We start from the raw sequence: 56,287 nt of genomic DNA, 5'->3' as shown, positions 1-56,287 counted from the left end.
TCGACGACGGCTACACCATGGCCCGCGCGGCCGGCGCGGCGCGGCACGGATCGGTGCGCATCGCCACCGAGAGCGCGTTGACCTGGGCGGGCCGCTGTCATCCGGGCGACGGCCTGGGCATCGCGGGCGACGAGGTGCTGATCGTGGCCGCCGATGCGGTCGGGGCCGCGATCGGCCTGCTCGATCTCCTGCTGGCCTCCGGCGGCGACCTGGTGACCGTGCTGCTGGGCGCCGGCATCGAGAGCGATGGGGACGTCGGCGCCGTCGGCGACATCCTGGAAGAGCACATGCACGACCACCACCCGGGGACCGAACTGGTCACCTACCGCACCGGCCATCACGGTGACGCGCTGCTGATCGGGGTCGAGTAGCGATGGTGTCGTTGCGCGACCGGCTGGACTACGCCGTCGGCGGGAAGGTCGTGGGGCTTCTTGACGAGGTGTTCGGCATCCGGACCGTCGACGACCTGTTGCGCCACTACCCCCGCAGCTACACCGAGGGCGCCAGCCGGTGGGACGCCGACGACGAACGGCCGCCGGCCGGTGAACACGTCACCATCATCGACACGATCACCGACACCGAGACGTTTCCGATGAAGAAGAACCCGAAGAAAATGTGTCACCGGATCACCCTCGGCTCCGGGCGCAGCAGGGTGACCGCCACGTTCTTCAACGCGAACTACATCAAAAAGGACCTCACCACGGGCACCAAGGTGATGCTCTCCGGCGAGGTCGGGTTCTTCAGGAACGTCATGCAGCTCACCCACCCCGCGTTTCTGCTCCTCGACGCGCCGGACGGGAAGAACCGCGGCACCGTCTCCCTCAAGAGCATCGCCAACGCCTCGCACGCCACCACCGGCGAAGACATCGCGGACGCTTACCAACGCCACTTCTTCCCGATCTATGCGGCCAGCGCCAAGCTGCAGAGCTGGACCATCTTCTCCACCGTGCGCCAGGTGCTCGACGTGCTCGACCCGGTGCCCGATCCGCTACCGGAGGACCTGCGCGCGAAATTCGGTCTGGTCTCCGAAGATCAGGCGTTGCGCGACATCCACCTCGCCGAAAGCGAGCCCCGGCGGCAGCGAGCCCGCGAGCGGCTGACCTTCGACGAGGCCGTCGGGCTGCAGTGGGCGCTGGTGGCCCGCCGCCACGGCGAGCTCTCGGAATCCGGGCCCCCGGCCCCACCCCGCCCGGATGGTTTGGCCGCGGAACTGTTGGGGCGGTTGCCTTTCGAGCTGACCGCGGGGCAGCGTGAAGTGCTGGGCGTGCTGTCCGACGGGCTCGCGTCGAATCGCCCGCTGAACCGCCTGCTGCAGGGGGAGGTGGGCTCGGGCAAGACGATCGTGTCGGTGCTGGCGATGCTGCAGATGGTGGACGCCGGCTATCAGTGCGCACTGCTGGCGCCAACGGAAGTGCTTGCCGCGCAACATCTTCGATCGATCCGCGACGTGCTCGGCCCGCTGGCGATGGCGGGCCAGCTGGGCGGGGCCGATCGGGCAACCCGGGTGGCGCTGCTCAGCGGTTCCATGACCGCCGCGCAGAAGAAAGAGATCCGGGCCGAGATCTCCGGCGGCGAGGTCGGCATCGTCGTCGGCACCCACGCGCTACTGCAGGACGCGGTGGAGTTCGACAACCTGGGCATGGTGGTGGTCGACGAGCAGCACCGCTTCGGCGTCGAGCAGCGAGATCAGTTGCGGGCCAAGGCCCGTCCCGGGGTGACCCCGCACCTGCTGGTGATGACGGCGACGCCGATCCCGCGCACCGTCGCGCTCACCGTGTACGGGGACCTGGAAACGTCGACGCTGCGCGAACTTCCGCGCGGACGCCAGCCGATCACCAGCAACGTCATCTTCGTCAAGGACAAACCCACCTGGCTCGGCCGCGCCTGGCAGCGCATCGGCGAAGAGGTCGCCGCCGGCCGGCAGGCCTACGTGGTGGCGCCCCGCATCGACGAGGACGACGATCCGGGCGCGCAGGAGCACAGCGCCAGGGCGCCGGAGACCGCCGAAGGTCTTTACGCCCGACTGCGTTCCGGTGAGCTGGCGAACCTGCGGCTGGGGCTGATGCACGGGCGGCTGTCCGCCGACGAAAAGGACGCGGCGATGGCGGCCTTCCGCGCCGGCGAGGTCGACGTGCTGGTGTGCACCACCGTCATCGAGGTCGGCGTCGACGTCCCCAACGCCACGGTGATGCTGGTGATGGACGCCGACCGGTTCGGGATCAGCCAGTTGCACCAGCTGCGCGGCCGGATCGGCCGTGGCCAGCATCCGAGCCTGTGCCTGTTCGCCAGTTGGGCCTCGCCGGACTCGTCGGCCGGGCGGCGGCTGCGCGCGGTGGCCGGGACACTGGACGGCTTCGCCCTCGCCGACCTGGACCTCAAGGAGCGACGCGAGGGAGATGTGTTGGGCCGCAACCAGTCCGGCAGGGCGATCACGCTGCGACTGCTGTCCTTGGCGGACCACCTGGAGTACATCGAGGCGGCCCGGGACTTCGCCATCCAGGCCTACGCCGAGGACGCCTCCGATCCCGGATTAGCCTTGCTGTCCGCACGATTCACCGACACCGACCGGATCGAATACCTGGACAAAAGTTGACCGCGACCGCCGGCGACCATGCAGAGCGAAAAAGCGATGCGGGGGCACCTCCCGCTTGCGGGGGAGAGGAGCGGCGCTGGTGAACCGCAAGGTGCTGTTGTGGCTGGCCGCGGCGGCGGCGCTGGCGGTGGTGGTGGCCTACCAGACGGTGGGGTCCTCGGCGGCCCGGCACTCCGCCGAATACGCTGCGCGCGCGGATGTTCCGACCGTGCTGCCGGGCGCCGACGTGCTCGCGGGCATTGCGGTGGTGCCGGTGCGGCTGCACCGCTACGACTACCTGCGGGCGGCGTTCGGCGACGCCTGGGACGACGACAACGACGCCCCGTTGGGGCACAACGGGTGCGACACCCGCGACGACATCCTCAACCGCGATCTCGTCGACAAGACGTACGTGTCGATCAAGCGGTGTCCGGACGCCGTGGCCAGCGGCACGCTGCACGACCCGTACACCAGCAAGACGATCACCTTCCGGCGCGGCCCCAAGGTCGGCGAATCGGTGCAGATCGACCACCTCGTCCCGCTCGCGTACGCCTGGGACATGGGCGCCTACAACTGGCCGGCGCCCGAGCGGCTGCGCTTCGCCAACGATCCGGCCAACCTGCTGGCCGTCGACGGGGCGGCCAACCAGGACAAGGGCGATGCGCCGCCGGGGCAGTGGATGCCGCCGAACGCGGCGTTCGCCTGCCAGTACGCCATGCAATTCATCGCCGTGCTGCGCGGCTATGCGCTGCCGGTGGATCAGGCGTCGACCGGTGTCCTGCGCCAAGCCGCGGCGACCTGCCCCGCGGGGTAGGGCCCGTTACGAGCCCTCGTAGGTGTCGGGGTCCGGGCGCAGCCGGGTGCCGTCGTTGAGCCCGTTGATCGCATCCATGTGCTCGGCGGCCAACTCGAAGTCGAACACGTCCAGGTTGGTGGCGATGTGCTCGGCGTTGGCCGACCGGAAGACGACCGCGTTGCCCAGCTGAAGATTCCATCGCAGTAGCACCTGCGAGGCGGACTTGCCGTATTCGCCGGCGACCGAGTTCACCGTCGGGTTGTCGATCAGCTTGCCCAGCGCCAGCGGCGTGTAGGACTGGGTGGCCACGTTGTGCTCGGCGTTGGTCTTGCGCAGCGCTTCCTGGTTGAGCAGCGGGTGCAGCTCGACCTGGTTGACCGCCGGGGTGACGAACGTGAGGTCGATGACCGTCGTCAGGTGCTCCTCGGTGAAGTTGGAGACACCGATCGAGCGGGCCTGGCCTTCCCCGCGGGACTGGATCATGCCACCGAAGGAGTTCACATAGGTGCCCAGCGACGGGGCCGGCCAGTGGATCAGGTACAGGTCGACGTAGTCCAGCCCGAGCCGTTCCAGGCTGGCGTTGCAGGCGTCCATCGCCCCCTTGAAACCCTGGTCGGGGGTGGCCAGCTTGGTGGTCACGAACAGCTCGGCGCGCGGAATCCCGGAGGCGGCGATGGCGCGCCCGACGGCGGCTTCGTTGCCGTACGCCGCGGCGGTGTCGATCAGCCGGCAGCCGACTTCCAGCGCCGCCGACACCGCGCGTTCGGTTTCGTCGTCCGACAATTCCGCGACGCCCAGGCCCAGGGCCGGCATCGTGTTTTCGTCGTTGAGAGCAATCGAGGGGATGGCGGAGCCCGACTCGCCAGTCAATTCGTTCACCTGCCTGTGAAATTGAAGGTTCGAGATTGTGCACCGAGCCGGGTTCGAAATCGAACTCGTCGAAAATTGCCCGCAATCCGTGAAGGCTTTACCGACTTGGGGATCACGATATTACCGAGTCAGTAAATGCAACCTAATCAACACCTGGGCAGGTGTCCATCCGCGCGCCTCGGCACCGCGTGTGCCACCACGTACAGTGAGTCGCGCGGCGCACGGGAGTTCGGGCCGCTCGTCCGGCCTTCCGCTCGATGTGGCGGGCGGCGGGGGTGGAATAACCTTCGTCCGCGAGGGGTACCGCGTTGTCCAAAGGGGGTTGCCCATGACCAAGCCGCTGTCGGCTGCGCCCGACGTTCACTCCGGAGCGCAACGCGCATCGGTGCCCCTGGCCAATCGCATCCAGGGCGCCGTCACCGGCGTCGGGGTCAAGGTCATCCCGTGGATCCCGACCGCGGTGCGGCGAGGGCTGGTCCGCGGCCGATCGGTGATCATCGACGGCAACACCCTCGACCCGACGTTGCAGCTGATGTTGTCGGGCCTGCGCGCCGTCGGCATCGACGGGCTCGTGGTCGACGACGACCCGGAGGCGTCCCGCGCCCTGATGCACGAGTCGACGGTGGGGTTCCCCGGCCCGCAGATCCACGTCGACGTCGACGAGCTGTCACTGCCCGGCCCGGCCGGTGGCATCGGGGCGCGGCATTACCGTCCGGCCGACGGCGCGGCGGCACCGCTGCTGGTCTTCTACCACGGCGGCGGCTGGTCGATCGGCGACCTCGACACCCACGACACCCTGTGCAGGCTGACCTGCCGTGATGCCGGGGTCCACGTGTTGTCGATCGACTACCGGCTGGCTCCCGAGCACCCGGCGCCGGCCGCGATCGAGGACGCCTACGCGGCGTTCACGTGGGCATACGAGCACGCCGGCGAGCTGGGCGCCACCCCCGGACGAGTCGCGGTCGGCGGCGACAGCGCCGGCGGCAACCTCGCCGCCGTCGTCAGCCAGCTGGCGCGCGACGAGGGCGGCCCCGCGCCGGTGTTGCAGTGGCTGATTTATCCGCGGACCGACTTCACCGCCAAGACCCGGTCGCTGAGCCTTTTCTCGCGCGGCTTCCTGCTGACCAAACGGGACATCGACTGGTTCGAATCCCAGTACCTGCGGCGGTCGGATCTGGACCGGACGGATCCGCGCGTGTCACCGGCGCTGGCCGAATCGCTGGCCGGGCTGGCCCCCGCGCTGATCGCGGTCGCGGGGTTCGACCCGCTGCGCGACGAAGGCGAGAGCTACGCCGAGGCGCTGCGTGCCGCCGGGACCGCGGTCGACCTGCGTTACCTGGGCTCGCTGACCCATGGCTTCGCCAATCTGTTCCAGCTGGGCGGCGACAGCATGGTCGCGACCACCGAGTTGATCTCGGCCCTGCGCGCACACCTGAGCCGGGTCTGAGTCGTTGCGGCGCCGGCGCCGGTAATCTAGAGGCGCCTTGTCCGATCGCTTTGTCAGCAGACCGACAACTCGAGTACCGAAAGATCAGGGAACCTGTGGCCGACAAACCCAAACGCCCCCCACGATTCGACATGAAGTCGGCCTCCGGCGGTAAGTCCAGCCGACTCGTCCAGATCGGCGGTACCGCGTTCGTCGTGATCTTCGCGGTCGTCCTCGTCTTCTACATCGTGACGTCGAACCACAAGAAGCCCGCCACCACCGGCGCGGGCGACACCGTGCGGGTGACGTCGAGCAAGCTGGTCACCCAGCCCGGCAGCAACAACCCCAAGGCCGTGGTCACGTTCTACGAGGACTTCCTGTGCCCGGCCTGCGGTAACTTCGAGCGCACCTTCGGGCCGACGGTGTCGCGGCTCATCGACGTCGGGGCCATCGCGGCCGACTACTCCATGGTGTCGATCCTGGACAGCTCGCGGAACCACAACTATTCGTCGCGCGCCGCCAACGCGGCCCGCTGCGTCGCCGACGAATCCCTCGACGCCTTCCGCCGTTTCCATACCGCGCTGTTCACCACCGACATTCAGCCCAGCGAAACCGGCAAGAGTTTCCCCGACAACGCGCGATTGATCGAACTCGCCCGTGAGGCCGGCGCGGCGGGCAAGGTGCCGGACTGCATCAACAGCGGCAAGTACCTGGACAAGGTCACCGGCGAAGCGGCGGCCGCGCAGATCAAAGCCACGCCGACGATCAAGATCAACGGCGAGGACTACGACCCGTCGACACCCGACGCGCTGGTCAACAAGATCAAAGAGATCGTGGGCAACATCCCGGGCCTCGACGGCGCGGTCGCGCCGGCCGCCATGTGACCGGGGCGGTGTCGACGGAATCGGCCGATCCCGGCGGCGAGCTGATCCCGGCCCGGGTGCCGGCGCTCAGCGCCTGGTGGCTGCTGATCGCCGGGGTGATCGGCTTGGTGGCGTCGATGACGCTGACGGTCGAGAAGATCGACATCCTGCTCGACCCGTCGTATGTGCCGTCGTGCAACATCAACCCGATCCTGTCGTGCGGCTCGGTGATGATGACGCCGCAGGCGTCGCTGCTGGGGTTCCCCAATCCGTTGCTCGGCCTGGTGGCTTTCACCGTGGTGATCGTCACCGGGCTGTTGGCATTGGCGAAAGTTGCTCTGCCCCAATGGTATTGGCTGGGGTTGACGGCCGGGGTGCTGAACGGTGCGGTGTTCGTGCACTGGCTGATCTTCCAGAGCCTGTATCGCATCGGCGCGTTGTGCCCGTACTGCATGGTGGTGTGGGTCATCACCATGTCGCTGCTGGTGGTGGTCGCCTCGATCGCGTATCGCCCCGCGCTGCAGGCCCGCCCATCCGGCCCGGCCTGGGTGGTGTACCAATGGCGATGGTCGATCGCCGCGCTGTGGTTCACCGCGGTGTTTCTGCTGTGCATGGCGCGGTTCTGGGACTATTGGTCGACGCTGCTGTAGGTGTTTGGACGTGACCCGGATCATCGGCGGCGTGGCCGGGGGCCGGCGCATCGCGGTCCCGCCGCGAGGCACCCGGCCCACCACCGACCGGGTCCGCGAGTCGCTGTTCAACATCCTGACCGCGCGGCGCGAGCTGAGCGGCCTCGCGGTGCTGGACCTGTACGCGGGTTCGGGCGCCCTGGGCTTGGAGGCGCTCTCCCGGGGCGCCGCCACCGCGCTCTTCGTGGAGTCCGACCCGCGCACCGCCTCCGTCATCGCGCGCAACATCGACACCCTGGGGCTGCCGGGCGCGACGCTGCGCCGCGGCGCGGTGGCGGCCGTACTGGCGGCCGCGACCGCGTCTCCCGTCGACCTCGTCCTCGCCGACCCGCCCTACGACGTCGGGGCCGACGCGGTCGAGGCCGTGCTGGCGGCGCTGAGCGCGCACGGGTGGGTGCGCGAGGGCGCCGTCGCGGTCGTCGAGCGCGCGGCCGGCGGCGCGCCGCTCACCTGGCCGGCCGGCTGGTCGGTGTGGCCGCAACGTGTTTACGGCGACACCCGTTTGGAGCTGGCCGAGCGGCCGTGACGGGGCGTGTACCGTCATCCGCTATGAGCGGCGCGGTTTGCCCGGGCTCGTTTGACCCGGTGACGTTGGGCCACATCGACGTCTTCGAGCGCGCGTCGGCTCAATTCGACGAGGTGGTGGTGGCGATCCTGACCAATCCCGCCAAGACGGGCATGTTCGACCTCGACGAGCGGATCGCGATGATCAACGAATCGACGACGCACCTGCCCAATCTGCGGGTGGAGGCCGGGCAGGGCCTGGTCGTCGACTTCGTCCGGTCGCGGGGGATGACCGCCATCGTGAAGGGGTTGCGCACCGGCACCGACTTCGAATACGAGCTGCAGATGGCGCAGATGAACAAGCACGTTGCCGGCGTCGACACCTTTTTCGTCGCGACCGCGCCGCGGTATTCGTTCGTGTCGTCGTCGTTGGCCAAGGAGGTCGCCATGCTCGGTGGCGACGTGTCGGAGCTGCTGCCCGAGGCGGTCAACCGTCGCCTGCGCGAAAAGCGTTCCGGCCGGTCCTGAGCGCCGCCGCCTGCCGCCGAAAACGTTGGGCGGCAAGGTCGTTGACAATGCGCCGATGGTTTGGAGTAGCCGCCCGCTGCGCGGGTACCCGATGGCTCCGAGCGCGTAACGCCACGCCCATTCGGCCGGAAAAGATCACATACGCCAACGCGGAACGTATGTTGAAGATCTGATCGGAAGAAGAGGGGGGTTCGCGCGGTCGCCGACGTCGATAGGAGAACGGCAGCCATGACGGTAGAGAACCTGTTCGACGTTCCCGAGGCCGCGACCGATCTGATCGCCCTGCTCGCCGACGAGGGAGTCACGCACTTCTTCATCAACCCCGGAACCGATTCCGCCCCGATCCAGGAAGCGCTGGCGGCGGCGCGCGCGACGGGCACACCGAGCCCGCGGGCGGTGCTGTGTGTCCACGAGAGCGTCGCCTTGGCGGCGGCCGTCGGCCACCACATGGCCAGCGGCCGACCGCAGGCGGTCATGGTGCACGTCGATGCCGGGACGCTGAACCTGGGCTGTCAGCTGCACAACGCCCAGCGCAACGGGACCCCGGTGGTGGTGTTCGCCGGGCGCACCCCCTACAGTTCGGCGCCGGAGGTCCGCGGCCACCGCGACGCCTACATCCATTGGCAGCAGGAGCAACTCGACCAGCCGGCCGTCGTGCGCAACTACGCCAAATGGCACATGGAGGTGCCGCGCGGACGCGAGCTGGCCCCGATCGTCCGGCGGGCGTTCCAGGTCGCCCAGTCCAGCCCGTCCGGACCCGCCTACGTCATGCTGCCGCGAGAAGCCTTGATGGAGCCCGGCAGCCGAGCGTTGCCGCGACGGCTGGCGCCGGCCATACCGCCCGGCCCGGACCCGGGCGCGCTGGGCCGGTTGGCCGGGATCCTGGTCGCCGGGCAGCGGGTCGTGATCGTCACGTCCAGGACCGCCGCGGAACCCGGGGCCGCGACCGTGCTGGCCCGCATCGCCGAGTTGCTCGGCGCGCCGGTGATCGATCAGGGCGACCGCGCCAACCTGCCGCTCGGGCACCCCCTGCACGCGGTGGGCGACGCGGCCCCGCTGGAGACGGCCGACACCGTGTTGCTGCTGGACTGCGAGGTGCCCTGGGTGCCCGCGCAGCTGGCCCCGCCCGCGGACGCCCGCGTGGTGCAGATCGACGCGGACCCGGTCAAGGCCAGCATGCCGTTGTGGTCCTACCCGGTCGAGATCGCGCTGACCGCCGACACCCGGGTGGCGCTGCTGCTGCTCGAGCAGACCCTGCTGAGGCTGGCCACCGACGAGCTGCGCGAGAAGTGGGGCGCGCGGCGGCAGGCGGCCGAATCCGATGTGGCGCAACGCCGCCGGGAGGCGATTCGCCGGGCCGCATCCGATCGCCCGGCGGACGCACCCGACGCGATGCTGGCCGCGCTGGGAGCCGCGCTGCCGGAGAACGCCGTGGTGGTCCAGGAGGCGGTGACCAACCGCCCCGCCGTGGCCCGACAGGTGCAACGGCCGCCGGGGCAGTTCTTCGACACGGGCGCACCGGCATTGGGCTGGGCGCTCGGCGGGGCGTTCGGGGTCAAACTGGCCAGGCCACAGGCGCCCGTCGTCGCGATCTGCGGTGACGGTTCGTTCAACTTCGGGGTGCCCACCGCCGCGTTGTGGTCGGCGCATCGCCACGGCGCGCCCTTCGTGACTGTCGTCCTGAACAACCACTCGTACCTGGCCTCCAAGCTGCCCGTGATGGAGCTGTACCGGCACGGAACATCGGTGCGGGAGAACGACTTTCCCGAGACCCGGCTCACGCCGGACACCGACTATGCCGCCCTGGCGCGCGCGTGCGGGGGCAGCGGGCGCAGCGTGGCGACGCAGGCGGAGATGCGTGAGGCCGTCGGATGGGCGCTCGCCGAGACCGACCAGGGCCGGTGCGCGGTGCTGGACGTGCAGTTGCCGCAACCCTGAAGCGGATCAGTGCCGATGCCCGGATTCCTCGGCGTCGGGGGACCCGCCCATCATGCGCAGCATTGGCAGGCCCCCGGAGGTGATGAACCGGACGACGAGGATGACCGCGAGCGCGCCGAAGGCAATGTTGAGGAAGGTCGTGTAGTTCCACGAGATCGACGCCTCCAGCACGGTCGCGTTGCGCTGTGCCGGAATGAGATGGGTTGTGCCGAAGATCAATTCGACCAGGTATCCGGCGACGACCATCGCCGCGTAGAAGGTGCCCAGCAAGGTCAGCATCATCCTGGTGCCGTAGTACTTGCGGTAGATGTTCAGGATCGGAAGGATCAACAGGTCGGCATAGATGAACGCGATGACGCCGCCGAAGCTGATGCCCCCGTTCCACAACACCGCGGCCAGCGGGACATTGCCGATCGAGCACACAAAAGACACGATCGCCACGACGGGCCCCACGATGGGACCCCACAGCGCCGACCAGACCGGATGATCCACCAAAAAGAAGCTCTGCCAAAATGTTTCGGGAACCCACGCCGCGACGGCACCCGCGATCAGCAAGCCCAGAACAAGGTCACGCAGGATCGCCAGCCACTCCATCACGAACACGTGCGAGACCGAGGTGAAGCCGTCGGCGGAAAACAGCCGCCGCCAAAAGGAACCGTCCCCTTTGATCGACATGTCCATGGCGGCATGGCCTTCCATCGACCCGGCGATTCCCCGCTCGGCCTGCTCGCGGGCGGCGTCGACGAGTCGCGAACGCACGAACAGCCGGAACAGGACCGCGAGCACCACGATCATCAACGGGCCGCCGACGAATTCGGCGGCGGTGAACTGCCAGCCCATCAGCAGCGCCAGGATGATGCCCAACTCCACCACCAGGTTTGTCGAACCGATCTCGAACGCCATCGCGGCGGTGAAGTCGGCGCCCTTGCGGAACAGCGATCGCGCCAAGGCCACCGCGGCATACGAGCACGAGGACGAGGCCGCCCCCAGCCCGGCGGAGACCGCGAGGGTGCGCGGGCGGTCGTCACCCATCAGGGCCACGATCGTCGAGCGCCGCACGACGGCCTGCACCACCGCCGAGAGGCCGAAGCCCACGATCAGTGCCCACAGGATTTCCCACGTCATCGAACCCGCGAGCGTCAGGGCGTGCCCGACCGCCGAGAGCACCGTCATCGCTGAAACCTCCTGCGGTGAGCCGCTGGCGCGAGGTGAGCCTGTTCCGACGCATCGGACTATACCCCTTGGGGGTATTAGGGAGCAGGGTCCGCGGGTGGGGCGGCTCGCGGCCACCTAGAATCGCTGGCAAATAGCCGAGTCCGGGCGCGTCGACGCAAAACCCACACCCGGGCAAACGCTTCAGCGGCGGGGCCCGGCGACGAATATGGACGAACCATCTCGCGCGGCCGTCGCCGCCGCGAAAACAGCGTGAACGGGCGCTTTCGCATGAAACTCACTCACCATGCCCCCACCGGGGCCGCCGCGCCAGGGCGTTTAGGGCGCCGCGAACGGGCAAATACCCGACACACCGGCGTCGCCACCGCTGTCACAGAGACAACACCAGGCACACTGGTAACAACAGGAGTTTTGCAGACGCCAGGAGGGTACGGCCGTGTATCGAGTGTTTGAAGCGCTGGATGAATTGAGCGCCATTGTCGAAGAAGCCCGCGGCGTCCCGATGACGGCCGGCTGCGTGGTGCCCCGCGGCGATGTGCTGGAGCTGATCGACGACATCAAGGACGCCATTCCGGGCGAGCTGGATGACGCCCAGGACGTGCTGGACGCGCGCGATTCCATGCTGCAGGACGCCAAGACGCATTCCGAGTCCATGGTCGACTCGGCGACCACCGAGTCGGAGTCGATGCTCAACCACGCCCGCGCGGAGGCCGACCGGCTGCTGTCCGACGCGAAGGCGCAGGCCGACCGGATGGTGAGCGAAGCCCGCCAGCACAGCGAACGCATGGTCGGCGAGGCCCGCGAGGAGTCGATGCGCATCGCCACCGCGGCCAAACGCGACTACGAGGCCAGCGTCGGCCGCGCCCAGGCCGAGGCCGACCGGCTGCTCGAAAACGGCAACATCTCCTACGAGAAGGCCGTGCAAGAGGGCATCAAAGAACAGCAGCGCCTGGTCTCGCAGAACAGCGTGGTCGAGGCGGCCAACGCCGAGGCCACCCGGCTCATCGACTCGGCGCACGCCGAGGCCGACCGGCTGCGGGGCGAATGCGACATCTACGTCGACAACAAGCTCGCCGAGTTCGAGGAATTCCTCAACGGCACCCTTCGGTCGGTGGGGCGCGGCCGCCACCAACTGCGGACGGCGGCCGGCACGCACGACTACGCGGTGCGCTAGCGTCCCCGGCCCGTTCACCCGGCGGGCGCGCCCTGGAATTGTGCGGCCGGCGCCGTAGGATTTCGGATATGACGCGCCGGCACAGCACATCATCGACTCGCGGCGGTGCGCCACGGCTGTCTGGGCCGATGACGTTCGACATCACCCGGCTCGGGCGTCGGCCCGGGGCGATGGTGACCCTGCGGAACACCGTGCCCAGCCCGGCACGCATCGGGCTGGACATGATCGCGATCGAGGCCGGCGCGCCCCTGGAACTGGACCTGCACGTTCAGTCGGTGTCGGAGGGCGTCCTGGTGACCGGGACGGTGACCGCGCCCACCGCCGGCGAATGCGCGCGCTGCCTGACCCCGCTCGACGGCCAGGTGCAGGTCCGGTTGACCGAACTGTTCGCCTACCCGGACAGCACCACCGAGGCGACCACCGAGGAAGACGAGGTCGGCCACATCGTCGACGACACCATCGACCTCGAGCAGTCCATCGTCGACGCGGTGGGGCTGGAACTTCCGTTCTCGCCCGTGTGCACGCCGGATTGCCCGGGGCTGTGCCCCGAATGCGGGGTGGCGTTGTCCGCCGAGCCCGGCCATCAGCACGACAGCATCGACCCGCGGTGGGCCAAGCTGGCGGGCATGTTCACCCCCGATTCGGACGAATCGCGGGGTGAGCGGTGAGCTCACGGCAGGCTCTGCTCGACGCCCTCGGGGTTGAGCTGCCCGACGAACTGCTGTCCTTGGCGCTGACGCACCGCAGCTACGCCTACGAACACGGCGGGCTGCCGACCAACGAGCGGCTGGAGTTTCTCGGCGACGCCGTGCTGGGCCTGACCATCACCGACGAGCTCTACCACCGCCACCCCGACCGCAGCGAGGGCGACCTGGCCAAGCTGCGGGCCAGCGTCGTCAACACCCAGGCGCTGGCCGATGTCGGGCGAAAGCTGTGCGAGGGGGGCCTCGGGGTGCACCTGTTGCTGGGGCGCGGGGAGGCGAACACCGGCGGCGCGGACAAGTCGAGCATCCTGGCCGACGGCATGGAATCGCTGCTGGGCGCGATCTACCTCGAGCACGGGATCGGCGTGGCGCGCGAAGTGATCCTGCGGTTGTTCGGCCCGCTGCTGGATGCCGCGCCGACGCTGGGGGCCGGGCTGGACTGGAAGACCAGCCTGCAGGAGCTGACCGCGGCGCGCAGCATGGGCGCGCCGTCCTACGTCGTCACCTCCACCGGCCCGGACCACGACAAGGAATTCACCGCCGTGGTCGTGGTGGCGGACACCGAATACGGCTCCGGCGTGGGCCGCTCCAAGAAGGAAGCCGAGCAGAAGGCGGCCGCGGCGACCTGGAAGGCGCTGGAAGCGCTGGACACCGTTCCCGGCAGCTGAATCGATGCCCGAACTGCCCGAAGTCGAGGTGGTGCGCCGCGGCCTGCACGCCCATGTCGTGGGCAAGACGATCACGGCCGTCCGGGTGCACCACCCGCGTGCGGTGCGCCGCCACGAGGCGGGGCCCGCGGACCTCACCGCCCGGCTGCTGAATGACCGGATCACCGGCACCGACCGGCGCGGCAAGTACCTGTGGCTGCTGCTCGACAGCGACGCGGCGCTCGTCGTGCACCTCGGCATGAGCGGGCAGATGCTGCTCGGGACGGTGCCGCGCGCCGACCACGTGCGGATCTCCGCGCTGCTCGACGACGGGACCGTACTGAGCTTCGCCGACCAGCGCACCTTCGGCGGGTGGATGCTCGCCGATCTGGTCGAGGTGGACGGCAGCGTGGTCCCCGAACCCGTCGCGCACCTGGCGCGCGACCCGCTGGACCCGCGGTTCGACGCCGACGCCGTCGTAAAAGTCTTGCGGCGCAAGCACTCCGAGATCAAGCGCCAGCTGCTCGATCAGCAGGTGGTGTCGGGCATCGGCAACATCTACGCCGACGAGGCGCTGTGGCGGGCCAAAGTGCACGGGGCGCGGATCGCCGACACGCTGACCCGCAAGCAGCTGACCGCCGTGCTGGACGCGGCCGCCGACGTGATGCGTGATGCGCTGGCCAAGGGCGGGACCTCGTTTGATTCGCTGTACGTCAACGTCAACGGCGAATCCGGATACTTCGACCGCTCACTGGACGCCTACGGCCGCGAAGGCGAGAGCTGCCGCCGCTGCGGCGCCGTGATGCGCCGGGAGAAATTCATGAACCGCTCGTCGTTCTCGTGCCCGAAATGTCAACCGCGCCCGCGTGTTTGAGTGAGTGCCCAAGAATCTTCCGCGAGAGTGCAACTAGCGACGCCTGCACTCGCTTGATTTCAAGGGATGGATGCAACACATCTTCTGAGTGAGGAGTGTTGCGATGGCCAATGGGACGTTGCGGTCGCGGGTTCCGGTGTTTTGGGAATGTGTTCGGCGGGGCCTTGATCCGGGCTCGGCGGGCGTGGCCGTCGGCGTGTCGCAAGGCACGGGTCGGCAGTGGTTCCGTGAGGCTGGCGGGGTGAAACCCCGTTTCAGGACACCGAATATCTGCGGTCCCCGGCCGCGGTTGAGCTTGCAGGAACGCATCGAGATCCAGGCCGGTGTGCATGCCCAGGAATCTTTGCGCTCGATCGGGCGCCGGTTGGGCCGGCCAGCATCGACGATTAAGCGTGAGATCGACAGCAACTGCGAGTTGCGTAACCGCCATACGGGCTGCAAATCGGGGTATCGGCGCAAAGAGGCGTTCGGGGCCCGCCAAAGCGGCAAGACCGCGAGCGTGCGCTATCTGGCCGTGTCGGCGCATGACCGTGCCGCTGATCGGGCGCGGCGCCCCAAGACCCGCAAGCTCGCGATCAATGACAGGCTGCACGCCGAAGTGCAGACTCGGTTAAAACAGTTGCATAGCCCAACTCAGATAGCCGCGCGGCTGCGCCGCGACTTCCCTGATGATCCGGAGATGCGGGTGTCCCACGAGGCCATTTACCAGGCCATTTACGTTCAGGGCCGCGGCTCGTTGCGCCGCGAGCTGCATCGGTGCCTGCGGACCAAACGCGCGGTGCGCCGATCCCAGCACCAGCCCGGGGCCCGCCGCCACGGACGTATCCCCGACATGGTCAATATCAGCCAACGCCCACCCGAGGTCGCCGACCGTGCCGTCCCCGGTCACTGGGAAGGCGACCTGATCCTGGGCAGCACCAAATCGGGGTCCGCGATTGGCACTCTGGTTGAGCGCACCACCCGTTTTGTCATGCTCTTGCACCTGCCCGATGACCACGGTGCCCTGGCGGTGCAAAACGCCATCGTGGCCAAAATGGCCGAGTTGCCCGACCATCTACGCCGCTCGTTGACCTGGGACCAGGGCAAGGAGTTGACCAACCACCTCGCCATCGCTGACGCCACTGACTTGGATATCTACTTCTGCGATCCACACTCGCCGTGGCAACGCGGTAGCAACGAGAACACCAATGGGCTTTTGCGCCAATACTTTCCGAAAGGCACCGACCTATCGGTCTATGGCGCCGGCTACCTGGACTACGTCGCCGCCGAACTCAACGGACGACCACGCCAAACCCTGGACTGGAATACACCCGCCGAAGCCCTCAACGAACTATTGTCCAAACCACCCACCGTTGCATCCACCGCGTGAAACCACCTCGCGAAACTCGTCGCTAGCTGCACTCTCGCGGCAAGACAGATTCACTCGAAGATGTCGCGGCGCAGCGTCCCCGTGGGCAACGCCGGATCCACGAACCACTCGTGGCTGAACAGCGCGCCGAACACCTGGGGCGGCAACCGCATCAGTAGCCCGAACAGGCGCGCCGCCAGTCCCGAACTGCCGATCTGGGAGCGGTGGGCGGCAAAAGCGTCCCGCTTCTGGCGCGCGAACCGAAAGACGTTGACCCGGTGCGTGATCGTCGCGCGTGGGGCATACGCTCCCCGGACGATGTCGCGTTCGTAGGGTCCGGGAAGCCGCAGCAGGTGCGCGAGATCGCTGACACGAAGCAGCATTTCGCGCGGCATCGTCACCTCGAGGACCCGGGGAATCGCGGCGAGCTCGGCGGCTCGCTTGCCGACGCGATGCACCTGCACATGATCGCGGTGGCCGTAGCCGCCGTTGGGCTGGTAGCTCAGCAGCAGATCGGCGTCCTCGTCGCGAAGGATGGTGGCCAGCCGCCCCGCGGCCTCGTCGAGATCCGCCCGCCCGAATCGGGTGCGCCCGGGCGGATCCGGGTAGAACAGCGGGCCGAAGCCGCTGTCGGCGTAGCCGAGACACTCCACCCGCTGCGCCCCGAGAATGCTTGCGCTCGACCGCAATTCACCGAGCCGGTTGTCGTCCTCGTTGTGCACCCGCCCGTCGGTCGCCGTGACCACGACGACGCGATGTCCGGCCGCGGACGCGCGCGCAAGGGTGCCGCCGGTGAGCACCACCTCATCGTCGGGGTGCGCGTGGAACGCGACGACGGTGGCCATGCCAAACAGTATGCCCGCGCGTCACGACGTGGCCGCCCGGTAGAAATGAGCCATGGCCGAACTATGGGTGGAGCGCACCGGGACTCGCCGCTACACGGGATACAGCTCGCGGGGAGCGCAGGTACTCGTCGGCTCCGAGGACGTCGACGGCGTGTTCACGCCCGGCGAGCTACTCAAGATCGCGCTCGCGGCCTGTAGCGGGATGTCCAGCGACCTGCCGCTGGCCCGTCGGCTGGGCGACGACTACAAGGCGGTCATCAGGGTCTCCGGCGCCGCCGACCGCGAGCAGGAGCGCTATCCGCTGCTCGAGGAGACGCTGGAGCTGGACCTGTCGGCCTTGTCCGAAGACGAGAAGGAGCGCCTGCTGGTCGTGGTCAACCGGGCCATCGACCAGGTGTGCACCGTCGGGCGCACCCTGAAGTCCGGCACCACCGTCGACGTCGAGGTCACCGATGTCGGATCCTGACGCCCGGCTGACCGCCTGGGTGCACGGGAACGTCCAGGGGGTCGGTTTCCGCTGGTGGACGCGCTGCCGGGCGCTGGAGCTGGGACTGACCGGGTACGCGGCCAATCAGGCCGACGGCCGCGTGCTGGTGGTCGCCCAGGGGCCGCGGGAGGCCGGCGAAAAGCTGCTGGAGCTGCTGCGCGGCGGCGCGACGTGGCCCGCCCAGCCCGGACGCGTCGACAACGTGGTCGCCGATTGGTCGGAGCCCCAGGAGCGCTTCGAGGGATTCGTCGAGCGGTGACGCGGGCGCGCGGGGCGGGGGAGCGTTCTCTCGTGGCTGATGTGACCACTGTGACCAGTGCGTCGCCCGGCGACACCGCCGGCATATTTCGGGCCGGCCGACACCCCTCGGTGAGCCTGCCCGGGGTGCTTTGAGCGGTAGTCTGGCTCGCCGTGTACCTCAAGAGTCTGACGCTGAAGGGCTTCAAGTCCTTTGCCTCGCCGACGACTCTGCGTTTCGAGCCGGGCATCACCGCGGTGGTCGGGCCCAACGGCTCGGGCAAATCCAACGTCGTCGACGCCCTGGCCTGGGTGATGGGGGAGCAGGGGGCCAAGACCCTGCGCGGCGGCAAGATGGAGGACGTCATCTTCGCCGGGACCTCGTCGCGCGCCCCGCTGGGCCGCGCCGAAGTCACCGTCACCATCGACAACTCCGACAACGCGCTGCCCATCGAGTACTCCGAGGTCTCGATCACCCGGCGGATGTTCCGCGACGGCGCCAGCGAATACGAAATCAACGGCAGCAGTTGCCGATTGATGGATGTCCAGGAACTGCTGAGCGACTCCGGGATCGGCCGGGAGATGCACGTCATCGTCGGGCAGGGCAAGCTCGACGAGATTCTGCAATCGCGGCCCGAGGACCGCCGCGCGTTCATCGAAGAAGCCGCCGGCGTGCTCAAGCACCGCAAGCGCAAGGAAAAGGCCCTCCGCAAACTCGACGCGATGTCGGCCAACCTGGCCCGGCTCACCGACCTGACCACCGAGCTGCGCCGTCAGCTCAAACCGTTGGGCCGCCAGGCCGAGGTGGCCCGTCGCGCCCAGACGATCCAGGCCGACCTGCGCGACGCGCGGCTGCGGCTGGCCGCCGACGACCTGGTCAACCGCAAGGGCGAGCGCGAGGCCATCTTCGAGGCCGAGGCCGCCATGCGGCGCGAGCACGACGAGGCCTCCGCGCGGCTGGCCGTGGCGTCCGAGGAGCTCACCGCGCACGAAACCGCGGTCGGGGAGCTCTCCAGCCGCGCCGAATCGGTGCAGCACACCTGGTTCGCGCTGTCCGCGCTGGCCGAGCGGGTGGCCGCGACCGTGCGCATCGCCAGCGAGCGGGCCCAGCATCTCGACGTGGAGCCGGTGGCGACCGGCGACACCGACCCCGACGCATTGGAAGCCGAGGCCGAGCAGGTCGCGGTCGCCGAGCAGCGGCTGCTGGCGGAATTGACCGCGGCGCGCACCCGGCTCGATGGCGCCCGCGCCGAGTTGGCCGAGCGCGAGCGTGAGGCCGCCGAGGCCGACCGGGCCCACATGGCGGCGGTGCGCGCCGAGGCGGATCGGCGTGAAGGCCTGGCGCGCCTGGCCGGTCAGGTGGAGACGATGCGGGCGCGCGTCGAGTCGATCGACGACAGCGTCGCGCGGCTGTCCGAACGCATCGAAGCCGCCGCCGCCCGCGCCCAGCAGGCCAAGGCCGAATTCGAAACCGTGCAGGGGCGCGTCGGGGAACTCGATCAGGGCGAGATGGGCCTCGACGAGCACCACGAACGCACCGTGGCCGCGCTGCGGTTGGCCGACGCGCGGGTGGCCGAACTGCAGTCCGCCGAGCGGGACGCCGAACGCCAGGTCGCGTCGCTGCGGGCCCGCATCGACGCGCTCGCCGTCGGCCTCGAACGCAAGGACGGCGCCGCCTGGCTCACCCAAAACCATTCCGGCACAGGACTTTTGGGTCCGATGGCCAACCTGGTGAAGGTTCGCTCCGGCTACGAGGCGGCGCTGGCCGCGGTGCTGGGATCGGCGGCCGACGCGCTGGCCGCCGAAAGCTTCGGCGCGGCCCGGTCCGCGGTCGCCGCGCTCAAACAAGCCGACGGCGGCCGGGCCGCGCTGGTGCTCGGAGACTGGCCCGCCGATCACCCCGCGCCGCACGCCGCCCCGGCGGGGGCGCTGTGGGCGCTCGACTTGATCGACGCTCCCGCGCGGCTGCGCGGGGCGATCACGGCGATGCTCTCGGGCGTGGCGGTGGTCGACGACCTGGACCGGGCGCTGGCCCTGGTGGCGGAGCATCCCCGGTTGCGCGCGGTCACCCTCGACGGCGACCTGGTGGGCGCCGGCTGGGTGAGTGGCGGCTCCGACCGCAAGCTGTCCACGCTCGAGGTGACGTCCGAGATCGACAAGGCCAGCGACGAACTGACCGCCGCGGAGGCCCGGGTGGCCCAGCTGAGCGCGGCGCTGTCCGGCGCGCTGACCGAGCAGGCCGCCCGTCAGGACTCCGCCGAGCAGGCGCTGGCCGCCCTCAACGAATCCGACAGCGCCATCTCGGGGATGTACGAACAGCTGGGGCGGCTCGGCCAGGAAGCCCGCATGTCCGAGGACGAGTGGAGCCGGTTGCTGCGGCAACGCGAGGAGCTCGAGGCGGGCCGGACCCAGACCGTCGCCGAAGTCACCGAACTGGAAACCCGCCTGCGCAACGCCCAGGAGACCCAGCACGCCCCGGCGGAAGAACCCGTGAACCGTCAGCAGATCGCCGCCGCCACCGACAACGCGCGCAGCGTCGAAGTGGAGGCCCGGCTCGCGGTGCGCACCGCCGAAGAACGCGCGAACGCGGTACGCGGGCGGGCGGATTCGCTGCGCCGCGCGGCCGCCGCCGAGCGCGAAGCCCGGGTGCGGGCCCAGCAGGCACGTGAGGCGCGGCTGCGCGCCGCCGCGGTGGCGGCCGCGGTGGCCGACTCCGGCCGGCTGCTGGCGCAGCGGCTGAACGGGGTCGTCGACTCGGCGTCCAAGATCCGCGACGCCCTGGCCGCCGAACGCCAGCAGCGCGCGACCGCGATGGCGGCGGTACGCGACGAGGTGAACGCGCTGGGCGCCCGGGTGGCCGCCCTGACCGACTCGCTGCACCGCGACGAGGTGGCCAACGCCCAGGCGGCGATGCGGATCGAACAGCTCGAGCAGATGGTGCTCGAGCAGTTCGGCATGGCGCCCGCCGATTTGATCGCCGAGTACGGCCCGCAAAACGAGCTGCCGCCGAGCGACCTGGAGATGGCCGAATACGAGCAGGCCAAGGAGCGCGGCGAGCAGGTGTTCGCGCCGGCCCCCATTCCCTACGACCGCGCCACCCAGGAGCGGCGGGCCAAGCGGGCCGAGCGCGAACTGGCCGAACTGGGCAGGGTCAACCCGCTGGCGCTGGAGGAGTTCGCCGCGCTCGAGGAGCGCTACAACTTCCTGTCCACCCAGCTCGAGGACGTCAAGGCGGCCCGCAAGGACCTGCTCGGTGTGGTCGACGAGGTCGACGCCCGCATCCTGCAGGTGTTCAGCGAGGCCTACACCGACGTGGAGCGCGAATTCACCGAGGTCTTCACGGTGCTGTTCCCCGGCGGCGAGGGCCGGCTGCGGCTGACCGATCCGGGCGACATGCTCACCACCGGCATCGAGGTGGAGGCCCGCCCGCCGGGCAAGAAGGTCACCCGGCTCTCCCTGCTGTCCGGTGGCGAGAAGGCGCTGACGGCGGTGGCGATGCTGGTGGCGATCTTCCGGGCCCGCCCGTCGCCGTTCTACATCATGGACGAGGTCGAGGCCGCCCTCGACGACACCAACCTGCGCCGCCTGATCTCGCTGTTCGAGCTGCTGCGGGCGCGCTCGCAGCTCATCATCATCACCCACCAGAAGCCGACGATGGAGGTCGCCGACGCGCTCTACGGCGTGACCATGCAGGGCGACGGCATCACCGCGGTGATCTCCCAGCGGATGCGCGGCCAGCAGGTGGAGCAGCTGGTCGCGACCTGATCAGCGGGTCGGCCGCCCCGGTGACCGACCGGCACCGGCCCGCTTGAAACAATGTCAGCGTGTCCCAAGGTCTTTGGATCGCGCTCGCGGTCCTGATAGTTCTCGTCGTCCTGGTCGCGCTGGTCCTCGGCCTGCTGCGGTACCGCCGGCGCCGGATCAGCTTCTCGACCCGGACCGAACCCGGGGCGATCGACCGCTCCGGCGGATACACCGCGTCCTCGGGCATCACCTTCAGTCAGACACCGACCGTGGCGCCGGCGGAGCGCCTCGACACCACCGGACTGCCCGGGGTGGGCGACGACGCCACCATCCCGCGCGACGCCCCCCGGCGCACCATCTCCGACGTCGACCTCCCCGAACCCGAGACCGTCACGCCGCCGCCGCCGGCCCCGGAGCCCGAGCCCGAACCCCCCGCGGCCCCGGCGGCCCCTGAAGCCCCGGCCGCCCCCGCGATCGAGGAGATCGCGCCGCCCGAGGGCCGCCTGGAGCGGCTGCGCGGCCGGCTGGCCCGCTCGCAGAGCGCCTTCGGCCGCAGCATGCTGGGCCTGATCGGCGGCGGCGACCTCGACGAGGACGCCTGGCAGGACGTCGAGGACACCCTGCTCGTCGCCGACCTGGGCCCCGTCGTCGCCGAATCGGTCATCACCCAGTTGCGCGCTCGGCTGGCGGGCAGCGACGTGCGCACCGAGGCCGACGCGAAGGCCGTGCTGCGCGACGTGCTGATCACCGAGCTGCAGCCCGGCATGGACCGCTCGATTCGGGCGCTGCCGCACGCCGACCATCCGTCGGTGCTGCTGGTCGTCGGCGTGAACGGCACCGGGAAAACCACCACCGTCGGCAAGCTGGCCCGTGTCCTGGTCGCCGACGGGCGGCGCGTCGTCCTGGGCGCCGCCGACACCTTCCGGGCCGCGGCCGCCGATCAGCTGCAAACCTGGGCGTCGCGGGTGGGCGCGGAGGTGGTGCGCGGGGCCGAGGGCGCCGACCCGGCGTCGGTGGCGTTCGACGCCGTCGACAAGGGCATCGCCGCCGGCGTCGACGTGGTGCTCATCGACACCGCGGGCCGGCTGCACACGAAGGTCGGGCTGATGGACGAGCTCGACAAGGTCAAGCGGGTGGTGACCCGGCGCGCCGCGGTCGACGAGGTGCTGCTGGTGCTCGACGCCACCATCGGGCAGAACGGCCTGGCCCAGGCCCGGGTGTTCGCCGAGGTCGTCGAGATCACCGGCGCCGTCCTGACCAAGCTGGATGGAACGGCCAAGGGCGGCATCGTCTTTAGGGTCCAGCAGGAGCTGGGAGTGCCGGTCAAGCTGGTCGGGCTCGGCGAGGGCCCCGACGACCTCGCGCCGTTCGAACCGGCCGCCTTCGTCGACGCGCTGCTCGGCTGACACCGCCGCGGCGGCGCGCGGGACGTTAATCCCGCCGAAACACGACGGCACCATCGCCGAAACAACCATTGCGCAATCTTCTGGATCAGGTCACCAGACGCGTGTCTGACGTCCCATTGCGGCTCGACCGGAGGAGATTGCGAGTGACATACCCGATGCTGGGCCAGCCCAACACCGGCGATACCGCCTGGATGCTGGCCAGTTCCGCGCTGGTGCTGTTGATGACGCCGGGCCTGGCGTTCTTCTACGGCGGTATGGTGCGCGCCAGAAGCGTGCTGAACATGCTCATGATGAGCATCAGCGCGATGGGCGTGGTCACCGTGTTGTGGGTGCTCTACGGCTATTCGGTCGCCTTCGGCGACGACGTCGGCAACTTCATGGGCAAGCCGACGTCCTACTGGGGCCTGAAGGGCCTCATCGGTGTCAACGCGGTGGCCGCCGACCCGAGCAAAGGCACTGCGGCAACGGACATTCCGCTCGCCGGCACTCTGCCCGCCACGGTGTTCGTGGCGTTCCAGCTGATGTTCGCGATCATCACGGTCGCGCTGATCTCCGGCGCGGTGTCCGACCGCCTGAAGTTCGGCGCCTGGCTGGTGTTCGCCGGGCTGTGGGCGACATTCGTCTACTTCCCGGTCGCCCATTGGGTTTTCGCGTTCGACGGCTTCGCCTCCGAGCACGGCGGCTGGATCGCCAACAAGCTGCACGCGATCGACTTCGCCGGCGGCACCGCGGTCCACATCAATTCCGGTGTGGCGGGCCTGATGCTGGCCATCGTGCTGGGCAAGCGGCGCGGCTGGCCCACCACGCTGTTCCGCCCGCACAACCTGCCGTTCGTGATGCTCGGCGCCGGATTGCTGTGGTTCGGGTGGTACGGGTTCAACGCCGGATCGGCCACCAGCTCCAACGGCGTCGCCGGGACGACCTTCGTCACCACCACGGTCGCGACGGCCACCGCGATGCTCGGCTGGATGCTCACCGAACGCATCCGCGACGGCAAGGCGACGACGCTGGGGGCGGCGTCGGGCATTGTCGCGGGCCTGGTCGCCATCACGCCGTCCTGTTCGTCGGTCAACGTCCTGGGCGCGCTGGTCGTGGGCCTGGTCGCCGGGGTGGTGTGCGCGCTGGCCGTCGGCCTGAAATTCAAGTTCGGCTTCGATGACTCGCTCGACGTGGTCGGGGTGCACCTGGTCGGTGGCCTGGCCGGCACGCTGCTGGTGGGCCTGCTCGCCGCCCCGGAGAGCCCGGCGATCGACGGTGTGGTCGGGGTGTCGAAGGGATTGTTCTATGGCGGCGGCTGGGCCCAGCTCGAGCGGCAGGCGATCGGCGCGTTCAGCGTCCTCATCTACTCTGGGGTGATTACGCTGATCCTGGCTTTGATCCTGAAGTACACCATCGGGCTTCGCCTCAACCCAGAAGCGGAAGCCACGGGTATCGACGAGGCCGAGCACGCCGAGAGTGGTTACGATTTCGCGGTGGCTACCGGCTCGGTGCTCCCGCCCCGGGTCGCTGTCGCGGACACCCGCAACGGCGTGAAGGAGGACCGAGTGGGCGACAAAGTGGAGGCAGAGCAGTCATGAAGCTGATCACCGCGATCGTAAAGCCGTTCACGCTCGATGACGTGAAGACCAGCCTCGAGGACGCGGGCGTCCTGGGGATGACGGTCAGCGAAATCCAGGGCTACGGACGGCAGAAGGGTCACACCGAGGTCTACCGCGGTGCCGAATACTCCGTCGACTTCGTGCCCAAGGTGCGGATCGAGGTCGTCGTCGACGACTCCATCGTCGACAAGGTCGTGGACAGCATCGTGCGGGCGGCGCGCACCGGCAAGATCGGTGACGGCAAAGTGTGGGTGAGTCCCGTGGAAACCATTGTGCGCGTGCGCACCGGCGAGCGTGGAACCGATGCGCTATGACACTTTTCGTCAATTGCTGATCCGACCCGGGCGGGCCGCGCGGGCATGACCCCGAACGGCTCCGATCCGCCCGGGCACCTAGCGGGGACAGGAAGTGCCGGCGGGGCAGACGATTTGGCTGCCGCGCGGCGCCAACTGCTGTCCGAGGGCGGCACGCTGCACGCCGCCGAACTGCGGCACGCCTGGCTGGATCTGCACGAATCGTGGCTGATGGCCAAGGCGGCCGAGATCGAGATCGACGACGAGAGCGGCTTCGCGATCGTCGGCATCGGCGGGCTGGGCCGCCACGAGCTGTTGCCGTATTCGGATCTGGATCTGATGTTGTTGCACGACAACAAGTCCGACGACGTGCTGGTGAAGGTCGCCGACCAGCTGTGGTATCCGCTGTGGGACGCCAACGTTCGGCTCGACCACAGCGTGCGGACCGTCTCCGGGGCCCTGGGTGTGGCCAATGGCGACATGATCGCGGCCTTGGGCATGCTGGATGCGCGCCACATCGCCGGCGACGCGCGGCTGTCCGACGAATTGATCGCCGGCGCAAGGCGCCAGTGGCGCAGCGCGATTCGCTCCCGGATGAACGAGCTCGTCGAGATGACCAACGCCCGCTGGCAGCGTTGCGGCCGGATCGCGCAGCGGGCCGAACCGGACCTGAAGTCGGGCCGCGGCGGCCTTCGCGATGTGCAGTTGCTGGACGCGCTCGGCGTGGCCCAGCTCATCGACCGCCACGGCATGGCCCGCCCGGAATCGCCGGGCGGCTCGCTGGACGATGCCCACCTGACGCTGCTCGACGTGCGCACCGAGCTGCACCGGGTGTCGGGGCGCGGTCGCGATCAGCTGCTGGCCCAATACGGCGACGAACTCAGCGCCGCGTTACACATCGGCGACCGATTCGACTTGGCCCGCAAGCTGTCCGACGCCGGTCGCACCATCGCCTACCACGCCGAGACCGGTCTGCGCACCGCCGAGAACGCGCTGCCGCGCCGCGGCGTCTCGGCGTTGGTGCGCCGGCCCAAACGCCGCCCGCTCGACGAGGGTGTCGTCGAATACGCCGGAGAGATCGTGCTCGCCCGCGACGCGCGGCCCGACACCGACGTGGGCCTGGTGCTGCGGGTAGCCGCCGCGTCGGCCGACACCGGGCTGCCGATCGGCGCCGCCACGCTGAGCCGCCTCGCCTCCGGCGCGCCCGAGATGCCGGTGCCCTGGCCGCAGGAAGCGTTGGACGACTTACTGGTTGTGCTGTCCGCCGGCCCGACGACGGTGGCCACCGTCGAGGCGCTCGACCGCACCGGCCTGTGGGGCCGGCTGCTGCCCGAGTGGGACGCGATCCGCGACCTGCCGCCGCGCGACGTCGCCCACAAATGGACGGTGGACCGCCACGTCATCGAGACGGCCGTCAACGCCGCGCCGCTGGCGACCCGCGTGGCGCGGCCCGACCTGCTCGCGCTCGGCGCGCTACTGCACGACATCGGCAAGGGCCGCGGCGTCGACCACAGCGTGCTCGGCGCGGGGCTGGCCCTGGACATCGGGCCCCGGCTGGGGCTTTCGCCCGCCGACGCCGAGACGCTCGCGCAGCTGGTCCGCCACCACCTGCTGCTGCCGGTGGTGGCGACCCGCAGTGACCTGAACGACCCCAAAACCATTGAGCGCGTGTCGAAATCGCTGAGCGGCGATCCGCTGCTGCTCGAAGTGCTGCACGCGCTGACCGAAGCCGACTCCAAGGCCACCGGGCCGGGGGTGTGGAGCGAATGGAAGGCGTCCCTGGTCGAGGAGCTGGTTCGGCGCTGCCGGCTGGTGATGGCGGGGGAGCCACTTCCCGAAGCCGAACCGACTGCGCCCCAATACCTTTCGCTTGCCGCCGAACACGCGGTCCACGTGGAGATCAAGCCCAGCGGCGGCGAGCGGCTGGACGTGGTGATGGCCGCCCCGGATCAGCGGGGGCTGGTCTCCAAGGCCGCCGCCGTGCTGGCGCTGAACTCGCTGCGCATCCATTCGGCATCGGCCAGCACCGACGCGGGCTTCGCGGTCGTCGAGTTCGTGGTGTCGCCGCTGTTCGGCGCGCCGCCGGAGGCGGGCCTGCTGCGCCAGCAGTTCACCGGCGCGCTGGCCGGTGATGTCGACGTGCTGGGCACACTGGAGAAGCGCGACAGCGACGCCGCCGGCGTGGCGGCCACGCGGGCCGGTGAGGTCCAGGTCGGGGTGCCCGTGACGCGCTCGACCGCCCCGCCCCGCATCCTGTGGGTCGATACGGCCACCGCCGGCCAGTTGATCGTCGAGGTGCGCGCCATGGACCGCCTTGGGCTGCTCGCCCTGCTGACCCGGGCGCTGGAGCGGGCGGGAACCGACATCGTCTGGGCGAAGGTCAACACGTTCGGGTCGACGGCGGCCGACGTCTTCTGCGTGACGGCCGCCTCGGGCGGGCAAGCCGCGCGAGACGCGGTCGAGCAGAGCCTGCTCGCCGCGCTCGGCAGCCCGGCGGTCGAGGTGCTCGAGGAACCCGTCGGCGATTAGTCCCGATTACGACGGCGCCCCCAAACGACGGCCCGGTGATCAGCGCAACTTCTGGGCGAACTCGATGATGTTGCCGTCCGGGTCGGCGATGTGCAGCGTCCTTTCCCGCCATGGCCGGTCCACCGGTCCGGTGAGGATCTCGACACCGAGGGCCCTCAACCGTTCGGCCTCCTTGTCCACGTCGTCGATCAGGAACCCGATCTCGCCGCACGGCGGGGCGCCGCCCTCGCGGCCGATGAGCGACGGAAGCTTCGACCGTTCGAACAGCGAGAACTTGGTGTTCGCCATCTCGAACTCGACGTAGCCATCGCCTTCGATGCGCACCTCGAGCCCGATCACGTCGCGGTAGAACGCCACCGAGCTGCTGAGCGATTCGACATACTGGATGACGTAGTCCACGCGACGCATGAAATACACCCACGCGCCGGCTCAGCGGTCGCCGTCGGCCCCGGCCGTATCGAGGCGAACGACCCGCATTTTGCCGTGCGCGAGGCAGGCGGCATAGCCGTGGTACTTGCTATACAGCTCCCACGCGGTGACGTTGTCGTTCGACGGCACGTCGATCCGGTGACCGTCGGAGAACTCGAGATGGAGATCTCCGGCGTCGTTCCAGACGGCACCGGTGCAGGTTGACCCGGAGAAATCGAAGAGCGGACGCAGTTGGTTCGCCGGGTCGTTCGGGTCGATCGCGATCACTTCGGCGGGCGAGGTTTCGATGGCCGGCAGGGTCAGACGCATCGATGCCGTAATCACGAGTTCGTTGTAGTCCTCGAAATTCAGTACCAGACCGTCGCGGAACATGATCCGCTGCACCGCACAGCCTTCGAGCCACTGCTCGATCACTTTCTGTTCGGTCATAGATTCCACTCTGGCCCCAATTTGTCACATGCACAAGCGTGCCGGGCACGCCCCGGCTCAGGACTGCTCGGCGTTGAGCCGGCGCACGGCGTCGATGCGCGCCCGCAGCTGTTCGCGGCTCGCCGCCGCGATCGGGGGACCGCCGCAGCGGCGCCGCAATTCGTTGTGAATCCAGCCGTGCGGCTTGCCGGTGCGGTGATGGGCGATCGAGACCAGGGCGTTGAGCTCGCGGCGCAGCTCCCGAAGCTGGCCGTGCACCGTCGCCGACGGGGGTTCGACGGACCCCGGCGATCCGGCCTCCTGGTGCAGTCGGGCCCGCTTCTGCAGCTGTTCGTCCTGGCGCTGGTGCAGCAGCGCGCGCATCTGCTCGGCGTCGAGCAGGCCGGGGATGCCGAGGTAGTCGGCCTCCTCGTCGCTGCCGGCCGGAGCGGCGGTGCCGAACGACGATCCGTCGAAGATGAGCTGATCGAGCTCCGCGTCGGCGCCCAGCGAGGTGAATCCCTTGTCGAGGTCGGTCTTCTCGTCCTGCGCCTTGGTGGCCGGATCGCCGTCGAGGGGGTCGCCCTCGGATTCCCGGTGCGGCTCGCCGAGCACGTGGTTGCGCTGGGTTTCCAGCTCGCTGGCCAGCTGCAGCAGGTTGGGCACCGACGGCACGAAGATGCTGGCGATCTCGCCCTGGCGCCGTGACCGCACGAAGCGGCCGATGGCCTGGGCGAAGAACAGTGGGGTCGAGGCGCTGGTGGCGTAGATGCCGACCGACAGCCGCGGCACGTCGACGCCCTCGGAGACCATGCGCACCGCGACCAGCCAGCGGCTGGTGCTGGCCGCGAATTCGCTGATGCGCGCGGAGGATCCGGGGTCGTCGGAGAGCACCAGCGTCGGCGCCTCGCCGGTCAGCTTCGTCAGCAGGGTGGCATAGGCGCGGGCCGCGGTCTGATCCGAGGCGATGATCATGCCGCCGGCGTCGGGCACATGCGTGCGCAGCTGGCGCAGCCGCAGATCCGCGGCGGTGATCACCGCGGGCATCCACTCGCCGGCGGGATCCAGCGCCGTGCGCCACGCCCGCGCGGTCTGCTCGGCGGACAGCGGCTCGCCCAGGCGGGCCGCGTGCTCCTCGCCGGCGCTGTCGCGCCATCGCGCCTCCCCGGAGTACGCGAGGAAGACCACGGGCCGGACCACGCCGTCGGCCAGGGCGTCGGTGTAGCCGTACGTGTGATCGGCCTGCGACCGCCGTATGCCGTCGGGACCGGCCTCGTAGGTCACGAACGGGATGGGGCTGTCGTCGCTGCGAAAGGGCGTACCCGTCAGCGCGAGCCGGCGGGTGGCGTCGTCGAAGGCCTCGCGGATGGCGTCGCCCCAGGTCTTGGCGTCCCCGCCGTGATGGATCTCGTCGAAGATGACCAGCGTCTTGCGCTGCTCGGTGCGGACGCGGTGCAGCGTGGGGTGCGCGGCGACCTGAGCGTAGGTGACCATGACGCCGTGATACTCCGGCGCGATCCGCGGGTTGCTGTTGGAGAATCTCGGGTCCAGGGCGATGCCGTGCCGCGCCGCGGCCTGCGCCCACTGCACCTTGAGGTGTTCGGTGGGGACCACGACGGTGACCTGCTCGACGGCGCGCTGGGCGAGCAGTTCGGCCGCCACCCGCAGCGCGAACGTCGTCTTGCCGGATCCGGGGGTGGCCACCGCCAGGAAGTCGCGCGGTTGGCCGGCGAGGTATTTGACGAGCGCCCTGCGCTGCCAGCCGCGCAGCACGGTGGTGCCGCTGTGGTCGCTGTGGTCGGTGTCGGTCCGCGCTTGGATGCTGCTGGCCGGCATCGACACAGGCCCCCCAATCGTTGCTGTTCGACACGGCCAGCTCGGTTGAGTGGCGGCTGTGAAATCTAGCACGCCAACGCTTTTCGGTGTTGGAGCGACTCGACTCGCTATCGCGCGTGGGTCACCGCTTCGTGGGCTTGCAGCCAGTCGCGGATGCGTTCGGCGACGTCGGCCCAGCCCGGTTCGAGCATCATGTTGTGGCCCATGGGGAAGAATTCCGGCTCGGTTCCGTAGGCGCGCGCCGTGTTGCGCACCTCGCGGACGCTGACGAAGCCGTCGTACTCGGCGCCCAGGACCAGGATCGGCGTCGTCACCCGCTTGGTTTTGACGCGGCGGATGATCGGATCGGTCATGGCGGCCCGAACGCTCTCGGCCCCGGCCTGTTGCCGGCAGGCCTCGACGACGTCCTCGGGCGTGTCGGGGCAGAACAGGTACTCGCGGGCCAGCGCCGGGGTGGCGAGGAATTTCAGCAGCGTGGGATCGCTCCACGATTCCATCGTCATCGACGGCCGGCGGCGCCAGACCCGCAACGCCAAGGTGAGCACGCCCTGCGGCGGCACGGAGCCCACCAGCACCGCGGCCGGGGCGCTGCGGTCTTCGAGGTAGCGCTGGATCACGAAGCCGCCCAGCGAGTGTCCGATCAGGATCGGCCCGCCGCCCAGGTCGTCGGCCACCGAACGGACGTCCTCGATGTAGTCGGCGATGGACACCTTGCGCAACGGCTTCGCCGTGGGGCTGGTGCCGTGCCCGCGCAGGCTCACCGCGACCGTGCGGTAGCCGGCGTCGGCGAAGAAGTCCTGGAAGTGTTCCCAGCACCATGCGCCGTGCCACCCGCCGTGGACGAAGAGCAGCGGCACTGGATGCGCTTCGGTGCAGGACCCTTTGTCGATCACCTCGAGCACTCGACCATTCAAACCCGCTCGCCGTCCCCGCGTGACTGAAATTACGAACATCGTTCGCGGCGTGTCGTGTGCGTGGTTGCAGTGTCGCGTCGAGGGGCGACGACGAGTCCGCCCCACCGGGCTCACTCGGCCCGATGAGTGGTGACCCGCTGCGCCCCGCGGCGCGGGGCTGGCGATCACCACTAGGCTGGCGGGGTGTTTGAATCGCTGTCCGACCGATTGACCGGCGCCCTTGCCGGGCTACGCGGCAAGGGTCGACTGACCGACGCCGATATCGAGGCCACCACCCGCGAAATCCGGTTGGCGCTGCTGGAAGCCGACGTGTCGTTGCCCGTGGTGCGCGCCTTCGTCACCCGGATCAAGGACCGCGCCAAAGGCGCCGAGGTCTCCGGTGCCCTCAACCCGGCGCAGCAGGTCGTCAAGATCGTCAACGAAGAACTCGTCGGCATCCTGGGCGGACAGACCCGGCAGCTGGCGTTCGCGAAGACGCCGCCGACCGTCGTGATGCTCGCCGGTCTGCAGGGTTCCGGTAAGACGTCGCTGGCCGGCAAGCTGGCCGCCTGGCTGCGGGGGCAGGGCCACACCCCGCTGCTGGTGGCCTGCGACCTGCAGCGCCCGGCCGCGGTGAACCAGCTGCAGGTCGTCGGTGAGCGCGCCGGCGTGCCGGTGTTCGCGCCGCACCCCGGTGAGTCTCCGGAATCCGGGCCGGGCGACCCGGTCGCGGTCGCCGCGGCGGGGATCGCCGAAGCCAACGCCAAGCATTTCGACGTCGTCATCGTCGACACCGCCGGCCGGCTGGGCATCGACGACGAGCTGATGGCCCAGGCCGCGGCCATCCGCGACGCCGTCGACCCCGACGAGGTCCTGTTCGTCCTGGACGCGATGATCGGCCAGGACGCCGTCACCACCGCGGAGGCCTTCCGCGAGGGCGTCGGCTTCACCGGTGTGGTGCTGACCAAGCTCGACGGCGACGCCCGCGGTGGGGCGGCGCTGTCGGTGCGCGAGGTCACCGGTGTGCCAATCCTTTTCGCCTCCACCGGCGAGAAGCTGGAGGACTTCGACGTCTTCCACCCGGACCGGATGTCCAGCCGCATCCTGGGCATGGGCGACGTGCTCAGCCTGATCGAGCAGGCCGAGCAGGTCTTCGACGCCGAGCAGGCCGAGGCCGCCGCGGTCAAGATCGGCAGCGGCGAGCTCACGCTCGAGGACTTCCTGGAACAGATGCTCGCCATCCGCAAGATGGGGCCGATCGGCAACCTGCTGGGCATGCTGCCCGGGGCCGGGCAGATGAAGGACGCGCTGGCCCAGGTCGACGACCGTCAACTCGACCGCCTACAGGCCATCATCCGCGGCATGACGCCCGCCGAGCGCGCCGATCCGAAGATCATCAACGCGTCGCGCCGGCTGCGCATCGCCAACGGTTCGGGCGTCACGGTGTCCGAGGTCAACCAGCTGGTCGACCGCTTCTTCGAGGCCCGCAAGATGATGTCGTCGATGCTCGGCGGCATGGGCATCCCCGGGATGGGCCGCAAGTCGGCGACGCGCAAAGCCAAATCGGGCAAGGGCAAGGCGGGCAAAAAAGCCAAGAAGGGCGGACGCGGCCCGACCCCGCCCAAGGTGCGCAACCCGCTGGGCGCCGGGATGCCGGGCATGCCGGCCGGGTTCCCCGACCTGTCGCAGATGCCCGAGGGTCTCAACGAGCTGCCGCCCGGGCTGGCCGACTTCGACCTGTCCAAGCTGAAGTTCCCGGGCAAGTCGTGACGATCGCGAGCGCGGCGGAGCCGGGCGAAGCGGGTCGTCACCATTGGACCGGAACGATCGCGAGCGCGGCGGCGGGGGCACCTCCCGCTTGCGGGGGACCGGGCGAAGCGGGTCGTCACCATTGGACCGGAAGCAGGTAGCCGCCGCCGTGCGCATGCACGTGCGGGGCGTGGCACTGCCCGACGAGACCGAGATCCAACTGTGGATCGTCGACGGGCGGATCAGCACCGAACCGGTCGCCGGCGCCGACACCGTCTTTGACGGCGGGTGGATCGTGCCCGGGCTGGTCGACGCCCACTGCCACGTCGGCCTCGGCCAGCACGGCGAGATCCCCCTCGACGAGGCGGTCGCCCAGGCCGAGATCGAACGCGACGTCGGCGCGCTGCTGTTGCGGGACTGCGGTTCGCCCACCGACACGCGCAGCCTCGACGAGCGCGACGACATGCCCCGCATCATCCGCGCCGGCAGGCATCTGGCCAGACCCAAGCGTTACGCGGCGGGCTTCTCGCGCGAGCTGGAAGACGAGTGGCAACTGCCGGAGGCGGTGGCCGAGGAGGCGCGCCGCGGCGACGGCTGGATCAAGCTGGTCGGCGACTGGATCGATCGCGGCGTCGGCGACCTCGCGCCGCTGTGGTCCGACGACGTGCTCAAGGCCGCGATCGAAACCGCCCACGCCCACGGCGCCCGGGTCACCGCGCACGTCTTCAGCGAGGACGCGCTGCCCGGCCTGATCAACGCCGGCATCGACTGCATCGAGCACGGCACCGGGCTGACCGACGACACCATCGAGCTGATGGTCGAGCGCGGCACCGTGTTGGTGCCGACGCTGGTCAACGTCATCGAGAATTTCCCCGGGATCGCCGAGGCCGCCGCCAAGTATCCGGCCTACGCCGCCCACATGCGCGACCTGCATGCGCGCGGCCTGTCGCGGATCGCGGCGGCCCGGGAAGCGGGCGTGCCGATCTACGCCGGAAGTGACGCCGGCACCATGGTCGCCCCCGGCCGCATCGCCGACGAGGTCGAAGCGCTCAAGGGCATCGGGATGAGCCCGACGCAGGCGCTGGGCGCGGCGTGTTGGGACGCGCGGGGCTGGCTCGGACGCCCGGGGCTCGATCACGGCGCGTCGGCCGACCTGCTGTGCTTTGCCCGCGACCCGCGGTCGGGGCCCGCCGTGCTGAACAATCCCGATCTGATCATGTTGCGCGGCAAGATTTTCCGTTCACCGGCGTAGCCGGGCGCGTCGCCGTCGTCGCCGCGGCTCGGTGACGCAGACTTACCAGCAGGCGGGGGCGCCGCTGCCGCGCTCGGAAAAGATTGCGAGTGCTTGCTATCTATGTTAGCGTTCGGGCAACCGCGACTTGGGGGAAGCCAATGGCCTACGACGTGATCGTTCGTGACGGATTGTGGTTCGACGGCACCGGCAGCGCGCCGCTGACCCGCACGCTCGGCATCCGCGATGGCGTCGTGGCCGCGGTGTCGGCCGAGCCGCTGGACGAGACCGGCTGCCCCGAGGTGATCGACGCGGCCGGCAAGTGGGTCGTGCCCGGCTTCCTCGACGTGCACACCCACTACGACGCCGAGGTGCTGCTGGACCCCGGCCTGCGCGAGTCGGTGCGCCACGGCGTCACCACCGTGCTGCTCGGCAACTGCTCGTTGTCGACGGTCTACGCCGATTCCGAGGACGCCGCCGATCTGTTCAGCCGGGTGGAAGCGGTGCCCCGCGAATACGTGTTCGGCGCGTTGAGTTCGGGCAGGACCTGGTCGACGGCGGCGGAATACGTCAAGGCGATCGATGCCCTGCCGCTCGGCCCGAATGTCGGTTCGCTGCTTGGTCATTCGGACCTGCGCACCTCGGTGCTCGGACTGGAACGGGCCACCGACCCCGCGGTCCGGCCCACCGACGACGAGCTGGACAAGATGGCGGCGCTGCTCGACGAGGCGCTCGACGCCGGGGTGCTCGGCATGTCCGGGATGGACGCGGCCATCGACAAACTCGACGGCGAACGCTTCCGGTCCCGCGCCCTGCCGTCCACGTTCGCGACCTGGCGGGAACGACGCAGACTGATCAAGGTCCTGCGCAGGCGCGGCCGGATTCTGCAGAGCGCGCCGAACCTGGAGAACCCGATCCTGTCGCTGATGTTCTTCTTGACCAGCAGCCGAATCTTCGGTCGCGGCAAGGGAGTCCGGATGAGCATGCTGGTCTCCGCGGACGCCAAGTCGATGCCGCTCGCCGTGCACACGTTCGGGTTCGGCACCCGGGTCCTCAACAAGCTGCTGCGGTCCAGCGTGCGATTCCAGCATCTGCCGGTGCCGTTCGAATTGTATTCCGACGGAATCGATCTGCCGGTGTTCGAGGAGTTCGGCGCGGGCACCGCCGCGCTGCATCTGCGTGATCAGTTGCAGCGCAACGAACTCCTGGCCGACGAGGCCTATCGCCGTCGATTCCGCCGCGAGTTCGACCGCGTCAAGCTCGGGCCGTCGCTGTGGCACCGCGACTTCCACGACGCGGTGATCGTCGAATGCCCCGATAAGTCGTTGATCGGCAAGAGCTTTGGCGCGATCGCCGACGAGCGGGGCCTGCACCCGCTGGACGCGTTCCTCGATGTGCTCGTCGAGAACGGCGAGCGTAACGTCCGGTGGACCACCACCGTGGCCAACCACCGGCCCAAGCAGCTCGACAAGCTCGCCGCCGACCCCAGCATCCACATGGGCTTCTCCGACGCCGGCGCGCACCTGCGCAACATGGCCTTCTACAACTTCGGACTGCGCATGCTCAAGCGCACCAAGGACGCGCAGGCGGCCGGCGCGCCCTTCCTCTCGACCCAGCGCGCGGTGCACCGGCTCACCGGCGAACTGGCCGACTGGTTCGGCATCGACGCCGGCACGCTGCGGCAAGGCGATCGTGCGGATTTCGTCGTGATCGACCCGGCCGGTCTCGACGAGTCCGTCGACGGCTACCACGAGGAAGCGGTGCCCTTCTACGGCGGCCTGCGCCGCATGGTCAACCGCAACGACCACGCCGTCGTCGCCACCGGCGTGGGCGGTGTCGTCGTGTTCGGCGGGGGCCAATTCCGGGACGGCTACGGGCAAACGGTCAAGTCGGGCCGTTACCTGCGGGCCGGTGAGCGCACCCGTCGGCCGCAGGGCGCCGCGAGGCGAAGCGCCTGACATGGCGAGGACTCAGCAACAGCGCCGGGAAGAAACGGTCGCGCGACTCCTCGACGCCTGCATCGCCACCATCATCGAGGTCGGCTACGCCAGGGCATCCGCCGCGGTGATCACCAAGCGGGCCGGCGTGTCGGTCGGCGCGCTGTTCCGGCACTTCGACACCATGGGCGATTTCATGGCGGCCACGGCGTCCGAGGTGTTGCGTCGCCAGGTGGAGGCTTTCACCAAGCGAGTCGCCGAAATACCCGCCGACCAGCCGCCGCTCGAGGCGGCGCTGGTGATCCTGCGCGACATCACCAGCGGCGCCACCAATGCCGTCATCTACGAACTCCTGGTCGCCGCCCGCACCGACGAAAAGCTCAGGGAGACTTTGCAACACGAGCTGGGGCAGTATGCGGCGAAGATCCACGACGCCGCCCGGGCGCTGCCGGGAGCCGAGCACTTTCCGGACGACACCTTCCCGGTGTTCGTGGCGCTGATGACCAACGTGTTCGACGGCGCCGCCGTGGTGGAAGGGGTGCTGCCCCAACCGGAGATCGCGGCGCAGCGGATCCCGGTATTGATGACGCTGCTGACCGCGGCGCTGCCGAATTGAGTTGCGCGAGCGGCGATTACAGCGAGCCGATGCCGGCCTGCGGGCTTTGCTCGAATCCCCAGTCGAAGAGCGTCGCCGCCTGATCCCAATACGACGGCCCGCCCTCTTTCACCAGCCCGTACATCATGGCGATCACCAGCCGGCGGCCACCGCGCGCGGCGGCGCCGACGAAGGTCTTGCGGGCGGCGTTGGTGAACCCGGTCTTGCCGCCGATCGCGCCGGGGTAGCGCTGCAGCAACTCGTCCTGGTTGGTGATGGGGTGGTCGCCGTTCTCGCCGGGGAACATCGCCGACGGTTCGGCGGTGATCTGCGCGAACACCGGGTTGGCCATCGCGGCGCGGAAGATGACCGCCAGGTCGTGCGCCGTCGACGAACCGGACCCGCCGGGGCCGTCCAGACCGGACGGCGTCGCCGCATGGGTGTTGGTGGCGCCCAGGGAGGCCGCCTTGGCGTTCATCTTGGCGACCGTGACCTCCGGGCCGCCCAGCATGTGGGCCAACGTGTTGGCGGCGTCGTTGCCCGAGACCAGCAGCAGGCCGTCGAGAAGTTGGCGCGCGGTGTACGTGCGGCCCGGTTTGACGCCGACGCAGTTGCATTCGACCTGGGTGTCGGCGACGTCGGCGACCACCGTGGAATCCAGGCTCACCGAATCCAGGACCACCTGGGCCAACAGCGTCTTGATGGTGCTCGCCGGCGGGTGGGCGACGTTCTGGTCGCGGCCGGCCAGCACCTGACCGCTGTCCAGGTCGGCGATGATCCAGGTCTGCGCCGGGCCGTCGGGGATGGGAATCGAGCCGACCGGTTGGCTGCTGTCGGCCCAGGACGTGGGCGCGGTAGCACCGCACGCCCCGGCGACGACCAGCGCCGCGGCCATCCTGGACACCGAGGCCATGAGCTTGCGCATGGGCCGAAAGTCTAACTTCCGGCCCTTTTCGGCGGGGATTTTCGTCTACTGTCCGATGCATGTTGAGCCTGGCCGAGATATCCGACCGCCTGGAGATCCAGCAGCTTCTGGTGGATTACTCCACCGCGATCGACAACCGCCGCTTCGACGACCTGGACCGGGTGTTCACCCCTGACGCCTACATCGATTACACGGCCTTGGGCGGCATCGAGGGCCACTATCCCGAGGTCAAGAAGTGGCTTTCCGAGGTGCTGCCCAACTTCCCGGTGTATGCGCACATGCTCGGCAACTTCTCGGTGCGCATCGACGGGGAGACGGCGTCGTCGCGGGTGATCTGCTTCAACCCGATGGTGCTCGGCGGCGAACAGGATCAGGTGCTGTTCTGCGGCCTTTGGTACGACGACGAGTTCGCGCGCACCCCCGAGGGCTGGCGGATGACGCGGCGGGTGGAGACCAAGGTCTTCCAGAAGGTGATGTGAGATTTCTGATCGCCGCCACTGGTCTGGCACAATAGGCGGCTGTCCGCCGAGCGATCACGCATCGCTTCGTGGTCAGACACGCGAGGCAAAACCGGATCCGGGCATTCCCGCCCCGATCGCTGAATTGCAGCGTGACACACACAGGAGAAGTCGCTTAACCATGGCTGTCAAGATCAAGCTCACCCGGCTTGGCAAGATCCGCAATCCCCAGTACCGCATCGCCGTCGCCGACGCACGGACCCGGCGCGACGGTCGCTCCATCGAGGTCATCGGCCGGTATCACCCGAAGGAAGACCCGAGCCTCATCGAGATCGACTCCGAGCGCGCCCAGTACTGGCTGTCCGTGGGCGCCCAGCCCACCGAGCCCGTCCTCAAGCTGCTGAAGATCACCGGCGACTGGCAGAAGTTCAAGGGCCTGCCCGGCGCCGAGGGCCGCTTGAAGGTCAAGCCCGCCAAGCCCAGCAAGCTCGAGCTGTTCAACGCCGCGCTGGCCGAGGCCGAAGGCGGACCGACCACCGAGGCCGCGAAGCCGAAGAAGAAGTCCCCGGCCAAGAAGGCCGCCAAGGCCGCCGAGGGCGAGGCCGAGCCCGCCGCCGAGCCTGCCGCCGAGACCGCCGAGACCAAGCCGGCTGAGGCGCCCGCCGAGGGCGGCGAGCAGGCCGAGTCGACCACCGAAAGCTGACCGCGGCGATGAGCACGGTTGTCGTTGACGCAGTTGAGCACCTGGTTCGCGGGATTGTCGACAACCCCGACGACGTCCGGGTGGACATGGTGACCAGTCGCCGGGGGCGCACGGTCGAGGTTCACGTCCATCCCGACGACCTGGGCAAGGTGATCGGCCGCGGCGGTCGCACGGCGACCGCGTTGCGCACGCTGGTCGCCGGCATCGGCGGTCGCGGCATCCGCGTCGACGTGGTGGACACCGACCAGTAGGCCGGCGCTCTCATGGAACTCCCTTGGAGTTGACCGTCGGGCGCGTGGTGAAAGCGCACGGCATCAGCGGTGAGCTGGTGGTCGAAATCCGCACCGACGATCCCGCCGCCCGGTTCTCGCCGGGTAACACGTTGCGGGCCAAGCCCTCCCGTGGGGGTGCGGAACGCAGCTGCGTGATCGAGACCGCGCGCGAGCACGGCGGGCGGCTGCTGGTGCGGCTGGCCGGCGTCACGGACCGCGACGCCGCCGACGCGCTGCGCGGCACCCTGTTCGTCGTCGATTCCGAGGACCTGCCCGAGATCGACGAGCCGGACACCTATTACGACCATCAGCTCGAAGGCCTACACGTGCGGACGATCACGGGCGAGGACGTCGGTGTCGTCGCCGAGGTCCTGCATACCGCCGCGGGGGAGTTGTTGGCGGTCCGGCGCGAATCCGGCGAGGTGTTGGTGCCCTTCGTGACCGCGATCGTCACCTCGGTGTCGCTGCGCGACGGCACCATCGAGATCGATCCGCCCGAAGGCCTGCTGGATCTGTAGGCCCGCGAGATGAGAATCGACGTCGTCACGATCTTTCCGGACTACCTGGATCCGCTGCGGCAATCGTTGCCCGGCAAGGCGATCCAGTCCGGGCTGGTCGATCTGGCCGTGCACGACCTGCGCCGGTGGACGCATGACGTGCACCGCTCGGTCGACGATGCGCCCTACGGCGGTGGCCCGGGGATGGTGATGAAGGCGCCGGTGTGGGGCGAGGCGCTCGATGAAATCTGCTCCGGCGAAACACTTTTGGTCGTCCCGACGCCGGCCGGCACCCTGTTCACCCAGGCCACCGCCGCGCGCTGGAGCACCGAGAAGCACCTGGCGTTCGCGTGCGGCCGCTACGAGGGCATCGACCAGCGGGTCATCGAGAACGCCGGGCGGCGGATGCGGGTGGAAGAGGTCTCGATCGGCGACTACGTGTTGCCGGGCGGGGAGTCGGCGGCGGTGGTGATGATCGAGGCCGTGCTGCGGCTCCTCGACGGCGTCCTCGGCAATCCCGCGTCGCGCCTTGATGATTCGCACTCGCCCGCCCTGGACCGCCGCCTCGAGGGCCCCAGCTATACCCGGCCGCCGAGTTGGCGGGGGCTAGAGGTCCCCGAGGTGCTGCTCTCCGGTGACCATGCGCGAATCGCCGCGTGGCGCCGGGAGATCTCCCTGCAGCGCACCCGCGAACGCCGCCCCGAGCTGCTTGAGCCGGGCCGTCGGCTTGAGCCCGGCGACTAACCGCTCCGCTAGAGGCCGCGCGCCGGCACGTCGATGCGGCCCTCGGGAAATATCGTCTTGACCGCCCGGGTGATGGTGTCCCGCGCGGTGGCGTCGTCGGAGGGCTGCAAAGACTGCACCACCATGATGTAGCGGTGGTCGGCCCCGATCACGCCCGTCGACAGGTGCATCCAGTCGCTGCCGATGCAGCACATCCAGCCCTGCTTGACCGCGACCGGCTCGGCGTACAGGCCGTCGGGGATGCCGAACCGCTGCGGGTAGCCGTCGAGGCCGTTGGGAGTGGACTGGGCGAGGTCGCCCACGATGATCTTGGCCCGATCGGCGGGCAGGCCACCGGACCCGTCCAGCAGCATCTCGTAATAGCGGATCAGGTCGGTCACCGAGCTCATGGTGTTCCACCAGCGCCCGTCGCTGGGCGGGGTGGTGGACGCCAGGCCGTAACGGGCCGCCACCTCGGAGATGATGGCGGACCCGCCGCCCTGCCCCCAGAACCGCTCGGCCGCGCCGTCGTCGGAGGACTGCAGCATGATGTCGAGCGCCTGGCGGTCGTCGGCGCTCAGGGCGGCCTTGCCCTCGGCCTCGTGCAGCAGCAGGTCGTCGGCGATGAACAGCTTCGCCACCGACGCGGTGCCCACGACCTGGCCGTTGCCGTTGGAAACCAACTGGTGGGTGCGGCGATCGAGGATGGCGACCGACAGCGCGGCGCCGCTGGCGGCGGCCTCGTCGGTGGCCTGCTGGACGCGGGCCTGCAGCTGGGCGAACCCCGCGCCCGGCAGCGCCAGGGGCGGCGGCGGCTCCTGCGGCGGCGTGGCGGCCTCGAGCATCAGCGCCGCCGACTGCGGTGGTGGCGCCGGTGCCGGCCGCTGGGGGATGACCCGTACGGGCGCGTTGATCGGCAGGCTGTAGACCTTGGCCTGAACCAGCGCCTCGGACCCGGCGGCGACCAGCAACGTCACCGCCGCGGTGGCGGTGAGCAGCGTCAGCGGCCGTACCCGCATGCGACTCCTCCGGCGTGACTTCGACTTGACTTCGACTTGACGTGGACACGGTGCAACGGCGGGATCACTCGCGCCACCTGTCCCGGCCATCACGCAACGGTGCGGGTAGCGCGTTCTGACCCCAGTCATATGTACCATTCACCAGCGCGTTCGGCTCGCCGCGAACCGCCGACTTCGTGTGATTTTCGCGGCACGCGCACCGTCTGGCACAATTGACCAGTTGTCTCCAGCGGCTGCAGGCCGCCTGCGCCTTTTCCCGCCTGCTGCGAGATACGCCAGAAAGCCCATCGGCTCGGCGACCGCCCCACACCCGCGTGTGGGTAGCTGCCGTCGGCCGCGACCTCAAGGAAGTGTCTCTCAGATGAACCGGCTGGACTTCGTCGATCAGGCGTCGCTGCGCGACGACATCCCGGTTTTCGGCCCGGGCGACACCATCAACGTGCACGTCAAGGTCATCGAGGGCGCCAAGGAGCGCATCCAGGTGTTCAAGGGCGTGGTGATCCGCCGCCAGGGCGGTGGCATCCGCGAGACCTTCACCGTCCGCAAGGAAAGCTATGGCGTCGGCGTCGAGCGGACCTTCCCGGTGCACTCGCCCAACATCGACCACATCCAGGTCGTCACCCGTGGCGATGTCCGCCGCGCCAAGCTGTACTACCTGCGCGAGCTGCGCGGCAAGAAGGCCAAGATCAAGGAGAAGCGCTGAGCCGGGACGCCTTGGCGGCGCTGGTGATTCGGTTTCCGACGCGGATCACTCGCCGGCTTGCCGGGCCACATCCCGCGCTGGCTACGCTGATCTCGTGACCGACACCGCGGATTCATCCAACCCCCAGTCCCGCGCTGGCGAATCAGATCCGAAGGTCTCTACGCGCAATCCGGAGACGCGCCCCGACGACGCCGGTACGGCCGACGGGCCGGTCCCCGAACCAGGCGCCGCGGACCCGGCGCCCGAGCCGGGCGAGGCCGAAGCCTCCAAGCACTCCACGCTGCGCGAATTCGCCCTGCTGGCGGTGATCGCGATCGTGCTCTACTACGTCATGTTGACGTTCGTGGCGCGGCCCTACCTGATCCCGTCGGAATCCATGGAGCCCACGTTGCACGGCTGCACGGGCTGCGTCGGCGACCGGATCATGGTGGACAAGGTCAGCTATCGGTTCAGCGCGCCGAGCCCCGGCGACGTCATCGTCTTCAAGGGGCCGCCGCCATGGAACCTCGGCTACAAGTCGATCCGGTCGAACAACACCGTGCTGCGCTGGATGCAGAATGCGCTGTCCTTCATCGGCTTCGTGCCCCCCGACGAAAACGACCTGGTCAAGCGGGTTATCGCGGTCGGGGGACAGACGGTGGCGTGCCGCGCCGAGACCGGGCTGACGGTCGACGGCAAGCCGCTGAAGGAGCCGTACCTGGATCGCAACACCATGGCGGCCGACCCGTCGGTCTACCCGTGCCTGGGCAGTGAGTTCGGGCCGGTCGCCGTTCCGGCCGGGCGGCTGTGGGTGATGGGCGACAACCGGACGCACTCGGCGGATTCGCGCGCCCACTGCAACAGCGTGCCGGCCGAGGCGCTCAAGGGCGTGCTGTGCACGGGCGATCCCACCTCGGGGACCGTGCCGGTGTCCAACGTGATCGGCAAGGCCAGGTTCATCGTGTGGCCGCCGTCCCGATGGGGTGGCGTGGAGTCGGTGAACCCGCAGCAGACCCGGTAGTCATGGCCACGACGTGGCCGCCGCGGACGGTGATCCGGAAGTCGTCAGGGTTGCGCACCCTGGAGTCGGCGCTCTACCGCAGCGGGTTGGGCCCGGTGGCCGGCGTCGACGAGGTCGGGCGCGGCGCCTGCGCCGGCCCGCTGGTGGTCGCCGCCTGCGTGCTCGGTCCGGGGCGAATGGAAAGCCTTGCCGCGCTTGACGATTCCAAGAAGCTCACCGAGGCCGCTCGGGAGAAGTTGTTCCCCCTGATTCGCCGCTATGCGTTGGCCTACCACGTGGTGTTCATCCCGCCGGCCGAGGTGGACCGGCGCGGCGTGCACGTCGCCAACATCGAGGGGATGCGCCGCGCCGTCGCCGGGCTGTCCGTGCGGCCGGGGTATGTGCTGAGCGACGGTTTCCGCGTCCCCGGTTTGGCGGTCCCGTCGCTGCCGGTCATCGGCGGCGATGCCGTCGCGGCGTGCATCGCGGCGGCCAGCGTGCTGGCGAAGGTCAGCCGGGACCGGCTGATGGTGGCCATGGAGGCCGATCACCCCGGTTACGGCTTCGCCCTGCACAAGGGCTACGGCACGCCGGCGCACAGCGCGGCGCTCGCGCAGCTGGGCCCCTGCCCGGAGCATCGTTATTCGTTCATCAACGTGCGGCGCGTCGCGAACTCCTCGGGTGCCAAGCTGGTGGCGGACTGCGCCCCGGACCCACCGCTGCAGCGCGACGGATATCGGTGAGGAAAGATGGGACCAGGGTCCCGGGGACAGCATGTGGGAGAAGGACGTCTGAGCGGATGAGTGACAGATGAGCGCAGAAGATCTCGAAAAGTATGAAACCGAGATGGAGCTCTCGCTGTACCGCGAATACAAGGACATCGTCGGCCAGTTCAGCTACGTCGTGGAAACCGAGCGGCGCTTCTACCTGGCCAACAGCGTGGAGATGACGCCGCGCAACGCCGACGGCGAGGTCTACTTCGAATTGCGGTTGTCCGACGCCTGGGTGTGGGACATGTACCGGCCGGCGCGGTTCGTCAAGCAGGTGCGCGTCGTCACGTTCAAGGACGTCAACATCGAAGAGGTCGAGAAGCCCGAGCTGCGGCTCCCCGAATAGCCGCCGTCAGGCGCTCGGTGGGGGCTGCGTGTCGGCGAGGGCGGGCAGCTGACCTCGCTGCTCGATGACCGCGCGCGCGACCTCGGCCAGCTTGATGTTCAGCGCCTGGGAGTGGCGGCGCAGCAGGTCGAAGGCGTCGTCCTCGCTCATGTCGTGCAGCAGCATCAGCATGCCGACCGCCTTGCCGATCTCCCGGTTGCTGAGCAGTCCCCGTCGCAGGCTCGCGGCGTCTTCCCCCTTGGCGACCGCGTTGATGGCGACGCTGGCGAACGCCGCCAGCACCGCCGCCCGCCCGGCGGACTCGGCGTCGAACATGTTCGGGGTGTCGCTGAACAGATTGAGCGCGGCCCCTTTGCGTTTGTCGACCAGGAGGCGAAATCCCATCGCCCCCCGCACCGGTGTCTCCGCGACCAGGACCGCCGCCAGCTTGGGCCACAGCGACGGCGTGGTCAGGTCGGGCTCGATCTGGGGCGTCTCCTCCTCGATCGCGTCGATGCACGGGCCGTCGCCGGCGCGCCGTTCCAGCTCGTCGACGTGCTGCGCCAGCCGGTCACTGGCGCCGACGGTGATGTATCGGTCGTTCTCGCGCACCATCAGGCTGGCGTGGTCGCAGCCGCGGATGGCCAGGGTGGCGGCGACGCAGATGGCGGCGTACATCTCGTTGGCGTCCGAGCCCCGATAGATGATTTCGGCCAGAGCTGCGAAAACGGTCGAGGGGTCGGCCTTCTCCCCACCCGTCGGGGGCGCGACCGCGCGGGCTTTCGCGTTGTCCGCCATGCTGTGCCTCGTTTCCTGCGATGTTGGCGCTGTGACCTTACGGTCGCCGTAGATTATCGGTCGCCGGCCCCACCCTTACACGCGGTTTGGTCCGGTCGCAGCGAATCGGTGAGCGTCCCGTCGGTCGCCTTTGACCGCGTCGGCATTTCCGCGCAAAGTTTCGGCTGAGAACGGGAGGGAAGGACGTCTACATGGGTGTGACCGTCGCGGTGACCGGGCCCACCGGGGAGATCGGCATCTCCGCGGTGACGGCGCTGGAGCGCGAACCTGCCGTCGACGCCATCATCGGGATGGCGCGTCGCCCGTTTGACCCGTCGTCACGCGGCTGGCTCAAGACTACCTATCAGCGGGGCGACATCTTGGACCGCGAGGCCGTCGACGCCGTCGTCGCGCAGGCCGACGTGGTGATCCACCTGGCCTTCATCATCATGGGTTCGCGCGACGAGAGCGCCCGCGTCAACCTGCAAGGCACCCGCAACGTGTTCGAGGCGACGGTGGCCGCCGAGCGGCCGCGGCGCCTGGTGTACACCTCGTCGGTGGCGGCCTACGGCTACCACTCCGACAACCCCGTCCCGCTGACCGAGGATGCGCCGGTGCGGGGGTCCGACGAGCATTACTACTCCGCGCAGAAGGCCGCGTGCGAGGCGATGCTCGCCGACATCACCGAGGATTCGCCGCTGGAGGTCTTCGTCCTGCGGCCGTGCGTGGTCGCCGGGCCCAGCGCGACCGCCCTGGCCGACGCCATGCCCTGGAATCAGCTGCCCGGCCCGATCCGCGCCATCGTCAAGGCGCTCAAGGCCGTTCCCCTGCTGAAACCGGTGGTGCCGGATCCGGGTTTCCCGCTGCAGCTGGTTCATCACGACGACGTCGCGTCCGCGATCGCGCTGGCGGCGACCGCCCCGGCGCCGCCGGGCGCGTACAACATCGCCGGTGACGGTGTGGTGGCGGTCGCCGACGTGGCCAAGGCGCTGGGCGCGCGGTCGGTCCGGGTTCCCGCCGTCGCGGCCTCGGCGGCCTCGGCGGCGATTTCGCGCGTTCCGCTGATGCCGGCGATGCTGGAATGGCTGCACACCGCGCGCACGTCGATGGTCATGGACACCACCAAGGCCAAGACCCAGCTGGGCTGGCGGCCGGTCTACACCTCGGCGCAGGCGCTGGCGGCGTTGGCTGCAGCGGTCTGAAACCGGAGAGCGCGCGGCCCGCCCGCGAAGCGGTAATTTGATGCTGTGAGGTCCCACCGTTCGGCCGTGTCCGGCCCCGCCGCCGCCGACTACGACGAACACGCGGTCACGGTCACCCCCCGCAAGCGCGAGGCGGCGGGCGTTCGGGCGGTGATGGTCTCGCTGCAGCGTGGGTTCGAGCAGATGGGCGCGTTGCGCACCGCGGCGGCGCTGGCCCGGCTCAATCAGCGCAACGGCTTCGACTGTCCCGGGTGCGCGTGGCCCGAGGAGCACGGCGGTCGCAAGTTGGCCGAATTCTGCGAGAACGGCGCGAAGGCCGTCGCCGAAGAGGCCACGAAACGCACCGTCACACCGGAATTCTTCGCCCGGCATTCGGTCGCCGAGCTGTCGGCGAAGCCCGAGTACTGGCTGTCCCAGCAGGGCAGGCTGACCCACCCTATGGTGTTGCGTCCCGGTGACGACCACTACCGCCCGATCGGCTGGGACGCCGCCTATCGGATGATCGCCGAGCAGCTGGGCGCCCTGGACAGCCCCGATGAGGCGGTGTTCTACACGTCGGGCCGCACCAGCAACGAGGCCGCGTTCTGCTACCAGCTGCTGGTCCGGTCTTTCGGCACCAACAACCTGCCGGACTGCTCCAACATGTGCCACGAGTCGTCGGGTTCGGCGCTCACCGAGTCGATCGGCATCGGAAAGGGTTCGGTCACCGTCGAGGACGTCGAGCTCGCCGACCTGATCGTGATCGCCGGACAAAACCCGGGCACCAACCACCCCCGGATGCTCTCGGTGTTGGAGAACGCAAAGGCCAACGGCGCCAACATCATTGCGGTGAACCCGCTGCCCGAGGCCGGGCTGATCCGGTTCAAGGACCCGCAGAAGGTGCACGGCGTCGTCGGCCACGGCATCCCGATCGCGGACGAATTCGTGCAGATCCGCCTGGGCGGTGACATGGCGCTGTTCGCCGGGCTGGGCAGACTGCTGCTGGAGGCCGAAGAGCGCGCCCCCGGCACCGTCGTCGACACCGCGTTCGTCGAGGCGCATTGCGCCGGGTTCGACGAATACCGGCGCCGGACGCTCGACATCGACCTCGACGACGTGTTCGCCGCCACCGGCATCGAACGGCCGCAGCTCGACCGTGTCGCCGACATGCTGAGGGCGTCGCGGCGGACGGTGGTGTGCTGGGCGATGGGCCTGACGCAGCACGCCCACGCGGTCGCCACCATCGGCGAGATCACCAACCTGCTGCTGCTGCGGGGCATGATCGGCAAGCCGGGCGCCGGGGTGTGCCCGGTGCGCGGACATTCGAACGTGCAGGGCGACCGCACGATGGGCATCTGGGAGCAGATGCCCGAGGAGTTTCTCGCCGCCCTGGACGGCCGGTTCGGTATCGCCAGTCCCCGCAAGCACGGGTATGACACCGTGGCCGCGATCCGGGCCATGCGCGACGGGCGGGCGAAGGTGTTCATGGGCATGGGCGGCAACTTCGCGTCGGCCACCCCCGACACCGTCGTCACCGAGGCCGCCCTGCGCAATTGCGCGCTCACCGTGCAGATCTCGACCAAACTCAACCGCAGCCATCTCGTGCACGGGAATACCGCGCTGATCCTGCCCACCCTCGGCCGCACCGACCGTGACATTCGCGGGGGACGGAAACAGGTTGTCTCGGTGGAGGATTCGATGTCGATGGTGCACCTGTCCCGCGGCAGCTTGCACCCGCCCAGCGACCAGGTGCGCAGCGAGGTGGAAATCGTCTGCCAGCTGGCCCGCACGCTTCTCGGTGCGGCGCACCCGGTTCCGTGGGAGAGCTTCGCCGCGGACTACGACACCATCCGCGACGCGATCGCCGCGGTGGTCCCCGGGTGCGCCGATTACAACCGCAAGGTGCGCCAGCCCGACGGATTCCAGCTTCCGCACCCGCCGCGTGACACGCGCGAATTCCACACCAGCACGGGGCGGGCCAACTTCGCCGTCAACCCGCTGCAGTGGGTGCCGGTGCCCCCGGGCCGGCTGGTGCTGCAGACCATGCGCAGCCACGACCAGTACAACACCACGATCTACGGGCTCGACGACCGTTATCGCGGGGTGAAGGGCGGGCGCCGCGTGGTGTTCATCAACCCCGCCGACATCGACGCGCTGGGCCTGACCGCGGGCGGGCGCGTCGACCTGGTGTCGGAGTGGACGGACGCCGACGGCCGGCTTCAGGAACGGCGCGCGAAAGACTTTCTGGTGGTTGCGTATTCGACTCCGGTCGGCAACGCCGCGTCCTACTATCCCGAGACCAACTCGCTTGTCCCGCTGGATCACACGGCGGCGAAATCGAACACCCCGGTGTCGAAGGCCGTCGTCATCCGCGTGGAGCCCGCAGCCGGCGGTGAAGCCGCGTAGTGGGGCACGTAACGTCGCGCCGGCGGGTCACGCATCTGACCGCCGAGGAGGCGATCACCCGACCGGAAACCCTGGTCGTCGAGGAGCCGTTGGAGATCCGGGTCGACGGGGCGGCGGTCACCGTGACGATGCGCACGCCGGGATCGGATTTCGAACTCGCCCAAGGCTTTCTGCTCACCGAAGGGGTCATCGGCGGCCGCGACGATGTGCACAGCATCCGTTACTGCGCGGGCCGCGACGACGGCGGCGCCAACACGTACAACGTGCTGGACGTGACGCTGACCGCCGGCGTGGCCAAACCCGACCTCGATGTCACCCGCAACTTCTACACCACCTCGTCGTGCGGGGTCTGCGGCAAGGCGTCGCTGGACGCGGTGCGGCTGAGCAGCCGGTTCACCCCGGGTGCCGATCCCGCCACCCTCGCGGCGGCCACACTGAAGGCGATGCCCCACCAACTACGTTCCGCGCAAAAGGTTTTCGACAGCACCGGGGGCCTGCACGCGGCGGCGCTGTTCGGGGTCGACGGCACGATGCTGGTGGTGCGTGAGGACGTCGGCAGGCACAACGCCGTCGACAAGGTGATCGGCTGGGCGCTCGAGCACCGGCGGGTGCCGCTGGAAGCCTCGGTGTTGCTGGTCAGCGGGCGGGCCTCGTTCGAGCTGACCCAGAAGGCCGTGATGGCCGGGATTCCGGTGCTGGCGGCCGTGTCCGCGCCGTCGTCGCTGGCGGTTTCGCTGGCCGAGGAGGCCGGCCTGACGCTGGTGGCGTTCTTGCGGGAGGACTCGATGAACATCTACACCAGGGCCGACCGGATCACCTAGGGTTCTCCGCCGCCTGTGGATGGACGCCGCACTGGGGATAACCCGCGGGCGCGGGCGGCCGCAGCCCGCGACGGCGGCCCGACCCGTCGGCCCCGGCGGGCACCGTGGCCCGCATGACAACCGAAACGACGATGACCCGGATCCAACTGGGGGCGATGGGCGAGGCGCTCGCCGTGGATCACCTGACGCGCACGGGATTGCGGATCCTGCACCGCAACTGGCGCTGCCGCTACGGCGAACTCGACATCATCGCCTGCGACCGCGCCGGCACGGTGGTGTTCGTCGAGGTCAAGACCCGCACCGGCGATGGTTACGGGGGACTGGCGCATGCGGTCACCCCGCGCAAGGTCCGGCGGCTGCGCAGGCTGGCCGGGCTGTGGCTGGCCGGCCAGGACCGGCGGTGGGCGGCGATCCGCATCGACGTGATCGGCGTGCGGGTCGGACGCCGGCGTACCCCGGAGATCACCCACCTGCAAGGCGTCGGCTGATGGCGCTGGGGCGCGCGTTCTCCGTCGCGGTGCGCGGTGTGGACGGCGAGATCGTCGAGATCGAAGCCGACATCACGTCCGGACTGCCGGGCGTGCACCTGGTGGGTCTGCCCGACGCCGCGCTGCAGGAGTCGCGTGACCGCGTCCGGGCCGCGGTCACCAACTGCGGCAACGACTGGCCGCAGGCGCGGCTCACGCTGGCGTTGTCGCCGGCGACGCTCCCGAAAATGGGCAGCGTGTACGACATCGCCCTGGCCGCGGCGGTGCTCACGGCGCAGCGAAGGAACCCATGGGACCGGCTGGAGAAAACCGTGTTGCTGGGCGAGCTGTCGCTGGACGGAAGGGTGCGGCCGGTGCGCGGGGTGCTGCCCGCCGTGCTCGCCGCCAAACGCGACGGGTGGCCGGCCGCGGTGGTCCCGGCGGACAACCTGGCCGAGGCCAGCCTGGTGGACGGCATCGACGTGTGGGGCGTGCGGACCCTGGGGCAGCTGAAGAAGTGGCTCGGCGGCAGCGGCGCCCTGGACCACAGGATCGATCCGGACCGCACACCCGAGGAGCCGGTGGTCGACCTGGTCGACGTGGTCGGGCAGACGCAGGCGCGGTTCGCGGTGGAGGTGGCCGCCGCCGGGGCGCACCACCTCATGCTCACCGGCCCGCCGGGAGTGGGCAAAACGATGCTCGCCCAACGTCTTCCGGGCCTACTGCCGCCGCTTTCGGAGAGCGAGTCGCTGGAGGTCACCGCGATCCACTCGGTGGCCGGGTTGCTGTCGGGGGACACGCCGTTGATCACCCGGGCGCCGTTCGTGGCGCCCCATCACAGTTCCAGTGTCGCGGCGCTGGTCGGCGGGGGCTCCGGGATGGCGCGCCCGGGCGCTGTCAGCCGGGCCCATCGCGGGGTGCTGTTCCTCGACGAGTGTGCCGAGATCCGGGTCAGCGCCCTGGAGGCCTTGCGAACACCGTTGGAGGACGGCGAGATTCGTCTTGCCCGCCGCGACGGCGTGGCGTGTTATCCGGCCCGGTTCCAGCTGGTGCTCGCCGCCAACCTGTGCCCGTGCGCGCCGCCGAATCCGCAGGACTGCATGTGCCCGGCGGCGACCAAACGCCGCTACCTGGGCAAGTTGTCCGGGCCGCTGCTGGACCGCGTGGACCTGCGGGTGCAGATGGATCCCGTGCGGGCAACGGCGTTCTCGGCTCGCGACGGCGAATCCACCGCACAGGTGCGTGAGCGGGTGGCGGCCGCGCGTGCGGCCGCCGCGCAGCGCTGGCTGCCGCACGGCTTTCGCACCAATGCCGAAGTCAGCGGGACCCTGCTGCGCCGAAAATTCCGTCCCAGCAGCGCGGCGATGGAGCCGCTGCAACGAGCGCTGGACCGTGGACTGCTCAGCATCCGCGGCCTCGATCGCACGTTGCGGGTCGCGTGGAGCTTGGCCGACCTGGCCGGCCACACCTCGCCCGGGCTCGACGAGGTCGCCACCGCACTGAGCTTCCGGCAGGCGGGGGCGCAGCGGTGAGCGCCGCGACCGCCCGGCCGCCCCGGTCACCGGCGCACCATCGTCAGCCAATCCGTGTGCCCGCCGCGCAACGCGATCGCGACGCTCACCAGGATCGCGAACGCGCGGGCGAATTGCGCCATGGCGCGCCCGCTTTCGCCCCGCTGTTCCATCTCCCGCAACGCGATGCAGGCGAGACCGATGCTGATGACGGGGGTGGGAAAGCCGATCCAGCTGACCAGGCTCAGCACGAACGCCGCGACCGCCCAGGGGTTTATGGGGCGCTCGGATGCCGTGTGCGCCATCGGCAGGATCATGGTGCGCTCCGTTCGGTGCGGGTGAGTGTGCGGCGCCCGGTGGCGGACGACATCACATTCGTGCGCGCGGCTGGTCGGATTCTTGGCGAATCCTTGGCGCCGGGAACCCGGCGATGACCGCGGTCGACAGTGCCGCGCAGCGGGCGTGGGCCTATCTGTCCCGGGTGGCCGAACCGCCCTGCGCCGCGCTCGCCGCCCTGGCGCGCCGTGTCGGCCCCGTCGAGGCGGCCGAGCGGGTCCGGCGCGGAGCGGTCGACGACGATGTGGCCCGCCACACCGAGGCCAGGCGTGACATCGACACGTCGGCAACCGATCTCGAGACGATCGCCCGGCGGGGCGGGCGGTTGATCACCCCCGACGACGACGAGTGGCCGCTGCTGGCGTTCGCCGCATTCCGCGGCGCCGAACCACGACGGCGCGGCGGCCCGCCGATGGTTGCGCCGATGGTGTTGTGGGCGCAGGGCCCTGCCCGGCTCGACGAGGTCGCGCACCGGGCGGCCGCCGTGGTGGGGACGCGGGCCGCGACGGCGTATGGCGAGCAGATGGCCGGCGAACTGGCGGGCGACCTCGCGCAACGCGACGTCGCCGTCGTCTCGGGCGGCGCCTACGGCATCGACGGCGCCGCCCACCGCGCCGTGCTCGACTGCGACGGGATCACCGTGGCGGTCCTCGCGGGCGGGCTCGACGTCCCCTACCCGAGCGGTCACACCGCGCTGCTGCACCGCGTCGGCCAGCACGGGCTGTTGTTCACCGAATACGCCCCCGGCGTCCGCCCGGCCCGTCACCGGTTCCTGACCCGCAACCGCCTGGTGGCCGCCGTCGCCGGGGCGGCGGTGGTGGTCGAAGCGGGTCTGCGCAGCGGGGCGGCGAACACCGCCGCCTGGGCGCGGGCGCTGGGGCGGGTGGTGGCCGCGGTGCCCGGACCCGTGACGTCGTCGGCGTCGGCGGGTTGCCATGCGCTGCTGCGCGACGGCGCCGAGCTGGTCACCCGCGCCGAGCACATCGTCGAGCTCATCGGCCACATCGGCGAGTTGGCCTCCGACGAGCCGCGCCCGGTCACGCCGTTGGACGGCCTGAGCGACGCCGAGTGCCTGGTCTACGAGGCGTTGCCGGGCCGCGGCGCCGCCTCGGTCGACGAGATCGCGGTCGCGTCGGGGTTGATGCCCGAGCAGGTGCTGGGGCCCCTGGCGATGCTCGAGCTGGCCGGGTTGGTGCAGCGCCAGGACGGGCGCTGGCGAATCGTCCGGGCCGCCGCAGGCCACGCTGCGTCAACGCCGCGACTCGTATAGTCGAGGCGAGTCGGGCATCGGACAGGAGGACACGTGGCAGGTCGACCACTGCAATGCTTCGAGGTTGTCGGTACCGAGCAACTCACCCCGCACATGGTGCGGGTGGTGCTGCGGGGCAAGAATTTTGACGCCTTCGTGCCCAGCAAGTTCACCGACTCCTACGTCAAGCTGGCATTCGTCGCCGACGACGTGGACGTGGCCGGTTTGCCCGAGCCGCTGACCCTCGACAGCTTCGCCGGCCTGCCCCCGGAGAAACGGCCGTCCGTGCGCACCCTCACCGTCCGGCACGTCGACGTCGAGGCCCGCCAAATCGCCCTGGACATCGTCGTGCACGGCGAGCACGGGACGGCCGGCCAGTGGGCGTCCACGGCCCAACCCGGCCAGCCGATCTACCTGATGGGCCCCGGCGGCGCGTACACGCCCGACCCGGCCGCCGACTGGCACCTGCTGGCCGGCGACGAATCGGCGCTGCCGGCCATCGCCGCGGCCCTGGAAGCGTTGCCGCCCAGCGCGGTCGGGAAGGCGTTCATCGAGGTGGCGGGACAGGAGGACGAGATCCCGCTGACCGCCCCGGAAGGCGTCGAGGTGCATTGGGTGTACCGCGGCGGGCGCGCCGACCTGGTGCCCGAGGATCGCGCCGGCGATCACGCGCCGCTGATCGAGGCCGTCACCACCACCCCCTGGCTGCCCGGGCAGGTGCACGTCTTCATCCACGGTGAGGCGCAAGCCGTCATGCACAATCTGCGGCCCTACATCCGCAAGGAGCGGGGCGTGGACGCGAAATGGGCGTCGTCCATCTCGGGTTACTGGCGCCGCGGCCGCACCGAAGAGACGTTCCGCCAGTGGAAGAAGGAACTGGCCCAGTCAGAGTCCGAGGCGGAGTCGGCGAACTCGTCCGCCTGACGGCTCGACTGGCATTCTCTTTTCCATGGCATTCGCGGACTACCAGAACGAGATCTACTTCAAGGGCCTGGGCGGGGTGGCGCCCGCGCTGCCGATGGCCTTCGCGGAGTTGGAGGCCCGCGCCGAGCGGGCCATGTCGCCGTCGGTGTGGTCGTACGTCGCCGGCGGCGCCGGCGACGAACGCACGCAGCGGGCCAACCGGGAGGCGTTCGACCGCTGGGGCCTGATCCCGCGCATGTTCGTCGGCGCCGCCGACCGCGACCTGTCGGTGGAGATGTTCGGCCTGACCTTGCCGTCTCCGGTGTTCATGGCGCCGATCGGCGTCATCGGCATCTGCGCCCAAGACGGCCACGGCGACCTGGCCACCGCCCGCGCGGCCGCGGCCACCGGTGTCCCGATGGTCGTTTCCACCCTGACCGCCGACCCGATGGAAGACGTCGCCGCACAGTTCGGCGCAACCCCCGGCTTCTTCCAGCTCTACACGCCGAAGGATCGCGACCTGGCCGCCAGCCTCGTGCAGCGGGCCGAGGCCGCCGGTTTTGCGGCCATCGTCGTCACCCTCGACACCTGGATTCCCGGGTGGCGCCCGCGCGATTTGTCCACCGCCAACTTCCCCCAGCTGCGGGGTCTCTGCCTGAGCAACTACACCAGCGATCCGGTCTTCCGCGCCGGCCTGCAGCGCCCGCCCGAGGAGGACCCGCAAGCCGCCGTGCTGCAGTGGATCACAACGTTCGGGAACCCGTTGACCTGGGACGACCTCGAATGGCTGCGGTCGCTGACCGACCTGCCGCTGATCATCAAGGGCATCTGCCACCCCGACGACGCCCGGCGGGCCAAGGACGGCGGCGTCGACGGCATCTACTGCTCCACGCACGGTGGGCGCCAGGCCAACGGCGGCCTGCCCGCGCTCGAGTGCCTGCCGGGCGTCGTCGAGGCGGCCGACGGGCTGCCCGTGCTGTTCGACTCCGGTGTGCGCAGCGGGGCCGACGTCATCAAGGCGCTCGCGCTGGGCGCGACGGCAGTCGGAATCGGCCGGCCGTACGCCTACGGCCTGGCGCTCGGCGGCGACGACGGCATCGTGCACGTGCTGCGCTCGATCCTCGCCGAGGCGGACCTCATCATGGCGGTGGACGGCTATCCGACGCTCAAAGATCTCACCCCGGACACGCTTCGGCGCGTCGGCTGAGGCAGGCCGGCCGGTTTCTGCGAGCGTGGGGGAGTGCGGGAGATCCTCGACGAGTTCGACGAGTACCTGGATTTGCAGTGCGGGCGTTCGGCGCACACCCGGCGCGCCTACCTCGGCGACCTGCGCTCGCTGCTCGCGTTCGCGGGCGAGCGCGGCGCCGGCCTGGACGGATTGAGCCTGCCGCTGCTGCGCGCGTGGCTGTCCACCGCGGCCGCCGCCGGCGTCGCCCGCACGACCCTGGCGCGACGCACCTCGGCGGTCAAGGCGTTCACCGCCTGGGCCACCCGGCGCGGCCTGCTGGCCGGGGATCCGGCCGCGCGCCTCCAGGTCCCCAAGGCGCATCGCACCCTGCCCGCGGTGCTGCGCCAGGATCAGGCCCGCGACGCCATGGCCGCCGCCAAATCCGGTGCGCAACAAGGTGATCCGATGGCGCTGCGGGACCGGCTGATCGTCGAGATGCTCTATGCCACCGGGGTCCGCGTCAGCGAGCTGTGCGGCCTGGACATCGACGACGTGGACACCCGGCATCGGCTGGTGCGCGTCCTCGGCAAGGGCAACAAGCAGCGCAGCGTGCCGTTCGGGGCGCCGGCCGCCGAAGCGCTCGACGCGTGGCTGGCCGACGGGCGCCCCGCCCTGGTGAACGCCGAGTCGGGCCCGGCGCTGCTGCTGGGCGCGCGGGGGCGCCGGATCGACGTCCGCCAGGCCCGCACGGTGGTGCACCAGACCGTCGCCGCGGTGGACGGCGCACCGGACATGGGGCCGCACGGCCTGCGGCACAGCGCGGCCACGCACCTGCTCGAGGGCGGGGCTGACCTGCGCGTGGTCCAGGAATTGCTCGGCCATTCCAGCCTGGCGACCACGCAGCTCTACACGCACGTCGCCGTGTCCCGGTTGCGCGCGGTGCACGATCAGGCCCATCCCCGGGCCTGAAGCGCCGCCCGGCGGCTGTAGCGGTTTGAGTCGGATCGGGGTCGACTTCAGCAGGCCCAGCGGATCGACATAGCGCGCCCCCGACGCCGGACCCCACATCGCGCCCCAGTGCAAACACGCCGCGGCCCGGCACCCCGGATGGCCGGGCACCAACGCGCCGATCACGGTCCCGGCCGTTACCGACTGCCCGGCCCGCACGGCCGCCCGGACCGGCTCGTAGCTGGTGCGCAAACCCCCGGGATGAGCCAGCGACACCACCGGCCGTCCGGCCAGCAACCCGGCGAACACCACGGTGGCCGCGCCCGCGGCGTACACCGGCTGGCCGGCGGCGCCGGCCAGGTCCACACCACGATGGCCGGGATGCCAATCCTGCACCGGGGCGTCGAAGGAACGGGTGACGGCCGGCGGCGGGCGCAGCGGCCAGTCCAGGCGATCGTCGTCGGCGGCCGCGGGCACCGCGCTGACCAGGGCCGCACTCAACGCCAGCGCGATCCACCGCATCCAGGCAGTTCACCGCGGCGCGCCCGGCGCGGCCACCCGGCCCGGCCGGCTCTGTGGACGACGCCCCCGCTTGGGGAAGCGTGGCAAAAGCACCCGCCGAACCGGTGTAAACTGCTGGTCGCAGCTCGTCCGCGGGCTGACTTCGCGCGTCCGCGTCGCGTCTCCGGTTCCACGAGGAGAACGCAATCGCATGCCGGGCGGTCTCGACCGGGTTTCCCGGCCGGGTCCGGCATCGCAGCAGGCGCCAGGGCCCGGCTTCACCCGATGCCAGGCGACAACCGACACACGTAAGGCACAACCA

Annotated in this window: 53 protein-coding genes and 4 pseudogenes (2 of these 57 running past the window's edge); 44 read left to right on the top strand and 13 right to left on the bottom strand. The window is 69.8% G+C overall.

Features of this window, described 5'->3' with window-relative positions; all coding sequences use genetic code 11:
• The 3 genes from AC0KS4_RS17285 to AC0KS4_RS17275 form a co-directional block, all read left to right on the top strand.
• Positions 1–371, top strand: the end of a protein-coding gene (locus AC0KS4_RS17285; RefSeq protein ID WP_238956508.1) for a DAK2 domain-containing protein. 1,279 nt of this gene lie to the left of the window's left edge; 371 of the gene's 1,650 nt are visible here — the last part of the coding sequence; the start codon falls outside the window, past its left edge; it ends in the stop codon at positions 369–371.
• Positions 372–373: 2 nt separating this feature from the next.
• Positions 374–2,593: an ATP-dependent DNA helicase RecG gene (gene recG / locus AC0KS4_RS17280; RefSeq protein WP_238956507.1), complete on the top strand. Its 2,220-nt coding sequence runs from the start codon at positions 374–376 to the stop codon at positions 2,591–2,593.
• 79 nt (positions 2,594–2,672) lie between these two features.
• Positions 2,673–3,386: an HNH endonuclease family protein gene (locus AC0KS4_RS17275; RefSeq protein WP_238956506.1), complete on the top strand. Its 714-nt coding sequence runs from the start codon at positions 2,673–2,675 to the stop codon at positions 3,384–3,386.
• A 6-nt stretch (positions 3,387–3,392) separates the two neighbouring features.
• On the opposite strand, the gene AC0KS4_RS17270 is transcribed toward AC0KS4_RS17275, so the two are convergent.
• Together AC0KS4_RS17270 and AC0KS4_RS17265 are read right to left on the bottom strand one after the other, a co-directional pair.
• Positions 3,393–4,238: an aldo/keto reductase gene (locus AC0KS4_RS17270; RefSeq protein ID WP_238956505.1), complete on the bottom strand. Its 846-nt coding sequence runs from the start codon at positions 4,236–4,238 to the stop codon at positions 3,393–3,395.
• 5 nt (positions 4,239–4,243) lie between these two features.
• A pseudogene (locus tag AC0KS4_RS17265) lies at positions 4,244–4,421 on the bottom strand (aldo/keto reductase); the annotation flags it as partial.
• Between the two features lie 145 nt (positions 4,422–4,566).
• On the opposite strand from AC0KS4_RS17265, the gene AC0KS4_RS17260 reads away from it, so the two are divergent.
• From AC0KS4_RS17260 to AC0KS4_RS17235, 6 genes are all read left to right on the top strand, one after another.
• The gene (locus tag AC0KS4_RS17260) at positions 4,567–5,685 is read left to right on the top strand and encodes an alpha/beta hydrolase (RefSeq protein WP_238956504.1); all 1,119 of its coding nucleotides are present in this window, start codon (positions 4,567–4,569) and stop codon (positions 5,683–5,685) included.
• A gap of 95 nt (positions 5,686–5,780) precedes the next feature.
• The gene (locus AC0KS4_RS17255; RefSeq protein ID WP_238956503.1) at positions 5,781–6,548 is read left to right on the top strand and encodes a DsbA family protein; all 768 of its coding nucleotides are present in this window, start codon (positions 5,781–5,783) and stop codon (positions 6,546–6,548) included.
• Entirely contained in the window at positions 6,545–7,177 is a 633-nt protein-coding gene (locus AC0KS4_RS17250) for a vitamin K epoxide reductase family protein (protein WP_238956502.1), read from the top strand. The genes AC0KS4_RS17255 and AC0KS4_RS17250 overlap by 4 nt, the downstream gene beginning before the upstream one ends.
• Before the next feature lie 10 nt (positions 7,178–7,187).
• The gene (rsmD, locus tag AC0KS4_RS17245; RefSeq protein WP_238956501.1) at positions 7,188–7,742 is read left to right on the top strand and encodes a 16S rRNA (guanine(966)-N(2))-methyltransferase RsmD; all 555 of its coding nucleotides are present in this window, start codon (positions 7,188–7,190) and stop codon (positions 7,740–7,742) included.
• 23 nt (positions 7,743–7,765) lie between these two features.
• Entirely contained in the window at positions 7,766–8,248 is a 483-nt protein-coding gene (gene coaD, locus AC0KS4_RS17240) for a pantetheine-phosphate adenylyltransferase (protein WP_238956500.1), read from the top strand.
• Positions 8,249–8,476: 228 nt separating this feature from the next.
• Complete coding sequence (locus AC0KS4_RS17235) at positions 8,477–10,186, top strand: thiamine pyrophosphate-requiring protein (RefSeq protein ID WP_238956499.1); 1,710 nt, start codon at positions 8,477–8,479, stop codon at positions 10,184–10,186.
• 6 nt (positions 10,187–10,192) lie between these two features.
• Here AC0KS4_RS17235 and AC0KS4_RS17230 read toward each other — a convergent pair whose 3' ends face one another.
• Positions 10,193–11,359 carry a permease gene (locus tag AC0KS4_RS17230; protein WP_225329091.1) on the bottom strand — a complete coding sequence of 389 codons (1,167 nt, stop codon included), beginning with the start codon at positions 11,357–11,359 and terminating at the stop codon, positions 10,193–10,195.
• Between the two features lie 436 nt (positions 11,360–11,795).
• Between AC0KS4_RS17230 and sepIVA the strand changes: the two genes are divergently transcribed.
• From sepIVA to AC0KS4_RS17205, 5 genes are all read left to right on the top strand, one after another.
• Positions 11,796–12,533 carry a cell division protein SepIVA gene (gene sepIVA / locus AC0KS4_RS17225; protein WP_067168872.1) on the top strand — a complete coding sequence of 246 codons (738 nt, stop codon included), beginning with the start codon at positions 11,796–11,798 and terminating at the stop codon, positions 12,531–12,533.
• A 68-nt stretch (positions 12,534–12,601) separates the two neighbouring features.
• The gene (locus tag AC0KS4_RS17220) at positions 12,602–13,201 is read left to right on the top strand and encodes a YceD family protein (protein WP_238956498.1); all 600 of its coding nucleotides are present in this window, start codon (positions 12,602–12,604) and stop codon (positions 13,199–13,201) included.
• The gene (gene rnc, locus AC0KS4_RS17215) at positions 13,198–13,905 is read left to right on the top strand and encodes a ribonuclease III (RefSeq protein WP_008258944.1); all 708 of its coding nucleotides are present in this window, start codon (positions 13,198–13,200) and stop codon (positions 13,903–13,905) included. Before AC0KS4_RS17220 ends, rnc begins: the two co-directional genes overlap by 4 nt.
• Positions 13,906–13,909: 4 nt before the next feature.
• On the top strand, positions 13,910–14,758 hold the full coding sequence (gene mutM, locus AC0KS4_RS17210) for a DNA-formamidopyrimidine glycosylase (protein WP_238956497.1): 849 nt from the start codon (positions 13,910–13,912) through the stop codon (positions 14,756–14,758).
• Positions 14,759–14,861: 103 nt separating this feature from the next.
• Positions 14,862–16,127 carry an IS30 family transposase gene (locus AC0KS4_RS17205; RefSeq protein ID WP_238956496.1) on the top strand — a complete coding sequence of 422 codons (1,266 nt, stop codon included), beginning with the start codon at positions 14,862–14,864 and terminating at the stop codon, positions 16,125–16,127.
• Positions 16,128–16,177: 50 nt separating this feature from the next.
• Here AC0KS4_RS17205 and AC0KS4_RS17200 read toward each other — a convergent pair whose 3' ends face one another.
• The gene (locus tag AC0KS4_RS17200) at positions 16,178–16,951 is read right to left on the bottom strand and encodes a PIG-L deacetylase family protein (protein WP_238956495.1); all 774 of its coding nucleotides are present in this window, start codon (positions 16,949–16,951) and stop codon (positions 16,178–16,180) included.
• A 52-nt stretch (positions 16,952–17,003) separates the two neighbouring features.
• Here AC0KS4_RS17200 and AC0KS4_RS17195 point away from each other — a divergent pair, with 52 nt between their 5' ends.
• From AC0KS4_RS17195 to AC0KS4_RS17165, 7 genes are all read left to right on the top strand, one after another.
• Complete coding sequence (locus tag AC0KS4_RS17195) at positions 17,004–17,417, top strand: OsmC family protein (RefSeq protein WP_225330623.1); 414 nt, start codon at positions 17,004–17,006, stop codon at positions 17,415–17,417.
• Positions 17,404–17,697 (top strand): acylphosphatase, encoded by a 294-nt coding sequence (locus AC0KS4_RS17190; protein WP_225330624.1) that lies wholly within the window; start codon positions 17,404–17,406, stop codon positions 17,695–17,697. The genes AC0KS4_RS17195 and AC0KS4_RS17190 overlap by 14 nt, the downstream gene beginning before the upstream one ends.
• A gap of 152 nt (positions 17,698–17,849) precedes the next feature.
• Entirely contained in the window at positions 17,850–21,440 is a 3,591-nt protein-coding gene (gene smc, locus AC0KS4_RS17185) for a chromosome segregation protein SMC (protein ID WP_238956494.1), read from the top strand.
• Between the two features lie 59 nt (positions 21,441–21,499).
• A complete protein-coding gene (ftsY, locus tag AC0KS4_RS17180; protein ID WP_238956493.1) occupies positions 21,500–22,825 on the top strand; it encodes a signal recognition particle-docking protein FtsY in 1,326 nt (441 codons plus the stop codon).
• A gap of 155 nt (positions 22,826–22,980) precedes the next feature.
• Positions 22,981–24,402, top strand: coding sequence for an ammonium transporter (locus tag AC0KS4_RS17175; RefSeq protein ID WP_238957345.1), 1,422 nt, complete (start codon positions 22,981–22,983; stop codon positions 24,400–24,402).
• Positions 24,399–24,737 carry a nitrogen regulatory protein P-II gene (gene glnB / locus AC0KS4_RS17170; protein WP_003878721.1) on the top strand — a complete coding sequence of 113 codons (339 nt, stop codon included), beginning with the start codon at positions 24,399–24,401 and terminating at the stop codon, positions 24,735–24,737. Before AC0KS4_RS17175 ends, glnB begins: the two co-directional genes overlap by 4 nt.
• A 45-nt stretch (positions 24,738–24,782) precedes the next feature.
• Positions 24,783–27,245, top strand: coding sequence for a [protein-PII] uridylyltransferase (locus AC0KS4_RS17165; RefSeq protein WP_238956492.1), 2,463 nt, complete (start codon positions 24,783–24,785; stop codon positions 27,243–27,245).
• A 39-nt stretch (positions 27,246–27,284) separates the two neighbouring features.
• On the opposite strand, the gene AC0KS4_RS17160 is transcribed toward AC0KS4_RS17165, so the two are convergent.
• From AC0KS4_RS17160 to AC0KS4_RS17145, 4 genes are all read right to left on the bottom strand, one after another.
• Positions 27,285–27,653, bottom strand: coding sequence for a VOC family protein (locus AC0KS4_RS17160; RefSeq protein ID WP_238956491.1), 369 nt, complete (start codon positions 27,651–27,653; stop codon positions 27,285–27,287).
• A gap of 21 nt (positions 27,654–27,674) precedes the next feature.
• A complete protein-coding gene (locus AC0KS4_RS17155; RefSeq protein WP_238956490.1) occupies positions 27,675–28,103 on the bottom strand; it encodes a DUF6188 family protein in 429 nt (142 codons plus the stop codon).
• A 57-nt stretch (positions 28,104–28,160) separates the two neighbouring features.
• Positions 28,161–29,924, bottom strand: coding sequence for a DEAD/DEAH box helicase (locus AC0KS4_RS17150; RefSeq protein WP_238956489.1), 1,764 nt, complete (start codon positions 29,922–29,924; stop codon positions 28,161–28,163).
• A gap of 101 nt (positions 29,925–30,025) precedes the next feature.
• Positions 30,026–30,820, bottom strand: coding sequence for an alpha/beta hydrolase (locus tag AC0KS4_RS17145; protein ID WP_225328590.1), 795 nt, complete (start codon positions 30,818–30,820; stop codon positions 30,026–30,028).
• A 195-nt stretch (positions 30,821–31,015) separates the two neighbouring features.
• On the opposite strand from AC0KS4_RS17145, the gene ffh reads away from it, so the two are divergent.
• The 4 genes and pseudogenes from ffh to AC0KS4_RS17125 all read left to right on the top strand — a co-directional run bounded on the left by ffh (position 31,016) and on the right by AC0KS4_RS17125 (position 36,344).
• Complete coding sequence (gene ffh, locus AC0KS4_RS17140; protein ID WP_225328589.1) at positions 31,016–32,581, top strand: signal recognition particle protein; 1,566 nt, start codon at positions 31,016–31,018, stop codon at positions 32,579–32,581.
• A 42-nt stretch (positions 32,582–32,623) separates the two neighbouring features.
• A pseudogene (locus AC0KS4_RS17135) lies at positions 32,624–33,812 on the top strand (metal-dependent hydrolase family protein).
• A 140-nt stretch (positions 33,813–33,952) separates the two neighbouring features.
• Entirely contained in the window at positions 33,953–35,749 is a 1,797-nt protein-coding gene (locus tag AC0KS4_RS17130; RefSeq protein ID WP_338341719.1) for an N-acyl-D-amino-acid deacylase family protein, read from the top strand.
• 1 nt (position 35,750) lies between these two features.
• On the top strand, positions 35,751–36,344 hold the full coding sequence (locus AC0KS4_RS17125) for a TetR/AcrR family transcriptional regulator (RefSeq protein ID WP_238956488.1): 594 nt from the start codon (positions 35,751–35,753) through the stop codon (positions 36,342–36,344).
• A 16-nt stretch (positions 36,345–36,360) separates the two neighbouring features.
• Here AC0KS4_RS17125 and AC0KS4_RS17120 read toward each other — a convergent pair whose 3' ends face one another.
• Entirely contained in the window at positions 36,361–37,248 is an 888-nt protein-coding gene (locus tag AC0KS4_RS17120; RefSeq protein WP_238956487.1) for a D-alanyl-D-alanine carboxypeptidase family protein, read from the bottom strand.
• Positions 37,249–37,307: 59 nt separating this feature from the next.
• Here AC0KS4_RS17120 and AC0KS4_RS17115 point away from each other — a divergent pair, with 59 nt between their 5' ends.
• The 5 genes from AC0KS4_RS17115 (at position 37,308) to trmD (ending at position 39,922) form a co-directional block, all read left to right on the top strand.
• A complete protein-coding gene (locus AC0KS4_RS17115) occupies positions 37,308–37,727 on the top strand; it encodes a nuclear transport factor 2 family protein (protein WP_238956486.1) in 420 nt (139 codons plus the stop codon).
• A 160-nt stretch (positions 37,728–37,887) separates the two neighbouring features.
• On the top strand, positions 37,888–38,409 hold the full coding sequence (rpsP, locus tag AC0KS4_RS17110) for a 30S ribosomal protein S16 (RefSeq protein ID WP_238956485.1): 522 nt from the start codon (positions 37,888–37,890) through the stop codon (positions 38,407–38,409).
• Positions 38,410–38,417: 8 nt separating this feature from the next.
• Positions 38,418–38,660, top strand: a complete 243-nt coding sequence (locus AC0KS4_RS17105) for an RNA-binding protein (protein ID WP_003878715.1) — start codon at positions 38,418–38,420, stop codon at positions 38,658–38,660.
• Positions 38,661–38,683: 23 nt separating this feature from the next.
• On the top strand, positions 38,684–39,199 hold the full coding sequence (rimM, locus tag AC0KS4_RS17100) for a ribosome maturation factor RimM (RefSeq protein ID WP_225328584.1): 516 nt from the start codon (positions 38,684–38,686) through the stop codon (positions 39,197–39,199).
• A 9-nt stretch (positions 39,200–39,208) separates the two neighbouring features.
• A complete protein-coding gene (gene trmD, locus AC0KS4_RS17095) occupies positions 39,209–39,922 on the top strand; it encodes a tRNA (guanosine(37)-N1)-methyltransferase TrmD (RefSeq protein WP_238956484.1) in 714 nt (237 codons plus the stop codon).
• Between the two features lie 8 nt (positions 39,923–39,930).
• Here the strand turns inward: trmD and AC0KS4_RS17090 are convergent, their stop codons facing one another.
• A complete protein-coding gene (locus tag AC0KS4_RS17090; RefSeq protein WP_238956483.1) occupies positions 39,931–40,920 on the bottom strand; it encodes a serine hydrolase in 990 nt (329 codons plus the stop codon).
• Positions 40,921–41,281: 361 nt separating this feature from the next.
• Here AC0KS4_RS17090 and rplS point away from each other — a divergent pair, with 361 nt between their 5' ends.
• The 4 genes and pseudogenes from rplS (at position 41,282) to AC0KS4_RS17070 (ending at position 43,718) form a co-directional block, all read left to right on the top strand.
• Positions 41,282–41,623, top strand: coding sequence for a 50S ribosomal protein L19 (rplS, locus tag AC0KS4_RS17085; protein ID WP_064877853.1), 342 nt, complete (start codon positions 41,282–41,284; stop codon positions 41,621–41,623).
• A 94-nt stretch (positions 41,624–41,717) separates the two neighbouring features.
• Positions 41,718–42,623: a signal peptidase I gene (gene lepB / locus AC0KS4_RS17080; RefSeq protein WP_238956482.1), complete on the top strand. Its 906-nt coding sequence runs from the start codon at positions 41,718–41,720 to the stop codon at positions 42,621–42,623.
• A gap of 2 nt (positions 42,624–42,625) precedes the next feature.
• Positions 42,626–43,397, top strand: a pseudogene (locus tag AC0KS4_RS17075) (ribonuclease HII).
• Between the two features lie 15 nt (positions 43,398–43,412).
• Positions 43,413–43,718 carry a DUF2469 domain-containing protein gene (locus tag AC0KS4_RS17070; RefSeq protein WP_003875077.1) on the top strand — a complete coding sequence of 102 codons (306 nt, stop codon included), beginning with the start codon at positions 43,413–43,415 and terminating at the stop codon, positions 43,716–43,718.
• Between the two features lie 6 nt (positions 43,719–43,724).
• Here the strand turns inward: AC0KS4_RS17070 and AC0KS4_RS17065 are convergent, their stop codons facing one another.
• The gene (locus AC0KS4_RS17065) at positions 43,725–44,495 is read right to left on the bottom strand and encodes a GAF and ANTAR domain-containing protein (RefSeq protein WP_238956481.1); all 771 of its coding nucleotides are present in this window, start codon (positions 44,493–44,495) and stop codon (positions 43,725–43,727) included.
• Positions 44,496–44,686: 191 nt separating this feature from the next.
• Here AC0KS4_RS17065 and AC0KS4_RS17060 point away from each other — a divergent pair, with 191 nt between their 5' ends.
• The 5 genes from AC0KS4_RS17060 to AC0KS4_RS17040 all read left to right on the top strand — a co-directional run bounded on the left by AC0KS4_RS17060 (position 44,687) and on the right by AC0KS4_RS17040 (position 50,881).
• Positions 44,687–45,676, top strand: a complete 990-nt coding sequence (locus AC0KS4_RS17060) for an NAD-dependent epimerase/dehydratase family protein (protein ID WP_225328578.1) — start codon at positions 44,687–44,689, stop codon at positions 45,674–45,676.
• 45 nt (positions 45,677–45,721) lie between these two features.
• A complete protein-coding gene (locus AC0KS4_RS17055; RefSeq protein ID WP_238956480.1) occupies positions 45,722–48,061 on the top strand; it encodes an FdhF/YdeP family oxidoreductase in 2,340 nt (779 codons plus the stop codon).
• Positions 48,061–48,882 carry a formate dehydrogenase accessory sulfurtransferase FdhD gene (gene fdhD, locus AC0KS4_RS17050; RefSeq protein WP_225328576.1) on the top strand — a complete coding sequence of 274 codons (822 nt, stop codon included), beginning with the start codon at positions 48,061–48,063 and terminating at the stop codon, positions 48,880–48,882. Before AC0KS4_RS17055 ends, fdhD begins: the two co-directional genes overlap by 1 nt.
• A gap of 113 nt (positions 48,883–48,995) precedes the next feature.
• Entirely contained in the window at positions 48,996–49,370 is a 375-nt protein-coding gene (locus tag AC0KS4_RS17045) for a YraN family protein (RefSeq protein WP_238956479.1), read from the top strand.
• Entirely contained in the window at positions 49,370–50,881 is a 1,512-nt protein-coding gene (locus AC0KS4_RS17040; protein WP_238956478.1) for a YifB family Mg chelatase-like AAA ATPase, read from the top strand. The genes AC0KS4_RS17045 and AC0KS4_RS17040 overlap by 1 nt, the downstream gene beginning before the upstream one ends.
• 26 nt (positions 50,882–50,907) lie before the next feature.
• On the opposite strand, the gene AC0KS4_RS17035 is transcribed toward AC0KS4_RS17040, so the two are convergent.
• A complete protein-coding gene (locus tag AC0KS4_RS17035) occupies positions 50,908–51,177 on the bottom strand; it encodes a DUF4190 domain-containing protein (RefSeq protein ID WP_238956477.1) in 270 nt (89 codons plus the stop codon).
• A 113-nt stretch (positions 51,178–51,290) separates the two neighbouring features.
• On the opposite strand from AC0KS4_RS17035, the gene dprA reads away from it, so the two are divergent.
• From dprA to AC0KS4_RS17015, 4 genes are read left to right on the top strand one after another with little or no spacing between them, the layout of a single operon-like run.
• Positions 51,291–52,466, top strand: a complete 1,176-nt coding sequence (gene dprA, locus AC0KS4_RS17030; RefSeq protein WP_238956476.1) for a DNA-processing protein DprA — start codon at positions 51,291–51,293, stop codon at positions 52,464–52,466.
• A gap of 33 nt (positions 52,467–52,499) precedes the next feature.
• A complete protein-coding gene (locus AC0KS4_RS17025) occupies positions 52,500–53,369 on the top strand; it encodes a siderophore-interacting protein (RefSeq protein WP_238956475.1) in 870 nt (289 codons plus the stop codon).
• 25 nt (positions 53,370–53,394) lie between these two features.
• On the top strand, positions 53,395–54,555 hold the full coding sequence (locus AC0KS4_RS17020; protein ID WP_225328570.1) for a lactate 2-monooxygenase: 1,161 nt from the start codon (positions 53,395–53,397) through the stop codon (positions 54,553–54,555).
• A gap of 33 nt (positions 54,556–54,588) precedes the next feature.
• Positions 54,589–55,485 (top strand): tyrosine recombinase XerC, encoded by an 897-nt coding sequence (locus AC0KS4_RS17015; protein ID WP_238956474.1) that lies wholly within the window; start codon positions 54,589–54,591, stop codon positions 55,483–55,485.
• Positions 55,486–55,491: 6 nt separating this feature from the next.
• Here the strand turns inward: AC0KS4_RS17015 and AC0KS4_RS17010 are convergent.
• A pseudogene (locus AC0KS4_RS17010) lies at positions 55,492–55,947 on the bottom strand (M23 family metallopeptidase); the annotation flags it as partial.
• A 339-nt stretch (positions 55,948–56,286) separates the two neighbouring features.
• Between AC0KS4_RS17010 and rpsB the strand changes: the two are divergent.
• Position 56,287 carries a 1-nt sliver of a 30S ribosomal protein S2 gene (gene rpsB / locus AC0KS4_RS17005; RefSeq protein ID WP_225328568.1) on the top strand. The gene runs 845 nt beyond the window's last position, so just 1 of its 846 coding nucleotides falls inside the window; the start codon is cut by the window's right edge — 1 of its three bases falls inside, at position 56,287; its stop codon lies off the right edge, out of view.

This window comes from Mycobacterium sp. NTMscope_MAC_12, from assembly GCF_976985675.1.
This window is presented reverse-complemented; position numbering and strand designations above follow the sequence as displayed.

What these genes read in the sequence shown, in the direction of transcription:
- AC0KS4_RS17090 (WP_238956483.1), bottom strand. Translation starts at nt 40,920, where the DNA reads ATGCGGGTACGGCCGCTGACGCTGCTCACCGCCACCGCGGCGGTGACG.
- mutM (WP_238956497.1), top strand. Translation starts at nt 13,910, where the DNA reads ATGCCCGAACTGCCCGAAGTCGAGGTGGTGCGCCGCGGCCTGCACGCC.
- dprA (WP_238956476.1), top strand. Translation starts at nt 51,291, where the DNA reads ATGACCGCGGTCGACAGTGCCGCGCAGCGGGCGTGGGCCTATCTGTCC.
- AC0KS4_RS17200 (WP_238956495.1), bottom strand. Translation starts at nt 16,951, where the DNA reads ATGGCCACCGTCGTCGCGTTCCACGCGCACCCCGACGATGAGGTGGTG.
- AC0KS4_RS17190 (WP_225330624.1), top strand. Translation starts at nt 17,404, where the DNA reads ATGTCGGATCCTGACGCCCGGCTGACCGCCTGGGTGCACGGGAACGTC.
- AC0KS4_RS17035 (WP_238956477.1), bottom strand. Translation starts at nt 51,177, where the DNA reads ATGATCCTGCCGATGGCGCACACGGCATCCGAGCGCCCCATAAACCCC.
- glnB (WP_003878721.1), top strand. Translation starts at nt 24,399, where the DNA reads ATGAAGCTGATCACCGCGATCGTAAAGCCGTTCACGCTCGATGACGTG.
- AC0KS4_RS17230 (WP_225329091.1), bottom strand. Translation starts at nt 11,359, where the DNA reads ATGACGGTGCTCTCGGCGGTCGGGCACGCCCTGACGCTCGCGGGTTCG.
- trmD (WP_238956484.1), top strand. Translation starts at nt 39,209, where the DNA reads ATGAGAATCGACGTCGTCACGATCTTTCCGGACTACCTGGATCCGCTG.
- AC0KS4_RS17160 (WP_238956491.1), bottom strand. Translation starts at nt 27,653, where the DNA reads ATGCGTCGCGTGGACTACGTCATCCAGTATGTCGAATCGCTCAGCAGC.
- AC0KS4_RS17040 (WP_238956478.1), top strand. Translation starts at nt 49,370, where the DNA reads ATGGCGCTGGGGCGCGCGTTCTCCGTCGCGGTGCGCGGTGTGGACGGC.
- AC0KS4_RS17120 (WP_238956487.1), bottom strand. Translation starts at nt 37,248, where the DNA reads ATGCGCAAGCTCATGGCCTCGGTGTCCAGGATGGCCGCGGCGCTGGTC.
- AC0KS4_RS17105 (WP_003878715.1), top strand. Translation starts at nt 38,418, where the DNA reads ATGAGCACGGTTGTCGTTGACGCAGTTGAGCACCTGGTTCGCGGGATT.
- AC0KS4_RS17130 (WP_338341719.1), top strand. Translation starts at nt 33,953, where the DNA reads ATGGCCTACGACGTGATCGTTCGTGACGGATTGTGGTTCGACGGCACC.
- AC0KS4_RS17235 (WP_238956499.1), top strand. Translation starts at nt 8,477, where the DNA reads ATGACGGTAGAGAACCTGTTCGACGTTCCCGAGGCCGCGACCGATCTG.
- AC0KS4_RS17155 (WP_238956490.1), bottom strand. Translation starts at nt 28,103, where the DNA reads ATGACCGAACAGAAAGTGATCGAGCAGTGGCTCGAAGGCTGTGCGGTG.
- AC0KS4_RS17125 (WP_238956488.1), top strand. Translation starts at nt 35,751, where the DNA reads ATGGCGAGGACTCAGCAACAGCGCCGGGAAGAAACGGTCGCGCGACTC.
- AC0KS4_RS17070 (WP_003875077.1), top strand. Translation starts at nt 43,413, where the DNA reads ATGAGCGCAGAAGATCTCGAAAAGTATGAAACCGAGATGGAGCTCTCG.
- rplS (WP_064877853.1), top strand. Translation starts at nt 41,282, where the DNA reads ATGAACCGGCTGGACTTCGTCGATCAGGCGTCGCTGCGCGACGACATC.
- coaD (WP_238956500.1), top strand. Translation starts at nt 7,766, where the DNA reads ATGAGCGGCGCGGTTTGCCCGGGCTCGTTTGACCCGGTGACGTTGGGC.
- AC0KS4_RS17060 (WP_225328578.1), top strand. Translation starts at nt 44,687, where the DNA reads ATGGGTGTGACCGTCGCGGTGACCGGGCCCACCGGGGAGATCGGCATC.
- AC0KS4_RS17065 (WP_238956481.1), bottom strand. Translation starts at nt 44,495, where the DNA reads ATGGCGGACAACGCGAAAGCCCGCGCGGTCGCGCCCCCGACGGGTGGG.
- AC0KS4_RS17205 (WP_238956496.1), top strand. Translation starts at nt 14,862, where the DNA reads ATGGCCAATGGGACGTTGCGGTCGCGGGTTCCGGTGTTTTGGGAATGT.
- AC0KS4_RS17020 (WP_225328570.1), top strand. Translation starts at nt 53,395, where the DNA reads ATGGCATTCGCGGACTACCAGAACGAGATCTACTTCAAGGGCCTGGGC.
- AC0KS4_RS17165 (WP_238956492.1), top strand. Translation starts at nt 24,783, where the DNA reads ATGACCCCGAACGGCTCCGATCCGCCCGGGCACCTAGCGGGGACAGGA.
- AC0KS4_RS17195 (WP_225330623.1), top strand. Translation starts at nt 17,004, where the DNA reads ATGGCCGAACTATGGGTGGAGCGCACCGGGACTCGCCGCTACACGGGA.
- AC0KS4_RS17260 (WP_238956504.1), top strand. Translation starts at nt 4,567, where the DNA reads ATGACCAAGCCGCTGTCGGCTGCGCCCGACGTTCACTCCGGAGCGCAA.
- rpsP (WP_238956485.1), top strand. Translation starts at nt 37,888, where the DNA reads ATGGCTGTCAAGATCAAGCTCACCCGGCTTGGCAAGATCCGCAATCCC.
- AC0KS4_RS17175 (WP_238957345.1), top strand. Translation starts at nt 22,981, where the DNA reads ATGCTGGGCCAGCCCAACACCGGCGATACCGCCTGGATGCTGGCCAGT.
- AC0KS4_RS17220 (WP_238956498.1), top strand. Translation starts at nt 12,602, where the DNA reads ATGACGCGCCGGCACAGCACATCATCGACTCGCGGCGGTGCGCCACGG.
- AC0KS4_RS17045 (WP_238956479.1), top strand. Translation starts at nt 48,996, where the DNA reads ATGACAACCGAAACGACGATGACCCGGATCCAACTGGGGGCGATGGGC.
- AC0KS4_RS17115 (WP_238956486.1), top strand. Translation starts at nt 37,308, where the DNA reads ATGTTGAGCCTGGCCGAGATATCCGACCGCCTGGAGATCCAGCAGCTT.
- recG (WP_238956507.1), top strand. Translation starts at nt 374, where the DNA reads ATGGTGTCGTTGCGCGACCGGCTGGACTACGCCGTCGGCGGGAAGGTC.